General features: G+C 56.1%; 41 protein-coding genes and 6 pseudogenes (1 of these 47 running past the window's edge). 10 read left to right on the top strand and 37 right to left on the bottom strand.

Going from position 1 to position 51,599, the window contains the following annotated elements:
- Positions 1 to 132: 132 nt before the first annotated feature.
- From ACFSNN_RS39610 to ACFSNN_RS39595, 4 genes are all read right to left on the bottom strand, one after another.
- The gene (locus tag ACFSNN_RS39610; RefSeq protein ID WP_208949596.1) at positions 133 to 792 is read right to left on the bottom strand and encodes a hypothetical protein; all 660 of its coding nucleotides are present in this window, start codon (positions 790 to 792) and stop codon (positions 133 to 135) included.
- A 495-nt stretch (positions 793 to 1,287) separates the two neighbouring features.
- Positions 1,288 to 2,361 (bottom strand): DUF6765 family protein, encoded by a 1,074-nt coding sequence (locus tag ACFSNN_RS39605; RefSeq protein WP_134465179.1) that lies wholly within the window; start codon positions 2,359 to 2,361, stop codon positions 1,288 to 1,290.
- Positions 2,362 to 2,545: 184 nt separating this feature from the next.
- Entirely contained in the window at positions 2,546 to 3,967 is a 1,422-nt protein-coding gene (locus ACFSNN_RS39600) for a hypothetical protein (RefSeq protein ID WP_134465180.1), read from the bottom strand.
- Positions 3,960 to 5,018, bottom strand: coding sequence for a nucleoid-associated protein (locus tag ACFSNN_RS39595; protein ID WP_134465181.1), 1,059 nt, complete (start codon positions 5,016 to 5,018; stop codon positions 3,960 to 3,962). Before ACFSNN_RS39595 ends, ACFSNN_RS39600 begins: the two co-directional genes overlap by 8 nt.
- 567 nt (positions 5,019 to 5,585) lie before the next feature.
- On the opposite strand from ACFSNN_RS39595, the gene ACFSNN_RS39590 reads away from it, so the two are divergent.
- Together ACFSNN_RS39590 and ACFSNN_RS39585 are read left to right on the top strand one after the other, a co-directional pair.
- Positions 5,586 to 8,261 (top strand): leucine-rich repeat domain-containing protein, encoded by a 2,676-nt coding sequence (locus ACFSNN_RS39590; protein WP_134465182.1) that lies wholly within the window; start codon positions 5,586 to 5,588, stop codon positions 8,259 to 8,261.
- 730 nt (positions 8,262 to 8,991) lie between these two features.
- A complete protein-coding gene (locus tag ACFSNN_RS39585) occupies positions 8,992 to 9,594 on the top strand; it encodes a DNA cytosine methyltransferase (protein ID WP_377764973.1) in 603 nt (200 codons plus the stop codon).
- Positions 9,595 to 9,825: 231 nt separating this feature from the next.
- Here the strand turns inward: ACFSNN_RS39585 and ACFSNN_RS39580 are convergent, their stop codons facing one another.
- Entirely contained in the window at positions 9,826 to 10,908 is a 1,083-nt protein-coding gene (locus tag ACFSNN_RS39580; protein ID WP_134465183.1) for a porin, read from the bottom strand.
- Between the two features lie 180 nt (positions 10,909 to 11,088).
- Here ACFSNN_RS39580 and ACFSNN_RS39575 point away from each other — a divergent pair.
- Positions 11,089 to 11,283, top strand: a pseudogene (locus tag ACFSNN_RS39575) (IS5/IS1182 family transposase); the annotation flags it as partial.
- A gap of 200 nt (positions 11,284 to 11,483) precedes the next feature.
- Here ACFSNN_RS39575 and ACFSNN_RS39570 read toward each other — a convergent pair.
- From ACFSNN_RS39570 to ACFSNN_RS39530, 9 genes and pseudogenes are all read right to left on the bottom strand, one after another.
- Positions 11,484 to 11,735, bottom strand: coding sequence for a hypothetical protein (locus ACFSNN_RS39570; protein WP_377689003.1), 252 nt, complete (start codon positions 11,733 to 11,735; stop codon positions 11,484 to 11,486).
- A gap of 138 nt (positions 11,736 to 11,873) precedes the next feature.
- Positions 11,874 to 12,359, bottom strand: coding sequence for a tautomerase family protein (locus ACFSNN_RS39565; RefSeq protein ID WP_134465185.1), 486 nt, complete (start codon positions 12,357 to 12,359; stop codon positions 11,874 to 11,876).
- Between the two features lie 781 nt (positions 12,360 to 13,140).
- Entirely contained in the window at positions 13,141 to 14,547 is a 1,407-nt protein-coding gene (locus ACFSNN_RS39560) for an NAD-dependent succinate-semialdehyde dehydrogenase (RefSeq protein WP_134465186.1), read from the bottom strand.
- 205 nt (positions 14,548 to 14,752) lie between these two features.
- Positions 14,753 to 15,295, bottom strand: a pseudogene (locus ACFSNN_RS39555) (IS5 family transposase); the annotation flags it as partial.
- A 584-nt stretch (positions 15,296 to 15,879) separates the two neighbouring features.
- Complete coding sequence (locus ACFSNN_RS39550; RefSeq protein WP_134465187.1) at positions 15,880 to 16,758, bottom strand: LysR family transcriptional regulator; 879 nt, start codon at positions 16,756 to 16,758, stop codon at positions 15,880 to 15,882.
- 265 nt (positions 16,759 to 17,023) lie between these two features.
- Complete coding sequence (locus ACFSNN_RS39545; protein ID WP_134465188.1) at positions 17,024 to 18,310, bottom strand: CaiB/BaiF CoA transferase family protein; 1,287 nt, start codon at positions 18,308 to 18,310, stop codon at positions 17,024 to 17,026.
- Between the two features lies 1 nt (position 18,311).
- Complete coding sequence (locus ACFSNN_RS39540; protein WP_134465189.1) at positions 18,312 to 19,091, bottom strand: enoyl-CoA hydratase/isomerase family protein; 780 nt, start codon at positions 19,089 to 19,091, stop codon at positions 18,312 to 18,314.
- 30 nt (positions 19,092 to 19,121) lie between these two features.
- Positions 19,122 to 20,057, bottom strand: coding sequence for a 3,5-dioxohexanoate:acetyl-CoA acetone transferase (kce, locus tag ACFSNN_RS39535; RefSeq protein ID WP_134465190.1), 936 nt, complete (start codon positions 20,055 to 20,057; stop codon positions 19,122 to 19,124).
- A gap of 197 nt (positions 20,058 to 20,254) precedes the next feature.
- Positions 20,255 to 21,571 carry an RbtT/DalT/CsbX family MFS transporter gene (locus ACFSNN_RS39530; RefSeq protein WP_134465191.1) on the bottom strand — a complete coding sequence of 439 codons (1,317 nt, stop codon included), beginning with the start codon at positions 21,569 to 21,571 and terminating at the stop codon, positions 20,255 to 20,257.
- Between the two features lie 521 nt (positions 21,572 to 22,092).
- On the opposite strand from ACFSNN_RS39530, the gene ACFSNN_RS39525 reads away from it, so the two are divergent.
- On the top strand, positions 22,093 to 22,581 hold the full coding sequence (locus ACFSNN_RS39525; RefSeq protein ID WP_134465192.1) for a winged helix-turn-helix transcriptional regulator: 489 nt from the start codon (positions 22,093 to 22,095) through the stop codon (positions 22,579 to 22,581).
- A gap of 84 nt (positions 22,582 to 22,665) precedes the next feature.
- Here ACFSNN_RS39525 and ACFSNN_RS41420 read toward each other — a convergent pair whose 3' ends face one another.
- Both ACFSNN_RS41420 and ACFSNN_RS39520 read right to left on the bottom strand, forming a co-directional pair.
- On the bottom strand, positions 22,666 to 22,977 hold the full coding sequence (locus ACFSNN_RS41420; RefSeq protein ID WP_446686724.1) for a zinc ribbon domain-containing protein: 312 nt from the start codon (positions 22,975 to 22,977) through the stop codon (positions 22,666 to 22,668).
- A gap of 33 nt (positions 22,978 to 23,010) precedes the next feature.
- Positions 23,011 to 23,502, bottom strand: coding sequence for a transposase (locus ACFSNN_RS39520; RefSeq protein WP_208949597.1), 492 nt, complete (start codon positions 23,500 to 23,502; stop codon positions 23,011 to 23,013).
- Positions 23,503 to 23,710: 208 nt separating this feature from the next.
- Here ACFSNN_RS39520 and ACFSNN_RS39515 point away from each other — a divergent pair, with 208 nt between their 5' ends.
- Genes ACFSNN_RS39515 through ACFSNN_RS39505 form a run of 3 tightly spaced genes read left to right on the top strand, consistent with a single transcriptional unit; the run spans position 23,711 to position 26,257 of the window.
- A complete protein-coding gene (locus ACFSNN_RS39515; RefSeq protein WP_134465193.1) occupies positions 23,711 to 24,466 on the top strand; it encodes an SDR family oxidoreductase in 756 nt (251 codons plus the stop codon).
- Between the two features lie 19 nt (positions 24,467 to 24,485).
- Positions 24,486 to 25,391 carry an alpha/beta fold hydrolase gene (locus ACFSNN_RS39510; RefSeq protein ID WP_377689000.1) on the top strand — a complete coding sequence of 302 codons (906 nt, stop codon included), beginning with the start codon at positions 24,486 to 24,488 and terminating at the stop codon, positions 25,389 to 25,391.
- Between the two features lie 23 nt (positions 25,392 to 25,414).
- Complete coding sequence (locus tag ACFSNN_RS39505; RefSeq protein ID WP_134465196.1) at positions 25,415 to 26,257, top strand: alpha/beta fold hydrolase; 843 nt, start codon at positions 25,415 to 25,417, stop codon at positions 26,255 to 26,257.
- 255 nt (positions 26,258 to 26,512) lie between these two features.
- Here ACFSNN_RS39505 and ACFSNN_RS39500 read toward each other — a convergent pair whose 3' ends face one another.
- The 10 genes and pseudogenes from ACFSNN_RS39500 to istA form a co-directional block, all read right to left on the bottom strand.
- A complete protein-coding gene (locus ACFSNN_RS39500) occupies positions 26,513 to 27,874 on the bottom strand; it encodes a sensor histidine kinase (RefSeq protein WP_134465197.1) in 1,362 nt (453 codons plus the stop codon).
- Between the two features lie 69 nt (positions 27,875 to 27,943).
- Positions 27,944 to 28,684 (bottom strand): response regulator transcription factor, encoded by a 741-nt coding sequence (locus ACFSNN_RS39495; RefSeq protein ID WP_134465198.1) that lies wholly within the window; start codon positions 28,682 to 28,684, stop codon positions 27,944 to 27,946.
- A gap of 234 nt (positions 28,685 to 28,918) precedes the next feature.
- A complete protein-coding gene (locus ACFSNN_RS39490) occupies positions 28,919 to 29,608 on the bottom strand; it encodes a response regulator transcription factor (RefSeq protein ID WP_134465199.1) in 690 nt (229 codons plus the stop codon).
- A 10-nt stretch (positions 29,609 to 29,618) separates the two neighbouring features.
- Positions 29,619 to 30,428 (bottom strand): MipA/OmpV family protein, encoded by an 810-nt coding sequence (locus tag ACFSNN_RS39485; RefSeq protein WP_134465637.1) that lies wholly within the window; start codon positions 30,426 to 30,428, stop codon positions 29,619 to 29,621.
- Positions 30,429 to 30,900: 472 nt separating this feature from the next.
- Complete coding sequence (gene guaB / locus ACFSNN_RS39480) at positions 30,901 to 32,358, bottom strand: IMP dehydrogenase (protein WP_134465638.1); 1,458 nt, start codon at positions 32,356 to 32,358, stop codon at positions 30,901 to 30,903.
- Between the two features lie 31 nt (positions 32,359 to 32,389).
- Positions 32,390 to 33,358: an alpha/beta hydrolase fold domain-containing protein gene (locus tag ACFSNN_RS39475; RefSeq protein ID WP_244323004.1), complete on the bottom strand. Its 969-nt coding sequence runs from the start codon at positions 33,356 to 33,358 to the stop codon at positions 32,390 to 32,392.
- Positions 33,359 to 33,639: 281 nt separating this feature from the next.
- Positions 33,640 to 33,900, bottom strand: a pseudogene (locus ACFSNN_RS39470) (hypothetical protein); the annotation flags it as partial.
- Positions 33,901 to 34,004: 104 nt separating this feature from the next.
- A complete protein-coding gene (locus ACFSNN_RS39465; protein ID WP_134465200.1) occupies positions 34,005 to 34,640 on the bottom strand; it encodes a TetR/AcrR family transcriptional regulator in 636 nt (211 codons plus the stop codon).
- An 80-nt stretch (positions 34,641 to 34,720) separates the two neighbouring features.
- Positions 34,721 to 34,873: pseudogene (locus ACFSNN_RS39460) on the bottom strand (ATP-binding protein); the annotation flags it as partial.
- Between the two features lie 8 nt (positions 34,874 to 34,881).
- A complete protein-coding gene (istA, locus tag ACFSNN_RS39455; protein WP_134465201.1) occupies positions 34,882 to 36,405 on the bottom strand; it encodes an IS21 family transposase in 1,524 nt (507 codons plus the stop codon).
- Between the two features lie 248 nt (positions 36,406 to 36,653).
- On the opposite strand from istA, the pseudogene ACFSNN_RS39450 reads away from it, so the two are divergent.
- Positions 36,654 to 36,887: pseudogene (locus ACFSNN_RS39450) on the top strand (transposase); the annotation flags it as partial.
- Positions 36,888 to 37,068: 181 nt separating this feature from the next.
- Here the strand turns inward: ACFSNN_RS39450 and ACFSNN_RS39445 are convergent.
- Positions 37,069 to 37,461, bottom strand: a complete 393-nt coding sequence (locus tag ACFSNN_RS39445) for a winged helix-turn-helix transcriptional regulator (protein ID WP_134465202.1) — start codon at positions 37,459 to 37,461, stop codon at positions 37,069 to 37,071.
- Between the two features lie 100 nt (positions 37,462 to 37,561).
- Between ACFSNN_RS39445 and ACFSNN_RS39440 the strand changes: the two genes are divergently transcribed.
- On the top strand, positions 37,562 to 38,677 hold the full coding sequence (locus tag ACFSNN_RS39440) for an NADH:flavin oxidoreductase (protein WP_134465203.1): 1,116 nt from the start codon (positions 37,562 to 37,564) through the stop codon (positions 38,675 to 38,677).
- 1,073 nt (positions 38,678 to 39,750) lie between these two features.
- Here the strand turns inward: ACFSNN_RS39440 and ACFSNN_RS39435 are convergent.
- The 10 genes and pseudogenes from ACFSNN_RS39435 to ACFSNN_RS39390 form a co-directional block, all read right to left on the bottom strand.
- Positions 39,751 to 40,152 (bottom strand): tautomerase family protein, encoded by a 402-nt coding sequence (locus ACFSNN_RS39435; protein WP_134465205.1) that lies wholly within the window; start codon positions 40,150 to 40,152, stop codon positions 39,751 to 39,753.
- Between the two features lie 289 nt (positions 40,153 to 40,441).
- Positions 40,442 to 40,587 (bottom strand): annotated as a pseudogene (locus ACFSNN_RS39430) (IS3 family transposase); the annotation flags it as partial.
- A 433-nt stretch (positions 40,588 to 41,020) separates the two neighbouring features.
- Positions 41,021 to 41,320 (bottom strand): AzlD family protein, encoded by a 300-nt coding sequence (locus ACFSNN_RS39425; RefSeq protein ID WP_134465206.1) that lies wholly within the window; start codon positions 41,318 to 41,320, stop codon positions 41,021 to 41,023.
- Positions 41,317 to 42,051 (bottom strand): AzlC family ABC transporter permease, encoded by a 735-nt coding sequence (locus ACFSNN_RS39420; protein ID WP_134465640.1) that lies wholly within the window; start codon positions 42,049 to 42,051, stop codon positions 41,317 to 41,319. The genes ACFSNN_RS39425 and ACFSNN_RS39420 overlap by 4 nt, the downstream gene beginning before the upstream one ends.
- A 239-nt stretch (positions 42,052 to 42,290) precedes the next feature.
- A complete protein-coding gene (locus ACFSNN_RS39415; RefSeq protein WP_134465207.1) occupies positions 42,291 to 43,229 on the bottom strand; it encodes a LysR family transcriptional regulator in 939 nt (312 codons plus the stop codon).
- Positions 43,230 to 43,362: 133 nt separating this feature from the next.
- A complete protein-coding gene (locus tag ACFSNN_RS39410; RefSeq protein ID WP_134465208.1) occupies positions 43,363 to 44,064 on the bottom strand; it encodes an ABC transporter ATP-binding protein in 702 nt (233 codons plus the stop codon).
- Positions 44,064 to 44,837, bottom strand: a complete 774-nt coding sequence (gene livG, locus ACFSNN_RS39405) for a high-affinity branched-chain amino acid ABC transporter ATP-binding protein LivG (RefSeq protein WP_134465209.1) — start codon at positions 44,835 to 44,837, stop codon at positions 44,064 to 44,066. Before livG ends, ACFSNN_RS39410 begins: the two co-directional genes overlap by 1 nt.
- Positions 44,837 to 46,108, bottom strand: coding sequence for a high-affinity branched-chain amino acid ABC transporter permease LivM (locus ACFSNN_RS39400; protein WP_134465210.1), 1,272 nt, complete (start codon positions 46,106 to 46,108; stop codon positions 44,837 to 44,839). The genes livG and ACFSNN_RS39400 overlap by 1 nt, the downstream gene beginning before the upstream one ends.
- A gap of 10 nt (positions 46,109 to 46,118) precedes the next feature.
- On the bottom strand, positions 46,119 to 47,045 hold the full coding sequence (gene livH / locus ACFSNN_RS39395) for a high-affinity branched-chain amino acid ABC transporter permease LivH (protein ID WP_134465211.1): 927 nt from the start codon (positions 47,043 to 47,045) through the stop codon (positions 46,119 to 46,121).
- A gap of 168 nt (positions 47,046 to 47,213) precedes the next feature.
- Positions 47,214 to 48,332, bottom strand: coding sequence for a branched-chain amino acid ABC transporter substrate-binding protein (locus ACFSNN_RS39390; protein ID WP_134465212.1), 1,119 nt, complete (start codon positions 48,330 to 48,332; stop codon positions 47,214 to 47,216).
- Between the two features lie 878 nt (positions 48,333 to 49,210).
- Here ACFSNN_RS39390 and ileS point away from each other — a divergent pair.
- Positions 49,211 to 51,599 carry the 5' portion of an isoleucine--tRNA ligase gene (ileS, locus tag ACFSNN_RS39385; protein ID WP_134465213.1) on the top strand. 452 nt of this gene lie beyond the right edge of the window, so 2,389 of the gene's 2,841 nt are visible here — the first part of the coding sequence; it begins with the start codon at positions 49,211 to 49,213; its stop codon lies off the right edge, out of view.

The raw sequence follows: 51,599 nt of genomic DNA, 5'->3' as shown, positions 1-51,599 counted from the left end.
AAAAATCGCAACACTGTTTGCAATCCGGGAGGCGTCCACATAAGACCTTCCCTAGCTCAGGTGGGTGATGTTGGCGGCCCACAGCGATTCAGTTGCCGACTCTTCTTCCTGGATTCGGTAACTCTCGCACGGCTATGGCGACTGCTGCTCGACCTGCGTGAAATCCTTCACACGCCAGGGAAGCGGTAAACAGTAAGGGCGCAGGTGATGCACACGCGTTGTGACATCGTCTACGCCAAGGGCGAACCCCCACATGCCCTTTTGCTTAAGCGTCAGCCCGCTCGGATAGGACGCTTGTGGCGTATAAGCTTGTGCGGGTTGCCTCATGAAATCCGGACGTCGCCCAAGCCACTTATCCAGAATACGACTGTCAGGGAAAGAGAGCCCAGGGATTCGACTTGGCAGAGTTACATGTCTTTCGAAACGACCATGAGACCGGTTAACACCGGGCACAATACGGATCAGCAGCACATATTTGTAGCCCAGCTGCCTTGCTAGGTTCCGGCTGAGCGCATGATCGTAGTCGATTTTCCACGGGCAGGTGGCAAACACGGTCTCCGCCGCCCGACGATAGCCTCGATAGTCCGGACGAACGTACATCAGCCTAAGGATGCCGCGCTCAACAACGAACGCATTATCAATGCAAACCCTGCCTATCTGATAACAGGTCCCACCGATGTAGTTATAGATTTCATCAAGCGACGCGCCTGCGATCGGTACAGTATCCTGATCAAGGCCGGCCAATCGCTGCCCGATATATCGCCAGGTTCCAGGCAAGATTTCCTTCTTCAAACTAAGCATGGCTTGAGAGTTGAAATTTCATCGAAGAAAAAAGGTGCCGGGTACCCGTCTCTCACCGTGCAATACCACCAACGGAGTCTTCTCGACCACGATATGAAGCACGAGTGCTTCCAGCTCACCATGTCGGCCAATAAATCCAAGCATGGGCATCGCGTCGTTCAGAGAGCGCAACCTGGAAAGTTTCATCGTGGCACGCTGATCGAGAACAAGACATTCACCGCTCGAAGCCAACTCACCCGCAATAGCCGGGAATCGCATGCGCTGTAGGCGCCCAACGAGCGAGGCGGAGAACCTTAAGGCCGATTATGCGCCTACGATCGCCGGCGACATAGTTGGACCGTCATCTGGGTTGCCGATGCGATTCCCGGTGCACGCGAAGGGAAAGAAAAACGGTCCGGTCAACATCAAATTTCACCGGCTTCTGCCGACAGGCAGCAGACGGATCTGAGCCTGCCTGCTTTGCCGAGCGACCGGAATCAGTCTCGGTTAGTTCAACCGGAGCTTGTGAGCAGGAAGAATGTCCAGTGTCACGACAGCGCGATGCTCCTTCACAGCGTCGTGAAATTTCCGGTAGTCGCTTTCCTCGAAGGCTTCACTCCAAGCCGGCCGCTCATGCCCGTCACCATCCTCCTTGATTCCGGTGGCAAGATGCTTCCAAGAACCGGGCCCTTTGCCGATATACGTCGGAATCGGCTCCCGGAGCCCAGGAATCGCACCTGCTGCAACCAAATCACTAATGACTTTGAGCCGGGCGATTTCATCAATGTTCCGGTTCGTGTCGAGCAGATTACGCAAGGCCGATGAGGCGTCTGATGACAGTCCTGAATTGCTTATAAAATCCTGGTTGCCGGCGCAATACCCCTGAACAGCGCGACAGGCCATTTCAGCGGCCATAACGAAGTCGCCCAGGTTCTCGCGGTGCACATGCTTGCCATGGCCGTTAATGTAATTCCATTTTGCCCAAGGCTGATCGGGGTAATGCAGGGCCGCTCCATGCCCCAGTGGCAACGCATCGCTGAGCACGTCCGACTCGATCTCTGCAAGCTCGCGCTTCATGAAATTTGCGAACCGGTGCAGCCACTGCTCCCTGGTGCAATCCTCAGCTTCCAGATGGCGGACCTTGTTTGATGCGCACTCGATGCCAGCAAACCCCTGATGTGCCCACGTGTCGACATAGGTATGGAGCGTAACGCCAAGACGGTGAAGTGCGTTTCCAGCGTCCTTGTGAGCAATCGCGCGCTTCACAACCGCTTGTGCGATTTCGCTGTTTGGACGGCAGATGGCACGCTCTTCGAGCGTCTGCCCCTGTCCACCCGGCAGGAAATGGAACGGAGTCCATACGAGACGATTACCTTCGTTGAGTAGGTTCTCGTAATCGAACAGCTTGTGTGCGGTCGCAAACCGCTCAAACGTCTCACCGCCGCTGAAGTACAGAAGACCGCTGGTAGTTGCGTCATCCACGTACTGACACGCATGAGCAACGGTTGTAGCGTCGGCGGCAGATAGCCCGCCCAGACGCGATGCAACGTAGATTACCCCGTAATGGAAGTCAATATTCATGATTGGTCCCCGACGTTATTTTTCCCCGAGCGCGTTGCGCCGAAGCGGCAGTATGCACCAGTTTGATTTCCGTTGCCGGGTGCTGCGAGCCTGAGCGTCAGCAAGCGGAAGCGACGCGTAGACTCCACGTAACGCGAGGCCTTCCGCACGCGAGATGCGCGGTCGCCCCCGCTTGCGACATTGATCAGGGACTGGCCGTGGACGAGGCTTTAGAGGCAGACGCGGCGACCGCGCCGCGTGCGGATGCTGAAGTTCCGTTCGCCGAAGACGGAACTCCTGCCGCAGACGCCGGCGAAGAGGACTCTGGGGCGGTAGCCGACGACGCGCCAAGGCTCGACATCGACGCTCCCGACGAAGCCGGCGCCGCACCCGAGGGCGGAGCGGCAGCCGGCGCCGCCGAAGCCCCGGACGCGGGAGCACCAACGGTCGTGGTCGGCGTCTCTGCGACCCAAGCCGGGTAGGTGAGTTTGAAATAGACCACGTGGGCGAGGACAAAGCCCACTGCGAGCACTAAACCTACCGCCGACAACGCCCAATATTGCAGGCTAAGTCGCCTGTTGAGGAATTTGAACACCTCCTCAAAGTTCTGGGCAATATCCTTGTACTCTCGTGTCAGCGTTTCCCTTTGCCGCTTGATCTCGCCAGCCAGAGCGCCTAGAGTGTGGAATTGATTCCAGAGAACAAACGTTACGAGAACCGCGAAGACCCAGCAGCCGACGAGCACGGCAGAATTCAGCCAGAACTCGTAGCCTATCGCTGTAGCCATTTTCATCTGGGTTGCGACGACTACCGTCGCTACCGGGATGGATAGAATCTGCGTCTGTATATCAGAGAACGCCTTGTGGATTTTTGTCGCGTATTCGACCTTTGTGGCCTCAAGCGTGTCACGCACCTTATCGTAGGAGAAGCTCGCAACGAAAAGCCGATATCCGTCGTTCGCCTTCGTTGCGAGGTCCGCCAGTTGCGTGAGTAATCGCTCAAAGCGAACCGAACTCTCCACGTGCTCAAGCATGCCCCGGACTGCCGTTTCGAGGATGGCGACCTTCTGTTCGCTATGCGTGTCGTTGCCAACGAAATCCACGAGCTTTTTGAGCGCATCCTCGTTGACGAGCCCTAAAGTCGTCGCGTTGTAGTTGGCAGGCAGTTCGAATTTGCCGCCGTGCACGAACACAAGCGTGCCTGATTCTACGTCCAGGTACGCAGCAGCCTTCTTCAGGGTCGCCACAAGTTCAAGCACCTGCCGATAAAGCTTCACGTTTTTCGGAACAGCTGTATCGTTGGTCGCGAACTTGCCGTCAATCAGAAAGTAGTTTCGCGGTTCCCGGACACGAAAGGTCGGCGACAGCAGAAGGTCAGCAAGGTTTTCCGCGAGTACACCGCGACCGCTACGCGGATCTCCAAAGGACAGCTCGACCGTCGAGTCGAGCGGAATATTGTCCGGGTCACCCGTGATCAACGTCACCGAAAACTCGCGTGCGTCGTTCACACACGTCACGAGTGCATCGTGAATGGCCTGATCCTTTACCTTGAGGCTCGCCTCGCGCCCGCGTTTGAATTCGCTGGCGCGATATAAGGTAAGCAGCGGTTCGAAGTTCTGGTCATTCATCAGCGGATTCGGCGTCGAGCTCCCGTTTGAGGTCATCTGGCAGATTGCGCAGCGTTAGCGTTCCATGCACCTTGTCGTAGCTGATTTCACCTGTACGCATCGCCCGGCGTTCGAACTCAAGTTTCCACAGCTTGGTCGTTGCCTTGAATTTTACCAGGGCTTTCAGGACGCGTCGATCCGGCACAAACCCGTCCGACATCTGGAGTTCGTGACTGGCGAGAGATTTCCTGATGACCTCCGGGTCCTTCGGCCAGAATTCGTTGCTGAATTCCTCGATGATGAACGGCTCGCCATTCTTCGCAAGGGCCTCGCACACGTCGAACGCCTTTTGGAGCCATGTGTCACGCTGCTGGTCGTCAGCAATTTCCTTGTGCGCAAAATCATTCAGCGCCTGCGTGAGCTTGCGGGTCTCCTGCACAGCCTGAACTGCATCGTTACAACCAAGGAAGTGCTTGAAATAGCCGGACACAGTTCCAGTTCCCTTCGTACCACGAAGGAATCCGATATATCGCTCGTCTTTTGCCGTCCAACCCGTCAGGTCAATGCGACCCGCCAACCGGAACTTGTTCAGGTCGACGTGCGCGCGGTCCTCGATTTCGAGCTGATCGGTAATCGCGCTGCCCACTGTATCGGTGACAATTGCAAAGAGCAGAAAATCTCGGGCACCGTTACACAGGTGTGCCATCAGGACATATCCGCCAGTCGCAAACGGCACGTCATCCGCTTTGCCCTTCAAGATGTTCATGGCAGCAAGCGAGAACGCCAGAAAGTCATCCGCCCCGTCCGTGAAGTAGGCGCGCACGCGTCGCTGCATCGGAAACGTGTCCTCGTCGTCCTCGAATTTGCCGTACCCCTTGCCCGTTTTCTCGCCGTACAGCGTATGTAGCGCATCCACCAGACGCTGAACCGGCTCTGTGACCTTCACAAGGTCGTGACGCGGGACGATGACGCCCTGCCCATGCGCTACCTTCTCAAACTTATGTACGACAAGTCCCCGGATTTCGTTCGGCACAACGCCCTCACTCTCTTTATGGATAACCCGCCGTGCCATGTATTTTCAATTCCGGCGCGACGGCGCACAATTTATCACAATTGAAGTGAGGCTTCCCGCCCGTTATCAATGCAACGACCGTGCAAATCCGGGATCGAAAAGCAGCATGGCCGCGCATCCAGGTCCAGCGCGAATCGCCAGATAACAGACGAAACCACGTACACCGGGTAACTACAGATCGCCGGTTTGACGCACGCCTGCGAGAAACTGCGGGGCCGTCAGTGCAGGACGTGGGTCACGACGAAGGGGAGATTATCCATAGATTGCCGTAGCCGACTCTGGCATCGCCATTCCGCAATTCCTTAACGTGCCGCTCGCGCCTCTGGACGGTCCGCCACCAAACCTGAACCACACGACAACGCTCCTAACACGTAGGCCGCAAGAGTACGGTGCAACATCTCGCAGATTTCTGTGGCCCGCGAGTGGCGAATCGCAGACAAAACGCCTATCTTCAGTTGAGACGGCCCTACTGCCTGCAGGCGATTACGACGTATCTCCCTAACGGAGTCGGAGCTCATTCTCGGAATCCCGGCGGGATGAAGCGGCATTTGAGGGGGATCAGGAAGGATGGACGCATTGAAATCCGCTAGCCAGCTCTGGCGCAAGCTTCAATCCGACGCTGGTCTCGAAATCCGACGCAAAGGCGGCGAGCCCGGTCGGGATGCCGACGTCGAAGATACCATAAAGTCCGAACTGGACGGGGCGATCGGCAGCAGCCGTCTCGACGAATGGCTGGCCGATGACGCCGCATCCAAAGCTCCTCGCGTGAGCGTCGAACGCCTTCTGGTCGCCGTGTTGAACTCCCAGCGCGGCTACGCCGCCATGATGAAGGACATGCTGGAACTCCTCATTCAGGCAAACGCAAATCGCGACGGCCAGACGCTGGACTTACAGTTTCAATTTGACAGGGTCAACGATCCGATTCGATTCACGCTGGAAGCGTTCCGGGCGGCAGTCCGTCGAACGGAACGCTTACTGATCTCGCACTATGAACTGCCGTCAGCCAACGATCTCTGGGCATTAGCCAAGGAGCTGCGAACTCTGGCAGATAGCAGCCTGTTGCCGCAGGACGGCTTCCCTCCCGTTGAATTTGCCCCCACCACAGGTCATGCTGAACTCGACCGTGCATTAAAAACGATCATTGAACTGGTCGCGGACTTTCAAACATGGTGCTCGTCATTTGGGGACTCGCGTCGGGCCGCACTCGATTCGGCGAAACAGCAGTATCCGCAGACGACCAATCCTGAACATGTGGCCGCCATCCGGCGTGTTGGCGCTGCACACGACTACTGGGATCTTCAGGTCGCCGACCTCGTTCGCGAGATTGCGCACAAGGTCCAGACGCAGTCGATGGAGGCCGAACACGCGGAAACCAGGCTGCGCCCGTTGCTGGCGACTCTTGAGCATAAGGACCGGTGGGTTGACCAGACATACACAGAACTGCTGGACCTGCTGAAATTGCCAACCTGGCGTAAGCGCCATGAACTCTTTTCAGTTTGGGTTGGTAGCATCCTTTTGCGTACGGCAAAGGCTGAAGCGGACCGTTTTCGCTTTCTATCTGCAGATGGCGCCCTGTCTTTTGCCTTCGGTGGAAACCGGCTCGCAACTTACGACCGCGACGGCGAACAGTTCGACATTTGGGCAGAGCTCCGCTCAGCGCTTGTCGGCGCGAGTTCCAAACGGACGAAAGGTATCCAGCCCGACTTCCGGGTGCTGAGCCCGAGCCTGACTGGCAGTCACAACGCGCAGACGCGTTTTGTACTCGAGTGCAAGCACTATCTCGTTCCGAGTGTTTCGAATTTTTCCCTCGCAGCGGCGGATTACGCTCGCAGTTGTCCAACCGCATCCGTTCTACTCGTCAACCACGGACCGATTGACGACTCGAAGCTACGCGAGGCAACAGATCCCTCACTGCTGCAACGAGTCCAATTTGTTGGTAACGCAACGGCGATCGAGGAACGAAGCTCTGGCAGGGTACGCGATGCCGTCCGGAGCGCAATGTTCCCGCATCGCCACACATCCCGTTCCCAAGATCAGATTCCAGACACAACGCCTCAGGATCCCGGATTGGGATTGCAATCACCCTCGGAGGCGTCGGCATCTATCATCGAAAAGGCAGTCCGTTCGGAACTCCGGCTGGAATTCGGCCGTCTGCGAACAGACGACTTCGACCGCGTGGAAAAACTCGACTTGGCGGGTCAACCCAGTCTCACTGAGCTTACCGCGCTCAAATGGCTTACCCATCTCGCGGAGCTTGACCTCTCCGGCTGCATTTCTCTGCGCGACATTACTGTGATACAAAAACTGCAAAGGCTGAGAGCGCTGCGGCTAGGATACTGTCCGCAGATCTCGAGCCTTGCATCAATTGAAAGTTTGCCCGACCTGACGGAACTCAGCCTGGAAGCATGTGCCCGTGTCAGTGACATCGGACCATTGTGGAACCTCCGCAAGCTCGGATATCTGAATCTTGACGGGTGCGCATCAATTTTCGACGTCGAAGATCTGGCACGACTCGACGAGTTAAATACATTGATTCTCGCGAATTGCCAAAACATCAAAGATATTCGGCCGCTTGGGCAGTTGCGAAACCTTAGCGACCTTTATCTGAACAATACGATGATCAAGGACGTGTCTCCGCTGGCGAGACTGATTCGCCTGGAAAAGCTGGAACTGCAGGGATGCGCAAATATCGAGAGCATCGAGCCATTGCATCATCTCTACGATCTCACATATCTGGGCCTGAAAGACTGCTCGGCTCTTGTCGATTTGTCAGGAATACACGCCCTTTCGAAGCTTCCAAGATTCCTCGATCTCAGTGGTTGTCGCTCACTCTACGACCTCAGACCGGTTGCAGACTTCTCCAGACTGGCGGAGTTGAAACTGAGCGACTGCATCGGGCTTAGGGACCTGTCACCGCTTTCAGGTCATGAGCGTCTGAGCACACTGGTTTTAGACGGTTGCACAGGACTCAGCGATCTGTCTCCGCTTGAGAAACTTGAGGGCCTGAAAGTCCTGAATCTCGATCGCTGTCCCAGTATCAGCGACCTGGCATCCATCGCACGCATAAATGGGCTTGAGGATCTGTCGCTGCGGGACTGTTCAGGTATAACCGACCTCTCTCCCCTCGCTGAACTTCGTTCGCTGCGAATCATCGATATCGATGGAAGCGTCGGGGTAACTGCCATTCCTTCTGCACTAACCGGGAGAGAATATCCCCGTATTTTCGGTTTGACGACTGAGTGACGTAGCAACGTCTGCGGCAGACAACCGTGCACTTCGCACCTGATGCTACGCCGCAAATCGGGCAGGCTCATTCCCTTACTCCAGACCTTCCGTTTGGGGCATGTGCAGCTGTTAAGCTACCTATAGGTCTGAGGCCGGATATGAGGTGGCTATGACGAGCGAACCACGACTAGCGGCAGCAATCGACAGAAGTCCAGACGCCTTTTCCACCACTCTGAGGCGAACGCCTCTCCCCATTTCGCAACTCCATTTCTCAACAAGTCGTCTCGGCACATATTTCCATCGCGCATGCGCCTCTCGATGACTTCGCAGTGCCGGTTCAATTAATTTCCGCTGGCGCTCATCTGGCTTGAACTCAGACATCCCGCACCCTTCATGACTCGCTCCGCCGCGCGCAGCGCGCTCTCACGCATACGACACCACATCGACCATCGATAGGCATTACCAAACCCTGGCGGCGCAGGCACACCCTCGTTTTCTTTAATCTCGCCATTCTTGCTACGCTGTCTACACCCGCCTTTCATCCCCGGCCGGAAGACCGAGGATGAAAGGCCAGTCAGGATAAAACGCACGGCTACACCTATTTCCCATCTCATCAAGGAAACAGGATGTCAGCGCAACAATGTAAAAATGAACTCAATGTAATCGAACTGTTTGCCGGCGTAGGCGGCTTTCGCTTCGGACTCGAAGCGGTGCACGGTAGCCCGTTCAAGGTCACGTTAAGCAATCAATTCGAACCGTCGAAAAAAAACAGCACGCCAGCGGAATCTACCAGTCGCACTGGTCGAGTGACTCACACATCAACGAAGATATTCTCCCAGTGCTCGAATCGCACGCTGGTCGACAAGCCGTTCGCGACTCGCATCCTGATGTCCTCGTCGGTGGATTTCCTTGTCAAGACTATTCCGTCGCGAAACCCCTCTCAGTATCCGATGGACTCGCTGGCAAAAAGGGCGTCCTGTGGTGGTCTATCGCGAAGCTGCTCAGGCAACGCATCGACGATGGCGAGCCCGTGAAATACCTCATTCTTGAGAACGTAGACCGAATCCTCTCTTCTCCGGCGTCCTGTCGGGGACGTGACTTCGCGGTCATCCTGGCAACGCTACGTTCGCTTGGCTACGCAGCCGAATGGAGAGTTATCAACGCGGCAGACTATGGCCACGCACAACGCCGTCGACGCGCCTTCATCGTGTGCTATCACGAGAACACAGGCATTTATGAAAATTTGAGCGCAGCCCTGCATAAATCCGCCGCAGCCTGGTACAACATGTCCGTTCTCTCATCGGCATTCCCTTGCAAGGTACGCGTCTCTCGTGCAGAGGAGGAGAGCTGATGGGTCGCTTCAACATCTCAGCTCTCGCGGTACGGGAACGGGAACGGGAACGGGCCGTAACGCTTTTCCTGATCATCGCGTTGGTGTCAACGGGTATGTTCGCTTTTCTGAATCTGCGGCGAGCGGAGGATCCCGTATTTACCGTCAAGGTACTGACGGTGACGGTAGTGTGGCCGGGAGCTACTGCGCAGGAAATGCGGCACCACCGAGCCGCCGTGGGTTCCTCCGAAATCAGAAGATATGCCGTATACCAACGTTTGCACCAAAGGTCGAACCCGACACCCCATATAGTGCGCCATTCAGCGAGAGGCCTGTGTTCATCCGTCCGTGATTGTCGACGTATCCGAACTGGGTATAGAGCGAGGTAGCTTTGGAGAGATAGTACGTAAGGCCCGTCGCAGCCATGATCGAATGGTTGCGCGTATCGTTACCGTCGCTTGTGTAGTACACGCCCGCATCGACGTTCGTTGCCGGCGTCATCAAGTAGCTGAAACCACCGCTGTACGTCCGGCTATCAAACTTTCCCGCAACCTTTGTACTGAAAAACAGGACTCTAAGCGTCAAATTGCTCAGGTGATAACTGCCACCAATTGCGCGACCGACGAAGGGAACAGTGCTCGGTACCGGCGTCGAGGCTGCAGTCCCACCGCTATTGCCGCTGTACATTGACGCACCGACCAAGAATGGTCCGTTTCGATATTCGACGCTCGCCGAGTACTGGCGGCCGGCCTGAAAGTCGCCAGCCGCGCCGCCGAACGCGAACATAACGCTGCCTTGCAGACCGGCGAGCGTCGGGCTCGTGTACGAAATGGCGTTCGAATTGTAAACGCTCGTCGCAAGAACGTCGCCGATAACGATTGGCGCGCCACTTCCAAAGTATGATGCGTCGCGCGGATCGAGCAGGATGAGCGAATGAACAAACGGTGACTCCTGCAGACCCGCTTTGAATGTACCGAATGCACCAGATGCACCGACCCACGCCTGACGTCCGAAGAAATTTCCATTGGAATTGGCCAGCGCGCCGTCGGCCCCGCTGTAGCCGCTTTCCAGAGCAAAAATGGCCTTCCAACCGCCCCCCAGATCTTCGGTACCTTTGAAGCCGAAGAAGGATGGAATCACACCGCCGGTGATCATCGAAAACTGATGTCCACTGTTATTCCCGGTGGCCATATTGCTTGTTTTACTCGTATAGAGAATTGCGGTATCAACAATACCGTACAGTGTCACGCTGCTCTGCGCATGGGCGAGAGTACCGGCACCGCTCGACAAAATTCCCGCCACAACCCCGGCGCCTATGCGATGGTTCAGTTTCATAAAAGTATCGTCTCGTTATATAGTACTACTTAGTTTTTCAATTTTTAATTAATTTGCTATAGCTAAATTCAACTCGTCCTTGAAGGGGATACTAACCTTGCCGTCGATCTGTTATCCGTGGGGACACCCTGAACAACAAAGGCTCAAGGATGGAAGCGCCAAGCACCCATTGTTCTCAATACCGATTGCGGCTACGATTCGGACTCTCATCGTCAGAAGTCGCACCAGCGCGGTATCAAGCCCGCAATTTCGAAGCGCCGTACTGGGCACCCTAGCGGGCTAGGGAATATTCGGTGGGTCATCGAACGAACTCACCTACGGCTCCACAACTTTGATCGTCTTCGTATTCACTTCGAGCGCCCCTCCCGCATTCATTAATGCATATTTGAATTCGTCTGATCGCTCGTCTTCTGTAACATATTCAGATATGCAGAGCAAGCTTTAGAGAACAGACCCTTTAAGGATGTTTATTCGGCCCGGACCTCGAAAAATCAGTTTTTGGCGACTTCCGGTCACCCAGACTCGGTCCGGATAACTCACCGATATAAACTATTGAAGATTCACATCACCGTCCGTCATCCAAGGATAGCGCTTGCTTGAATAGCCTCACGCGCTGTGCGCAGTGGGGGCGTGTCGCCAGCGGGCGGAAATACCTGCCAGCAGCCATCGTCGTGCCGGAAAAAGAACAGGGCACGCAACCCGGCTGCTTGCTTGACCTCAACGCAGACGTAGCGTCGTCGGCCAGAGCGGGTACGACCAAATGCGGTGACGCGGACTGGCATGCTAGGTCGAAGCCATTTTTCCACCTGGTATCTCAGGGACCGCATGTTCGTCTTTGTCACGAGTGCTCCCTCTCCCCGGTTCGTGGTGGTAACCGGCAACGCTGCGAGAACGCTAACCCGGCATGACAATTATGGGCCCCTGACACCCACTGACACGGACGATGGAAACGACCCGCCGCCCCGTTATTCGTGCTGATGCACTCCCGGCGACAAGACGAAATGTCCGGCAGGAATCTTCTCGTCAAGGGTGTACGAGCTGGCCTTGTTTTCCTTAACCCAGCGCTTTTCGGCAATGGATTCAAACGGCGGCGGGATCTCGCCTTGCAGCGACCACAGGTCGAACGGCGTCTCGTCGTACGAGAATTCCCAGTCAAAGCCGCGCGGTCTTAGATATTCAGCGAGAAGCTTGTCGAGCGTTCTGACCCACCATTCTCGCAAGATGGGTCCGGGCAACGTCCGAGCGATATGGTCGACTTCGAAGCGTATGAACTTTCCGTGAGGCTCGCCACCAACGAAGTATGAGTTCTCTGGGATTTCCCTGAAAATCACAACTACATAGAATGCCGGGATCGGAATCTGCGCATACGCACTTGTAATACGCTTGGCAATGTCCTCGCGTTCCGCAGAGGTGTAGGCGTTCGGTGGCGTGTAGACCTTCCACAGGGGCATGTTATCTCTCCGTTCAATAAAGAAAACTACAGATACAGCGCTCAAATGGCCAATCGGCTGGTCGGCGACTACCGCTAGAGAAGAGCCACCAAATGGTCGAGACAAGGATAGAGAGGCCCGCAATTCGACATCGTACGGTGCCCCATCATGAAGACTCTTTGTGCTCCTCCACACGGCTCTTTCTGAGCTTGTCATTTTTTTAGCAATATATCTATCGTACATTCATAAGAGAAACTCCTTTTTTCTATGCGGAGCATCCATTTTGATTATGCGAAAGAAGGCGCTTCCGAAGCATAACGTCGACTGCTCATAGCGGGCCTTTCGGCGGACGCAGGCTGTGCATCAGTGTCACCAGGATGCGCCTCCCGGGCCTGACAGAAAACGCTCCTCAAGCAATACCTTCAGCGACAGCTCGGCACAGTAGTTCCATACGAAGTTGACCTCGCGTGCGAGCTCACGCAAGAGCTTTGCGTGTTTGTCTTTGACTCTGAAGCGCAGAACGCGGGTAGTGAATTCCACGTGTCCTTACGGTTGTTTCTACGCATAGGCACGAATCTGATTCCCTTTGAAAATCACCTCTTCCTTACCGCGCCATCTGAAACCGCCTTTCATCCCCAGCCCGAAGGCGATATCTTCGGGCTGGGGATGAAACAAAGATCCATGACCCGGGCTACCAAGCGCCAAGTCACGGACCTTCGTTAGCAATGGCCGATACGCCTTTGTATGCCATCGCGCCAGCCAGCCTGCCCTCAGCATCCGCTGGGGGCGGGTATTGATCCGCTTAATTGACCGGGACAGGACCCCAAGGCGCCGAGCCGCTCGGAACAACGCTGATCATCTTTCGATTAACGAACTCGCCAAATCCGACTTCCGCCAGCTCGCGGCCGAAGCCCGAGTTTTTGATGCCCCCGAACGGCAGCTCAGGACCCGTCCAAGGCGGCTGGTTGACCCACACCATGCCACTCTCGATCTGCTCGGCAACTCGGCGGCCCCGTTCCATGTCGGCGGAGAAGACCACCCCACCGAGCCCGTACGGCGAGTCGTTGGCCAACTTGATCGCGTCGTCCTCGCTGTCGACGACGTAGATAGAGGCCACTGGTCCGAACAGCTCCTGCGAATAGATTGGGTTGCCCGGTTTGATATCGATGAGAACTGTTGCCTGAACATAGAAGCCCGGCCGATCGACACGGCCGCCCCCGGTGGTAACCTTGGCGCCGCCTTCGCGGGCCGCCTTGATCTGGTCGAGAAGCACATTCATTGCGCGCTCGGATGACACCGGGCCGAGGGTTGTGGTGGCATCGGTCGGATCGCCGGCGGTGAGGGAAGCCATGCGGGAGGTGAAGCCTTCCTGGAACTGCCTGCCGCGCTCCTTGCCAACGACGATGAGGCGCTTGGAGCTGACGCAGCTCTGCCCAGTGTTGAACATGCGGCCGAACACGGCCATATCCATCGCATGCTCAAGCGGAGCGTCCTCTAGCACGATGAAGGGATCGCTGCCGCCCAGCTCCATCACGGTCTTCTTCAGTGCGCGGCCGGCGCGCTCGGCGACGGCCGCGCCAGCGCGCTCGCTGCCAGTGACAGTGACGCCTCGAACGCGCACGTCATCAATGACCGAGCCGATCTGGTCGACGGCGGCGAAGACGTTGGTATAGGCACCTTCCGGAGCACCTGCTTCCTCGAACAGTCGCGCGAACGCCAAGGCGCACTGCGGCACGTTTTCGGCATGCTTGATGATGAGGGTGTTTCCGACCATCAACTGCGGGCCGGCAACGCGCGCGACCTGGTAGTAGGGGAAATTCCAAGGTTCGATGCCGAGGATCACCCCGATGGGACGGGTCTCCAGGACCGCACCCGGAACGCCCGGGACCGGCTGAGCCTCCTTGAACTTTTCTGCGTTCTGCGCGTAGTAGTCCAAAATCGCTGCGGATAGCTGAACCTCGGCATGCGAGACATCGAGCAGCTTGCCCATTTCCAAGGTGATGTAGCCTGCGTACTCGTCCGCGTTCTCACGCAGCTTGGCAGCGGCTGCGGAGAGAATCTTGGCGCGATCTTTAATCGAGCGACGGCTCCAGTCCTTCTGGTAGCAGTCATGCGCCTTGGTAACGACCCCTTCGAGTTCAGCGTTGGAAATGTCGGGGAATGTTTTCACCACAGCGCCTGTGGCGGGATTAACCGTCTGATACGTCATTTACATCTCCATTGATTAGGAACCTAGAAGCCGGAGCAGTTTGCACAATGGCTTCGTAGCTGACTGATGAATCTGGCCATCAGCTGCAGCCGGCTATGGGCGCCGCTATGTCGTTCCCTATGCTTGTACCCAGCCCTAGCGCAGCCAATTCCACGGAGCTTATGCTGTCGCACTGAAGATGGAAAACTTATTATTTTTATGGTCGCTATCTACGGGACTGATAGTGTTTTGTACTCCCGGAGGACGGTTTCAGTTTTCTCGAGCAGATGATCCAGCATGCGATCTTCATGAAGGCTTCGTGGATGAATGCAAGACGTTCGAAGCGAATGCGCAGTCGTCGGTAGTTGTGAAGCCAGGAGATGGTTCGCTCGATGACCCAGCGGGTTTTGCCCAGCCCGCTGCGGTGAGGTTCGCCTCGTCGGGCGATTTCGGTGTTGATGCCGGGGGCGTGTAGTGGACGGCGGTATTTGCCGCGATCGTAGCCCCGGTCACCCTGAACGATGCGGGGTTCGAAAGCGGGCGCCGGGCTTGCCGGCAATGGGCGGGATGTTGTCCCCCAACGCGTGAAGCTGGGGGACATCGCGGCGGTTGGCGCCAGTGAGGATTACCGCGAGCGGGATGCCTTGCGCTTCGGTAATGCGGTGGTGCTTTGAACCAGGTCGCGCGCAGTCGATGGGATTTGGTCACGTTTTTGACCCGCACCAATCGCGCGGATCGAAGAGGAATCGACGACGACACAGGACCAGTCACTTCGCGCAAATAGGATGAGGGTAATCTCACGCCGCATAGAAGTTGCTGAGATATGACATCTCTCACGCGTGCCAAAACCAGCTTCCTTGACTTATACATCAACGCTAAGAGCCTGCTTGAAAATCCCTCGTAACGGTGACGTAAAGTGGGATACAGAAAAAAGAACATCGGAGCGCGAGGCGAGGCTAGCTAGTGAAGACATAAGCTTCGAGAGGTTGTTCCGGTATTCCGCACCTGATGTCTTCTCCGCCCTTACTCTTCGGCCGCCGCGAATAGCGCGAAGAGGTCGAGGACTCCTTTTGCGAGAGGGCGACGCTCGGCCGCGAGAATGCACTGAGCCGTAGTGCCGCGCACTCCTCGCCGATGGCCTAGATCGGCTGGGAGCATCATCCAAGTCCAGCTTTTCCTGCGCCTTGATGAACGGATGGAAATCGTACCTCGACAGGAAAATGGCCGTCCCGCTATCAGATCTTTAGCGACAGAGCTCTTCAAGGCAATGCAGGGCAAATGAAATTGTGTGGATGACGAACAAGCCGTCGTTCAAGGATTGGTTCAGCTTCGTACCTGCCCCCTGTGGCTAGCCTACTGCACTGTCGGTGCTCGCCAGGCATGGCCGGACACAACTTTGACGAATTCTCGCAATTGCTCATCATCGTTGTCCGGCAGCCATTGTAAACACACCGAGCGGTGTATGTCGAAATCCGAGATCCGCACCAGCACAGTACCGGGCATGGTGAACAGTTCCGGCACGATTGCCAGCCCTACGCCGGCATTGACGAGACACAGTGCGCGATCCTCCTGGTCAGTCTTGAAGGTCACGCGCAACTTCACGCCTCGGTCGACGAACACCTTGATTGTCTCCTTGAACATCTCGCAGCCTGTTCGCGAAATAAAAGGCTCCCCTTGCAACTCGTTGAGCTTGACACTCTGCTCCTTGGCGAATCGGTGATCGGATGGCACTGCGAGCATGAAGCTTTCTTTGAACAAAATCCGCGACTCAAACTCTTCCGCTGTGTCCTCCTCGACAATCGTAATGATCGCATCAAGGCGGCGCTCCGTGAGCTGTTTCAAAAGCTCCGCAGATGTGCCATCGAACAGCGCGACTGCGAGGCCCGGGTTATCGCGCCGAAATGAGGTGATCAGGTTCGAGATCGCGCGTGCGGACAGCGTCCGCAGCACACCGATACGCATAGCCTGAGACTTGGCCACACTGCGCACCTCCGACTTCACAGAGTTGCATACCAGCAGGATGGCGTTAGCCTTCTCGATCAGACGGACGCCAGCCGCAGTCGGAACCACACGGGCACGTCCGCGATCGAGCAGTTTGACGTCAAACTCCGCTTCCAGCTTTGCGATGCTTGCGGAGAGCGCCGGCTGGGAAATCGAAACGCGTTCCGAAGCTTTGGTGAAACTGCCGGTCTCCGCGACCGCAATGAAGTGACGGATTTGACGTAGTTCCATAACGGGCTCTCCTCCCGATGCGACAACCTGATTTCCCGAGTCATTTGACCTACACCTGCGCCCGTTCGTTGTAGCGTGATGACCCTCACCCCAACACCAGCGGGCGACGGGCGGCCATGAGGCAAGATATTGAACTTCTCGCCGGTGGTGGTGTGCTCTGAGGCTTCACCTAGAAGCTGTCCTGCTGCCCCCCGGAGGCGCGGAACACCTTTTCTTCAGGAGCCGATCCCCACTCCCCGTCCCGGGTTCAGGCGTGAAAGCAGAGCTAAGTTCCGGCGCTGCTTACTGTGCTGGCCGCAGCTTCCTTAGCCTCCAGCGCAGGGATAGCCAGGTTCTTCTGAAGTATTGGATCAAAAATCAGAGCCCCAGATGTCACTGCGGCCTCGATCTCGGACGGACTCAAGCCCAGGTCGATGAAGACAGCGCGGTTATGCTCGCCGCGAAATGCCGGGTCCCCGATCGGCACCAATGGATCCTTGGAGAAGCGCCACGGCCGACCGGGAAGGCGGTACTTGCCCCCTCTACGGTCCGAGACTTCCTGGGTAGCGCCCCAATATTCCGACCATTCGGAGTCAGCGAGCGCATTGAGGCCACGCAGGCGTCCCATCGCGATCTTCGCCTCGTCGAGTTGAGCGTCCAAGTCGGCCAGAGTACGGAAGGTGAGCATCCACTTTTGGACGATCGCGTGCAGTTCCTTCAAGTGTTTCTTGCGCAGCGAGGCCGTCTTGAAGCGGGGGTCGTCGGCAACGTCATAACGCCGCATGGCCTGCAGGTACAGCGGAAAAGTGATGGAGCCAACCAGGCTCATCGACAGTACAAATTGCTCGCCTTCGGGGCCAATGAAGAACGGTGCATCGGTCGCGCCGAGAATGGCCGGCTCATCGCCAAGATCGAAGCCGTTGAGCTCAACGTGGGCCCGCTCGTTAATGGCCAGCAGCGTCGCCGCCATCGACACGTCGACGTACTGGCCCTCGCCCGTGGCCGAGCGGCGGTTCAAGGCTGCCAGAACCGCGATCACAGCCTGCATCCCAGTGTACACGTCGGCATGTGAGAGACTATCGGTGCGTGGCTCGACCAGCGCCTCGCCGAAGTGGCGAAGCGAATTTGCGGTAAAGCCGCCCTCCGCCTGCACCGTCGGTGCATATGCCATGCGACCGCGCCAGGGCCCGCCTTGGCCGTAACCTGTGATGGAGACGTATACCAGCCTTGGGTTGCGCTCGCTGAGAGTCTCATAGTCCAAGCCGAAGAACTTCAGGGTACCGGCGCGGAAGTTTTCAACGATCACGTCGGCCTGATCGCAGAGCTTCAACACCATCTCCCGGGCGCCCGGAACGTTGAGGTTGATGCTGACGTTGCGCTTGCCGGCATTCTGTTGGGCGTAGTAGCCCGACATCCCCTCGTTGAAGGGAAAAGCCGAGCGCGACAGATCCGGGTTTGGTGGTTCAATCTTGACGACTTCAGCGCCGAGGTCAAGCAAGGTACGAGCGCACAACGGACCCGCAAGCACGCGGGAGAAGTCGACTACGCGAATTCCGCTCAGTGGGCCATTCATGCTAGCGCCCCTCGAATTTCGCCGCGCCTACGCCGGTCGTCCGGTAGGAGGCCAAGCCCGTCTTGAGATCCTGGGAGGTCCAAATGTCCTTCTGGATTTCTTTCATTGCGCGGTCTGCGGCGTGAACGCCTTCGTTCACTGCAACCAGCGCAAGCTTCTTGGTCGCGATGTGTGCGACCGTTGGGCCATGGGCCAGCTCTTCGGCGATGGTCAGCGCAGTCTGGTCGAGTTCGGCATCGGCGACGACCAGGTTAATTAGGCCCCAGCGCTCGAGGGTCGCCGGGTCATAGCGGCGGGCCAGGAGCGCCATCTCCTTGGCGCGCAACACACCGGCGCGCTGCGCCGTGCGCTGGATGGCGCCCATGAGCGGGTGCAGACCAAGGGTCGCTTCGACAGAGCCGATTTTGGAGGATGCCGCAGCGATGATGTAGTCGCAGGCCAGCGCCAGTTCGAAGCCGCCGCCGACGCACACACCGTGGATGCTGGCGACAATCGGCAGTGGGAAGGTTTCGACGTCTTGCAGGAACTGTACGAAATCGCAAGGCAAGTCCATGCCCTTGTTGACCACGTCCTCGAACATCTCGATCTCTGCCCCTGCGGAGAAGTGGCGCAGGCTGCTCTTGAGTACCACGGCGGTCGAGCCGGCATCCTTGGCCTTCTTCAGAGACTTGATCAGCTCTTCAAGGAGAGTCGGCCCGAGGAGATTGTACGGGCGGTGATTCATGGACAGAATAGAGACGCGGCCCTGCTTGGTGTGTTCGATAATTTCCTGCTGTGTCATTCCTGTTTCTCCTCAACTTTTTGTGAATACTCAGAAATTGACGTTGGAGGCGCCCTTGAGACCGAGTATCGAGCGCGCATCGTCAGGAGTTGCAATCTCCAGTCCCATAGTCTCGATCAGACTACGCACCAGCGTAACTTGCTCGGCGCATGACCTCGCCAGTTGGCCTTTCTTGAGCCACAACGAGTCCTCGAGGCCGACTCGGACGTTGCCGCCCAAGGTGACGGACTGGGTGGCAACCGGAATCTGGTTTCGGCCGACGCCGAGGACCGACCAGATGTAGGTGTCGCGACCGAACAAGCGATCGGCGGTGCGGCGCATGTGTAGAACGTCTTCTGGATCACCGCCGATGCCACCGAGAATTCCGAACACCGACTGGATGAAAAAAGGCGGCTTTATCACGCCGCGCTCGGCGAAGTGCGAGAGCGTGTATAGGTGGCCGATGTCGTAACACTCGATTTCGAAGCGCGTGCCGTGCTCGGCGCAACCGCGAAGGATGTACTCGATGTCCTGGAAGGTGTTACGAAAGATGCGATGCCTGGAGCCTACAAGATACTCGTACTCCCAGTCGTACTTGAACTCCTTGTAGCGTCCCAGCATTGGGTAAAGCCCAAAGTTCATCGTACCCATGTTGAGCGAGGCAACCTCTGGCTTGAAGCGGAAAGCCGGCGCGGCGCGGTCTTCGATCGACATCGCCGGCGAGCCACCGGTGGTAAGGTTCATCACTACGTTCGAGCTACTGCGAATTTCCTTGAGAAAAGGCTCGAACAGCTCAGGCGATTGGTCCGGATGGCCGTTCCTCGGGTTCCGTGCGTGCAGGTGCACGATGGCCGCACCGGCGTTTGCCGCGTCGATGGCGTTCGTGGCGATCTGCTCAGCGGTGATAGGAAGATACGGCGACATGGTCGGCGTATGAATCGAGCCAGTAACCGCGCAGGTAATGATGACTTTACGTTCTTTCGACATTGAAGATTCCAATCGATCGGTTCGTCGAAGCCGGCTGCCGGGCAGCCGGCGCTCGCTGCCTGTTGTAGTTCCCATAACCTATGGTGGGGCTCGACAACTATTGACCCGGACCTCAAGACCGGCCTTCTTCCGCCAACCTCCGAGGTTCCGGCGTGACCTATTGGGCGCGCGCCGTGATTCTCGAATAGACCGTTTCGTCACTTCGGCCCGACTGTGCTTTCCCCCAGCCTCTCGCTATCCACAGTGAATTCAACCATCTCTCCCGCAAAGCGTTGCGGGGGCGTTCGTTCCTCTCGCAACGCAAAAGTCAACACGAATGCGAGCACGTAAGTAGCTGCAAGAACCCAGATGGCAGTCGCGATTCCGAACGGTGCAGCGAGGGCAGCGATGAGGCTTGCCGGCATTTGACTAAGTCCGGCCGCGAAACTCAATACGGACACCGCCGCCGCCACCTGCCCGGGAGCAAGCCTAGGGACAATGGCGCTAACCGGAATGAATCCGGAAACGCAGACACCCCAGACTATCCCAATGCTGAGAATGAGCCAGAAGTTCGGGCCAACAACCTGTGGAACGTAGAACATAGCGAGACTGGTCATCGCGCAGCCGAAACAACCGAGCCACTTTACGACCCGCAGTTCTCCACACGCACCGCCGATATAGCCAACCAGGACGTTACTCAGCACGTTGGCTAAAAACGCTGTTCCCCAAATAGTCTGCCACTGCATGATCGTGAGCCCGATCGTCTTGGTCATATAGGTGCCAAGCAGCGCGATGAAGACATATATTGAGAACGCGTTGATGAGACGGATGGCTCCGCCGATTCCAACCTTGGGGCTGGTTTTCAGCACCGTTGCGCCAGCAACTACGCTTCGCAAAGTCGATGAGATCGTTGCCCTCTCGGTTGGACGCAACGCACGCACGAGGAACAAGACCAACAGGCCGCCTGCGCCGGTAAACGCAATCGACAGCCATTGCGTGCCCAGCTCTCCCGTGATTGGAATCATCCACCCGCCGAAATAGCCGCCGATGACGCCGAAGCCGAAAAGATATGAGAACCAGAACCAGCCGGCGGCACGTGACATAGAACTGCTCGGCGTGATAAAGGTGATCCACGCAAAGAAGCCATAAACGAACAGCGGATATGCGACTCCCCGGATCGCATAGGCGACGAACGCGAGTGGGAAATTGCGCGCCTCAATGCCCAAGAGAAATACGATCTCGAGCGCGACCCAGACACCGAAACCAATCATCATGACCTGTTTTGGCCCCCACGCCTCAGAGAGCACGCCACTGAGCCACGAGGCTAAGGCGGACACGCCGCCGTAAGCAGCGAAGAGAATGGATACCGCGCCGACGCCCACCCCAAGATTTGAAAGGTAAGCGGCCAGAAATCCTGACTCGATGCCATCCCCAACCATGAATAGGGCAACAGCCACGAAACCCCACGCTATAGGTCGGGCAATGCCTTGCCTATCCAGAAACGATGGCATCTCAGCCATTTCTGACACATTCATGTTCTCTCCTCCACTTATATATGTGGATTTGTTTTTCCAATCCACTAGCAACGAGTGTTGCACGGAGATATCTGGCTGTCAACCACAAACTCGGCACGCGCCACGATCATCCGCAACCGCTCGCGCCACAGCAATGACACGGACTGGCACAGATCACGAACTACTCGATGAGCAAACACTTCGGCTGCGAGCCGTATCCGCCAGCGCCATGCCGAGCAGTTCAACACCTCAGCGAATCTAAGCTCGAAAAGCTGGCGGCGCCCGGTGGGTATTTCGTCTTGTGTCGGCGCGTAACCAGGGGGTCAATTGGGTAAGCACCGCGTGGGTCGAGTCAGATGATTGTCGAGAGCAAGGTGTATGAACACTTCGAGACTCGCACCGTATAGTCCTGAGATGCCAGCGCACTTGAAGCCAGAGCAATAGCAATTGATGGCGCATCAGTTTTCGGGGATAAAGGCGTACGATCTGAGTGCAGAACCCAGTGGGTTGTGATTACCAACTCAAGTTAGTATAATGTGAACATGCGTACTCCACGAATACCTGACCCTCGCATCTGCTCAATCGACGCTGCCCTTAAGATCATTGGGGAGAAGTGGACCCTGCTCGCTATCCGGGAAATCAGCGTCGGCGAGCGCCGCTTCGACGACATAGTGTTCAATACGGGAGCCCCTCGGGACATACTTGCCAGCCGGCTTAAATCGCTTGAGACCGCTGGTGTGATCCGCAAGATCACCTACACCGAGAAACCTGTGCGCTATGAATACCAGCTCTCGGAAGCTGGGGAACAGTTGTTCGTGGTCCTAGAGGCAATCCGCGAGTGGGGAGATCGTTTTGCTCGAACCGACTCAGAGAACATCGTGAACTTCTACCACTCGTGCGGCGCGAAACTAGAGACGGTTCTGCGCTGTGAAGAGTGCGGCGAGATTATCAACGCGCACAACGTTCATCGCGATCGCGATGTTCACCGTTCAGAAGTACTCACCGACGAGAACAGCAAGCGATCCCGTTGAATCCAGCAGGTCTTGCGATACGCTACGCTGAGGCTATTTGCCGAATGTGGTAGCGACACCCGCCCCGCAAGACGAAGCGGCGTTTCATATCTTGGCTATGCCTCGCGCTTCGAAACAAGTTCTCTCATCATACGCCCCCTCACCAAAGCCGTTCTCCTCGCCCTCAGCCCTCAGCCTTCGGCTGCTGCGCCTGGCGCTGAAAAGACGGGCATTCCTTCTGCAAGACGGCGACCTCCCGCCGCGAGAATGTTCTCTGCCGCGTTGATGATACGCACCACATTCGACGCGGGCCCATTCTCTTATCCCAAATCCCTCCTGGCCCTTCCGGCCGGTGCGCTTTTTACACCAGCTACAGGTCTGGGTTGAGTATGCTTCATCAACCTCATCGAACCACACGCCGACGTCATCGCTCTTTTACTGCAGCATGGTTCAGAACAGACTCCAGCCCGCGTCGAGCGCGGACTTCGCCATCCGTGTCTTCGCAAGCGCCGAAGCGTTCACGTTGCCGATGAAGATGGCGCCGTACTCTTCGACAAGCACCTTGGAAAGCTTGTGAAGCCGGTCTTTCCGTGAATTTTTGATCTTTGCATGGAGCGCACGGACGCGGGACTTCTTCGCAGCGCGCTGCACCAAGGCAAGCGTTGTCTCGAGCTTGCGGTATTGCCTCGCGAGCCTGGTGATCTGACCATCGCTGGTGGCACGAAATCCGTCTGGGAGTGCAACTGCAGTCCCGCCCTGCCTGCGCCTTTGGCGAACGGATGAAAGTCGTAGCCCGACAGGAAGCGCCGCTCGCTGCCAGACTCTTTCAGCGACAGCCCGGCACAGTAGTTCCACACGAAGTTGACCTCGCGCGCGCTCACGCAGCAACGGTGCGTGTTTGCCTTTGAGCCGGATGCGCAGAACGCGGGTGTTGAATTCCACGTGCCGATACGGTTGGTTCTCCGTATAGGCACGGGCCTGATTCCCCTTTGAAAATCAGACTATTCTGCTGCGCCCCCGCAACCGCCTTTCATGCTCGGGCTGGAGGCTAGTGTTATGTGGGTTGCGTTTTCAAACCCACATGTATATGCTAACCATAAATCATCTAACTCGCCTCGCAAATCCGAGGCATCACTTCTGGAGGAGACACATGACCGACAATTTAATCACCCGGGTCGCGCTGGTCACAGGTGGTGGACAGGGAATAGGCCGTGCAATCGCGTTACGGCTCGCCGACGACGGATTCGATGTTGCGCTCAATGACGTCGAGCGGGCGGAGTCGCATGTCGCGGATGTAATCAAGGAGATCGAGAAGCGAGGCAGGCGTGGAGTCGCGGTGTTGGGTGACGTTACTAAGGCTGACGAGATCCGCACGGCCGTCGACATTGCAGCGCGCGAACTGGGCCGTCTCGACGTCACCGTCGCGAATGCCGGAATCGCTCGTATGGAGGACTTTCTTACGCTCGAACCCGAATCGTGGGACTCCTCATTCGCCGTTAACACCAAGGGTGTATTTCTCACTTGGCAAGCCTCCGCTCGCCAGTTCATCGCCGAAGGACACGGCGGAAAGTTAATCGCAGCTGCGTCTCAGGCTGCCTATCGTGCCTCGCCTGATCTTCCCGCTTACTCAGCGAGCAAGTGGGCGGTGCGTGGACTGACTCAGGCCGCTGCACAGGCGCTTGCCAAGTACGGCATCACAGCCAATTCATACGCGCCGGGCATCGTTAACACCCCCCTGTGGGACGGCGCTCGCGACGTTTTCGATGCGCTGGTCTCGACGATTCCCTTAGGCCGGGCGCAGGAGCCAACGGACGTCGCTGACCTAGTCTCCTTCTTCGCCTCAAGCAAGTCGGACTACATGACCGGCCAGACCATCATCATGGATGGTGGCATGCTCTTCTCATAGAAAAGGCATATACACGATCATGACATCTTTCGAAGATATTCCGCCCCTGCTCCGTCGCATCGATGCTGAAAAGAAGATCACCGGCGTGGCCCGCCACAACGACGTGGATATCAGCTTCACAACATTCGGTGCTGGCGAGCCGTTACTATTCCAGCATGGGTTTCCGGACACCGGGGAAACCTGGGCTAATCAAATCGCGGAATTCTCAAAAAGCCACCTCGTCATCGTACCGACTTTGCGCGGATACCCGCCAAGCTCCGCTCCCTCGGATCCTTCCCGTTATGCGCTACGGGAAGTAGCAGGCGACATCCTGGCCGTACTCGACACGCTCGGTATTGAGAAGGTCACGCTGATTGGACACGACTGGGGGGGTGTAGTACTGCAAGCCTTCGCGCTCGGGTTTCCAGAGCGAGTAAAGCGGCTTGCGCTGCTCAACTCACCAGTGATACGACCGTTCAATGAACTTATCACGGCAGACCAGGAGCAGCAAGAACTGTCAAAGTACACGCTCCAGTATCAAGCCTACGCCCCCGGAGACCCGATTGATCTCGATTATGTGGTGCGCAATATTCGAGACCTATCCTGGCGCCAGTACGTGAAGAGCTATCTCCAAGCATCGCCGCTGATCGGGATGCTCAGCTACTACAAGGTCAACTACCTCGCACCGCCGTACTTGCCGCTCGATGAATCCGACCGCGACACGTTCGTCAGCAAGTTCCCGGCGCTGATCGTCTTCGGCAAGGAAGATCCTTACTTTTCCATCCGACACTTGTCCGATATATGGCGCTGGTTCACAGGGTCTGTGCGACTCACGCTGGTCCCTGGAGCAGGTCACTGGGTGCATCAAGACGCGCCCGAACTCGTGAACGCTGAACTCAGATCGTGGCTTGAGCTCGATTTGTCAAGTCCGTTGTCCAATCATTAACTCTGATAGAGGAATCAAAAGAGATGGCAAACTATCTGGCCGAGACGGTCGAAACTTCCTATGTTCAGGGAAAGCTCGCACGTTATGGATATCGCGAATATGGGGCGCAAAGCGACATCCCGCTGGTTCTGCTAAACCGCTACAAGGGTACGCTCGACGATTGGGATCCCCTGCTCCTTGACCTGCTTGCCAAGGAGCGCCGCATCATTACGTTCGATAACGTGGGCGTTGGCTACACGGACGGCACCGCTCCTGACACTATCGAGGCAATGGCTGAAGGCGCGGTGGACTTCTTGAAAGCGAAAGGGCTAAAAAAGGTTCATGCTCTAGGTTGGTCCATGGGCGGCTTCATCGCCCAAATTCTGGCGATCGAGTACCCTGAATACTTCGCCACAGTGACGGTGGCTGGCAGCGGCCCCGGGGAGCCTCGTATCCGCCCCCCTGAGGACCTGCGTTCAGTTGAGATCCGTAGCAAGGAAGCGCCCTCCATCGACGACGTCCTGTTCCTCTTCTTTCCTGATACCGACGCAGGTCGCGAGGCTGGCCTTGCGGTACTTGGCCGCAGTTATCACCGTGCAGACGGGGTAACAAGGGAGACGAAGAAAGATTCGTGGCTGAATCAAGGCAAGGCCATTAACCGCTGGAACAGCGGCGAGGGTTCGGCTTGGGCAAACCTGCCGAAGGCTGGAGTACCGCTCCTAGTAGCCAACGGTACGCATGATGTCATGGAGCACGTGAAGCAGACGATCGCAATGTCTGACCAGATCCCCGAAGGTGTCACAGCCATCTTCGCGGACGCTGGACACGCTTTCCTGTTTCAATATCCGGAGCGCTTCAGCCGCCTTGTGATTGGATTCACTGCCTAGCATTGCCAAGAAGAGCGCGGAGGTCATTGCTCGGAAGATACCAAACCAGGCAGTGAGGCCAGGCGATACCTCCGCAGCGGGATCTGCCAATACATCGTGCGGTTGCCACTTGGGCCGCATTACTTCTTTACTGGATTGCGCAGCGTCTTCTTGTCATTTTTGAAGTCGTACATGGAATATTCATTGGTGAGGGCGCTCTTTGAATTCTAAGGTTATTTCACGGGAAGGCCACGTCCTCACGTGCGATCAAAGCACCTATAGTGAAACCATAAATCGCGTGCCATCTGCCGAGCTGTTAGCAGTCAAGCCCCAATTATGCGCGACTGCGATTTCCATGCATATGGCCAATCCCAGACCCGCCCCATCGTGGATCGTATCGGGGGCGCGCCAGAACCGCTTGAAAAGGAATGGAAGATGTTCCGCCTCGATGCCGGGCCCTTCGTCGAGTATCTGGATAGACACATCGTCAATTATCAGTGTCACAGCTGCGCCCGATGTTGACACATTAATTGCATTCTCGAGTATGTTCTTTAATAGAATGAACAGTGCACTCCTGTCCGCCCATATTGTGGTGGGTGTTCCAGGCGCATCGAGCCGAAGCGTTACCTGCTTCGAATGAGCCTTGGGCAAAAGGTACGCGAGGACGTCCCTTGCAACGTCCACGCTGCTGATTCTCACGAAGCTGAAGTTTTGTGGCTCGCTGACCTCCGCCAGATGCAATAGCTGTCGGACCTGTCGCGCCATCAGGTCGATCTCTCGAAACAGCAACTCTTTGTCCTCTATCTCGGGCTGGAGTTCGATCTGACCACGAATCAGTGTGAGAGGAGTTTGCAGTTCATGAGCTGCCGACCCGAGAAACTGTCGCTGCGCAAGAAAGCCGTTCTGAAGCCTGTCGAGTGCCGCATTGAAGGCATCGATCAATGGCCTGATCTCGCTCGGTACGCCTTCGGACAATAGCCGCGTTCCGAGATTCGGTGGTCCAATCTGCGCGGCGGCGCATGATGCATCCCTGAGCGGCCTTAAAACCCGATTGACCGTGAGGGTCAGCGCCAATGCAAACATGAGCGTTGCAAAAAGCAAGAATACGATGGCCTTAACAATTGCCTGAGCCGGTCTGACTTTCTCGTCTGTCAAAACTTTGGTAAATCGTACGCTGGTCGCTGTCTGAACATAAAAGAGCGCACCTCCACGTGACACTTTAAGCGTTGTAATGGCGAAGCTCTTGCCATCGATCTCGGTTCTTTCAATCCCGTTCAAAGATTTCGCGGGAGTCTCCGTCAACCATTCACTCTCGCTTCTCATCCCGGCGGACGCAAGTAGAACCTTGCCCTGCTCGTCAAGCACCCTATAGCCAAGCTCCGTGGGCATCGACTGGAAAAGCCAGGACGTTTGCTCCGAAAGACTTGTCGAGACCGGTTGACCGGCAGCATCAAAATTCAGACCCTGTAAAACTTCTTCTGCATTCTCCATCAGCCCGGCCCGTTGGAGCATCAGCTCTGGATAGTGTTTGAACAAAAAAAGGAGCACTGCCGCCAGGAGCGCCACCGACAAAAATAGCGCACCGACGCTGGCCAACACTAGCCGTGCAGACAAGCTTCGAATCCATTGATTGAACATGGCAAACGTCGACCAATTGTCAGTCACGCATCAGAGTTGCTGAGTGGCAGCAGGCGGAATTTGTCTCATCTAGCACCCAATCTCGTCTCGCTGCAATTCTCTTCTGCGATCACCGGTTTCCGGGCGAAAGACGTAGCCCCTTGAATGTATGGTATGGATGAGTCGTTCAGCATTGTTGTAGAACTCGATACGCTTTCGCAGCCGGTGCACCCATACACCGACCGATTCCGCGCCGAAAGGTTTTCCGGGACGAATATATTGCGCGATCACCTGTTTCGACAACACCTGATGCGGTGCCGCGCTGAACATGTTAAGGATCGCATACTCGTTTTGTGGTAGTGGTACCGGCTCGCCTAGGAAGGTCAGCGTCCGACTCGCGAAATCAAGCTTGAATCCATTGAAACTGAATGGCGGTTTGAGTGCCGGATCGTCCAGTGGCACTGATACTGCCCGTCTCAGTACACTGCGAACTCGCAATAACAACTCATAAGCATCGAATGGCTTCGAGATAAAATCGTCTGCACCACAATCGAGCGCAACTATTCTGTCGACAACATCATCACGCTCGCCAAGCATGATGATGGGCACATCATCCCCACGCGCCCGTATAGTCCGCAATGCGACCAGCCCTCGACCGTAACTGGTGCTGTTTGTCATTGTGATCAATGCTGGCCGCTCGACTTCGACACGACGTACGACCTTATCCGGATCATATAAAACGGCCACGTCGAAGCCGTTCGACTGCAGGCACCCGCGTAGTTCATCGCGGCACGTTGCGTCAGCGTCGACCACTAGAATCACTTGCTTCATTCAAGTACGCCCCGTTGAAGCACGTTGACCGTGCGGACCGTCGCGCCACCGAGATGCCCGGCTCGCACGCGGCCATCGCAACTTCACGCCGGAATTCAGGCGCGTAATTAGGCCGTCCCTTGCGGCTTCCAGCACTGTCGATCTCTGTCATCAAAGTGGTCCCCACTACTCGAAGTGATGGACATCACTTTGGACTCACTCGAATACTCTGTCGATGCGGCCTCGAAATGACGCTTACAGTTCACGACCATTCATCGATTCCAGTAAGAAGCCTGCGCCCCGAACGTTCATCACCCTTGTCGCCGAGCCGATTGCAGCCAGCTTCTTGCGAAGTCGATGCATTGTGACTTCCAGCGCATTGGGCGTGACCGCTTCGCCTAGCCCCCAGCCAGCATGTTCGAGCGCTGAATGCCGAACGACTTGCCCCCGCGCCTTTATCAGGCACAGGATGACCTGCAACTCGGCAGGGGCCAGTTGAACTGCTTCGGTAGAACATCGCATTGAACGCTGCTTCGGATTCACCTTAATATCTGCAAATGCGAGGACAAGGTCTGCAAATGAGGACGTCCGCCGCATCAGCGTGCGCACCCGAGCAACGAGTTCACTCATCGCAAACGGTTTGGTTACGTAGTCGTCTGCCCCGTTCTCGAGTCCTTCGATACGATCGTGCAAGGCATCCCGCGCGGTCAGCATCAGGCACGGCGTCGTATTCCCGTCTGCACGTAGCTCACGCAAAAGAGCCAGTCCGTCGCCATCCGGCAATCCGCGATCGATGACCAGTACCGCGTAATCACCTCGACTCAGCCCATATCTCGCTTCAGAAACATTGCAGAAGTGATCTGCTTCGATTCCTGCTTCTGATAGCGCCCTACGCACCAGTCCAGCTAGGCGTATGTGGTCTTCGATGAATGCAATACGTGACATGACGGCATACTCACTTGAACTGGTACACGTACCCGATCTTTGCCTGTGGGATAAGGCGCTTTCCGACCAGTGGGCTCTTGGTGATTTCACCGCCCAGACGGGTTACGCCAATGTCTAAGGTGACGTTCTGGTGGCTGGTAAGACGGTAGCTAACACGTGTTCCGAGTTCGACATTCAAAGTCGCGTTGCCCGTGTAAGCCGGGCGGCCCGCCCGCTCTTCTGATTGACGCACGCCGTAGTAGTAGTCAACGTACCTGCCACTCAACCATCCGAGGTCGGCGTGAGGTTCGATCGACCAGCTGCCCATATCGAACGGCTTCCCGTAGCGAATGTTAGCCATCTCGCCCTTGTTACCCCCGAACAGATAATCTCCTGAAAGGGTACCGAACCCGGTACGCCATTCGACTGCTGGACCGTACCAGAATGCACCTTTGCGATTCTGCATCCCAATCAATATCGGTGCAGCGCCCCCCTTGTATCCGTCAAAGAGTGCGAATTTCGTGCGGAAAGCGAGGTCGACACCATCCCAATTTCCTACTTTGAGGTCGGCAGTGATGCCGGAGGCATGTATCCACTTGTTGTCGAACGAAATCAGCGGGATGGGCGCAAATAATGTCCCATAACCCTTGTAGGGCGACGATGCAACTCCCACACCTACACCGAGACCCCAATGTGTTACGTTGGTCGCGTTGCTCAGTATCGTGAACCCATTTCCCTGCTCGACTGGCTGCGTACCGACAACTCCGGCAGCCGCCGTACCCGAACACATAAGTGCGTACGCAACGGTCAGCAGCAGTTTGCATTGATGGTGATGAATCATTTCCACAGATGTTCCCGAAAGACGCGGCGAAACAAACTGTAGAGCCCGTTGACTTACTCGATACTTACTCAAAAGTAAAGTAGTGAGGCCCGAGGCGACATCACATCGCGCGGTTGGTGCGTCGGCCGGCGACCTCCAGAAAACTGCCAATCAAGGTATGGCTCACAAGCGCCTGACTTGCCAATCAACTCTTTGGCCCATCCATAAAGGTGCCGAAAATTAGCCGTGGTGGCCCCACTCGCGACGCAACTCTCAGCGGAAGTTGAAAAGTAGAATTCCCCTTCGAGATTTGTGCATGTCAGAACCAGATATCAGCCCCGATGGTCGACGATTCAGGTTGCCATGTCGAACACCACTTACTCGCAAGCCTCTGTCCCCTGCCTGTACCAAATTGCTCCATGTGTCTGCGGCGAATGACCGAGGTTTACTGAGACCAGTCTCGCCCTCCACGTTCCGTGGTTAGACTTTGCAACTAGCCAAGCTGATAATTTGGAGCCTCTTTGGTAATCTGCACGTCGTGCACATGAGACTCCCGCAAACCTGCGCCTGTGATTTGGACGAATTCGGCATTTTCCTGAAAGATCTGTACAGTTTCACACCCGCAGTAACCCATGCTCGCCCGTAACCCTCCCGCCATCTGGAAGATGATTGGCGCCAAGGGCCCCTTGTATGCGACTCTTGCTTCAATACCTTCCGGAACAAGCTTGTCGAGGTTGGCCGAGTTGTCCTGGAAGTATCTATCGGCTGACCCTTCTTTCATCGCGCCAATGGAACCCATGCCTCGATATGACTTGAATTGACGTCCTTCATACAGGAATACTTCGCCAGGAGACTCTTCCGTTCCAGCCAGCAGACCACCCATCATCACAGCATCGGCACCGGCCGCCAGCGCTTTACTTGCATCACCCGAATATCGAACGCCGCCGTCCGAAATGACGGGGACGCCGGATCCGCGAATGGCGTCTGCAGCCCACGAGACTGCCGTAACCTGTGGAACACCGACGCCTGCCACAACCCGCGTGGTGCAGATTGATCCCGGCCCAATTCCGACCTTGATACCGTCTGCACCCGCATCAACCAAGGCTTTGGCCGCAACAGCAGTCGCCACGTTTCCCGCCACAACATCGATATCGGTGTATTGGCTCTTGACCCATCGCAGCCGATCCATCACGCCCTTCGAATGGCCGTGAGCAGTATCGATAACCACAAGGTCAACTCCTGCCTTTACGAGCAAATCTACGCGCTCTATGTCAGCTTCAGACACTCCGACGGCGGCGCCAACTCGCAATTTGCCTTCACAGTCCTTTGTGGCACCCGGGAAGTCCGCTTTCCTTGAAAGATCCTTTGCAGTTACAAGTCCACGGAGTTCAAATTCTGAAGAAACAACGAGAACCCGCTCAAGGCGATGCTCATGCATCAGAATCCTCGCTTTCTCGCCCACTTCTGCTTCCTTGACAGTAACGAGACGTTCTCGCGGTGTCATGACCGAAAGGACAAGTTGGTCTGCCGACGCAAATCGCAAGTCACGGTTCGTGACCATACCGAGCAGGCGGCCACCATCTACCACCGGAAAGCCTGAGACGCCAAGGCGGACCGTTAATTCCCTGACTTCCGCAACGGATGTCTTCGAATCTACCGTAACAGGATCGCGTACCAGACCGGCCTCGTACCTCTTCACCTTTCGAACTTCTGCGGCCTGTTGCTCTGGCGACAGATTTTTGTGAACGATGCCGATCCCACCCAACTGCGCCATGGCGATCGCGAGACGACTTTCCGTCACCGTATCCATCGCGGCCGAAAGAAACGGCAAGCTTAGCCGGATTCTCCGCGACACCTTTGTGGAGAGGTCAACCTCGCGTGGAAGTACCTCCGAGTAGCGCGGCACAAGTAAAACGTCATCAAACGTAAGAGCTTGCTGCGTAAGTTTCACGAAATCCCCTTCTTTCATTCATTGAATTGCACTAAGCCAGGTGGGCGCGCAGAAATTTTCCGGCCCGATCAATTGTTTGTACGCCAACTGGTAACACACCGGCCATCTCGAGAAAACCGTGAATCATGCCCGGCACCTCGAAGTACTCAACCGGCACACCCGCCGCGCCTAGAGCATCGCGATAGAATCGGCCATCATCCCGAAGCAGATCGCATTCTGCGGTGACGATGAGCGCGGGCGGCAAATTTGACAAGTCGTGCTCAAGCAGCGGCGACAGTCGCGGGTCTTTTGTGTTGAAGTTGACGCAGAACGGATCTGACAACACCCGCATAAGGTCGAGGGTCAGCGGCGGTACTGATCCATTTTCGCGCCGTGACGAGAAATTCCACGATCGCGGCGACAGGTCCGTTGACGGGTAAAACAGAACCTGAGCACGCAACGTGAACGGTTCACCACGCAACTTCTGACACGCCATTGCCGACAGACTGCCTCCGGCGCTATCGCCGGCGACAGCCATCCGCCGTGGGTCGAGGTCAAGCTCCACAGCATGCCGGGACAACCAACGGATTGCTGCAAGCACGTCCTCCGGACCCGCCGGGGCGGGGTGCTCGGGCGCCAGCCGATAATCGATACCGACAACCGCACAGCCGGCTGCACGGGCCAGTCGCCGACAGATCTTGTCATGGCTGTCCAAGTCACCGATGGACCATCCGCCGCCATGAACGTAAACTGTCACGGCATCTGCTGCGACATTAGCTTCGGGTAAATACAGGCGCAGTGGAATCGGCCCTGCAGGCCCATCAGCTCGCAATTCGCGGATCTCTCGTACCGGCAATGAATCGCCACCCAATGTCACACCGAGCTGCTTGTACGCCTTGCGCATCTGCGGAAATGGCAACGCTGCTAAGGATGGCGCTCCACTCGCTGCGATTGCAGCAAGTACCTCACGCACTTCCGGTGCGAGGCGGGACGGATTGAATGGCTCAGTCTTCATGTTCATTCCAGAATGGTCGAAACTGATTTTTTGTCAGTAGCCACGGATATAGCGCAACACCTCAAGATTTCTGGATTCCTGAGCCTGCGACTCCACGCTTCCGTCGCTGCTATAACCCGAGGCGCCGTCGTCGCCGCGATGTACCTCATTCGCAGGTATCGCTGCGTGCGGGACGTCTCTTCCGCCGCTCGCACAACCCGAGACAAGAATAGTCATGAACAAGAGCATTGTTCGTGGAACCATGAGATAGATCTCCTGACGTGCCGCGCTAGCTGCACTAATCACATTTACTCTGTAAGTGCCACTGGCTGCGGCTGCAAATCCTCTGGTTGAGCCTTGACCTTGAACCAGATGGCGTAGATAGCTGGGAGGAAAAGCAACGCAAGCACCGTCCCGATGGCTGTCCCGCCAATCAGCGTATACGCCATTGCCCCCCAAAAAACGGACGTAGTTAGAAGGATAAAAGCGAGCACGGCGGCCATTACAGCCTGCAGTACCGGTCGCGGTCGCTGTACCGTCGCATCCACCACCGCGTGATATGGGTCCATACGCTCAATGACCCGGCGTGAGACATACAAAAGCATGATGGCCTCCACAAATTGGAGGCCATTTTGTTTATAAGTTATGAATATGTCAACTTGTAACTTGACAACTATGGAGCAAGGCTCCGGAGAATGAGACTGCAAACTGCCGGTAGCCTCGCCTCCAACCACTCTCGGGACCGATATTGAAGTGACGGGGGATACACGAACGGCCTAAGGGCAACAGTGATCCCGGACACAACTTCATCGATCGGCGTCTTGCGCTCAAATTCGCCAGTTATCCGGCCGGCTTCGACCAGCAAGCGAATCATTTCGGTCAACGCGCCCTCATGGCCGCTCGCTGGACACCAGTCCTCCTCCATCGCCACAACAACCAGTTCATGCATCCTTGTTCCATCGAGAAAAATTTCGAGACTTCGCTCGAACGCAGTACGCGCAAAGCTTCGGAACCGGTGGGTTGGGCTGCCTGAGCGGTCAACGATAGCGCGAAGTTCGTCGTCGAGTTCAGTCAGCACCATCGAGCAGACTGCCTCGCCAATCGCTTGCTTCGAGCTGAAAAACCGGTAGATGTAGGTGCTGGAGACTCCAATCGCCTTGCCGAGGTCGGCCACCGACGTCTTTCGGTAACCGTAGAGACGAAAGTGTTCTTCTGCCGCCGTGATGATTTGGTGGCGCCGCTCATGGTCGACGGTCCCCCGCTGACCGGATGCCGGCAGTTCAAGCGGATTTTCGGTTGTCTTGTTCATGGTTACAGGTTAATAGCTCCCTTATCCATTGACAATGAGTTACTATTTTGAAAACCTGTAACTCACGTAACAGATGGATGCCGGGCTACTTCATCATGGATGAGCAGCGAAAGGAATTCGGTGAAGGCGAGCTTGCGATCAATGGCCTCGCGGTTTCGCGCTTCCAGCGAATCGAGGATGCCAGACAAGCGCAGTTGTTTAAGCAGTGGAGTCAGTTCAGGAATGGGATGCATGGCCGGCCTTATTGGAGAATGGTTTGTGTATTGCGGCAGAAACGGCCACCTTCGGTGTAGGTGCTCGCCAGCGCATCAAAGGCGTTTAACAGCGTCAGTTGACCTAATCCTTTTTGCAGGATGGTTTTAACTGCCGTGTAATGCGGCGTGCCGTAGTGGTTGGCGCGCGAGCAAGCAGCTTCGAGTCGAATCGCGCCGTATTTCTGTTTGAGCCGCAACACGCCTTGCACCGAGCGCATCTTGATTAAGACTTTGTCGCCGAAGAGCGCATGAACCAGGGCGTAGCAGGCAGGCCCGATCTGCTCAGCAGTTGCCAGACACCATTGGGTGTCCTGCAGTTGCCACGCTTGAGCAGCGGATGGCAGATGATCGTCTACGGTGCGGCGGCCGCCCGGACAGGTAAGACGCACGTGGGCCGCAACCGATTCCTGCCCGCGATAGAGTGTCACCATGGTGTCGGTCGCCTTGAGCCACAACTCCTGGCCGACCAGTCGGTACGGGACAGAGTAAAAACTCTGCTCGAACTGGACGTGGGCGTCGCGATGCACCTTCCCTTTAGCCCACACCGCAAGCTCTGGTGGAACGTCTGGCAAGCTGCTTAGCAGGCTTCGTTCGACTTCCGCGAAGCGTTTGAGCGGCATCTCGCGGGTGGTCCCGTGAATTCGGTTGCCGGCCTCGTTCATTACCCAGGCGTGTATCTGGCGGTTGGCGTCAGCCAGACCACGGAACTCCCGCAGTGGCAAGAAGCCTCGCTTTACAAATTTGACGCCCGATTCCACGATTCCCTTTTTTTGCGGATCCCTTGGTGGGCATGCATCGATCTTGAAACCGTATCCTTCTGCGCACTCGCCATACGCCCGTTGCACTTCGGGCTCGTAATAACACGCCCGGGTGATCGCACATTTGCAGTTGTCGATGATGACCCGGGCCGGCACGCCCCCAAATGCCTCGAAGGCGCGCCGATGACATCCCAGCCAGGTCGCTACCGTCTGGTCTCGGACAAACTCGACATATTGGTGGCGCGACCACGCCAGGGTCATGACGAAGAACCAGGTCTTGTGGATCTCGCCGGTGAGCGCGTCGGTCATCATCGGGCCGGCGCCGAAATCAACTTGCGCGGCTTCGGCCGGCTTGAACTCCAGGCGCAGCGGCACGTCGGGAGTGTTCGAAGCGTCTATATGCCGAAGGAAACGATAGACCGACGAATAGCTGCCGCTGTATCCGTGATTGCGAACGAGCGTGGCGTGGATCGTCGTGCATTGAACGCCGGTTGCCCGCCACCTGGTGATCTGCTCGCGCCACGGTTCCAAGGTTGAGACACAACTCGATGGTAGTGGCGCCTCTTTGCGATCCAGGAAAGCGGCCATTACGTGTTCGTCAGGTAAAGCCGCTTCACGCGCCAACCATCCATTCTTGGTGGAAATCTCCCGCACCTGCGCAATCTTCTTGCGCCCCATGGTCTTCGACCGCGCGATATCCCGGTCAGAGTCACCTCGGCGCATGCGCACCAGGATCTGTCGGTATTGGTACATCTCGAACCTCCGATTGGCCACGGCCGCTCCCGGCAAAAGGCCGGGAGTCTAGCCGATCAATGAAAGTTCGAACACTCGCTGCTCGTTATCCGGATGGCGCCATTACGCCGAAAAACGACTGGCGCCTTTACGCCGAAAACGCCGTGGCTCCATTACGCCGGAAATCCGGTGGCGCCATTACGCCGAAAACGAAATGGCTCCTATATGCCGGAAATTCACAGAAGCCGGGCGTGTCGATCGCGCGTGCCGCCGCGCGTGACGAAGGCATTGAGTTGCAGGTCATCAAGCTGCCCGAAGCGAAAAAGGGCTTTGTGCTGCTGCCGCGTCGCTGGGTCGTCGAGCGCAGCTTTGGTTGGCTCAACCGCTTTCGGCGATTGGCGTGCGACTATGAACGTCTGCCCGAAACCTTGGCAGGTCTGCATTTCGTCGTCTTCGCCATGCTTATGCTCGTTCATGCTGTGCCGATTATCCAAGGTGCCTAACACGCTCTAAAGAAATTCAGCTTCGATTTCGGAGGTCAAAAGAGACGCTACCAAGCCCCTTGACCTCTTGCCAACACTTACGCTCTCGCCATGGGCGCTCGCTCCCGTGCAATAAAATCGAGACGTGAACATCGCCGCGTCGCCAGACCTTTTGAGCGATGTTGCTTGATATGCTCACAGCTTAGCCGTCCCCACCGAACCTTAACGCACCTGCACTTCTTCCATCAAAAGCGGTACGCGCCGCCTCGATGTCTTGCAGGTGGTCCATGATCCAACTATACAGTTGTACGAACGTTGGTAAGAGGGATACGCCTAAAGTGGTTAGCTCATATTCGACGGCTAGCGGAGAGATAGGGATGACGCGTCGACTAACAAGCCCATTGCGTTCCAAGCGCCGCAAACACTGCGTCAATGCCTTCTGGGTCACACCTTCAAGGCGGCGCTTAATTGCATTGAAGCGATGCGGGCCGGCATCCAACGCAGCCAAGACCATTATCGACCACTTGTCCGTCGTCTGATCAAAAAAGACTCGGCTTGGACAGTCGGCCGAAAAACGCTGAACACTGCAATCCATTTTACGGTTCCCTTCTGGCTACCTAGTTGGCTCAAAGTGCCTAATTGACACTAGGTTTAAACCATATACCATCTGTCCATTCATCGCAACGGAGCACCTCATGCCCTCCTTGTCCGCAGCACTCTTCCGTCCGTTCAAAATTGGATCGCTTGAACTCAAGAACCGGATCGTAATGGCGCCGATGACGCGCAACATGGCATCGAATGGTGTCCCCGGCGACCTTAACGCAGCCTACTATCGTCGACGCGCAGAGGGCGGCGTCGGACTCATCATCTCTGAAGGGACCGTGGTCGATCGTCCGGCTTCGCGAAACGATCCCAACATCCCCTTCTTTTATGGCGATGCGGCACTCTCCGGCTGGAAATCGGTGATTGATGAGGTCCAAGCAGCTGGTGGACGAATGGCACCCCAGATCTGGCACGCGGGGGCGCTAGAAGGCCTGACTGGATGGGAGCCCGATGCGCACGTGGAAAGCCCATCTGCTTTGATTGCTCCCAACGTCCCACGGGGAGACGTCATGAATGAGGAGGCTATAGCAGATACGGTCGCAGCTTTCGCCAGTGCTGCTGCCGATGCAAAAAGGTTGGGATTCGATACGGTTGAAGTGCACGGCGCTCACGGATATTTGATTGATCAATTCCTCTGGGCCGGCACGAATACACGGACAGACCGATTTGGTGGAGCAACTATCCGGGAGCGTTCTCGGTTTGCAGCGGATGTAGTCGCGGCGGTTCGAGCGGCGGTTGGTCCGCATTTCCCAATCATTCTGCGGTTGAGCCAATGGAAGATGCAGGACTACACCGCTCGACTTGCCCAAAATCCCAGCGAGATGGCGGATTGGCTGCAACCGCTTGTCGACGCAGGTGCAAATGTCCTGCATTGCTCACAAAGAAGATATTGGGAACCGGAGTTCCCGGAAATTGACGGTGCGGGTGGGCTGAACTTTGCCGGCTGGGCGAAGAAGCTGACAGGAGCCGCCACCATCAGCGTTGGTTCCGTTGGTCTATCGAACGACACCAGCAGTGCCTTCGCAGGCGAGGGAGCCAATAGTGTCGGGCTCGAACAACTTATCGATCGAATGGAGCGAGAGGAATTCGATCTTATCGCAGTCGGCAGAGCACTATTGGCGGACCCTGAATGGGTTGCCAAGATCAGAGGCGACAATACAGATAGTTTGAAAGGGTTTCACCCGTCGGCTTTTGCTGAACTGAAGTGACGAATGACGCGGTGGTTATAAAGTGACCGACCCGTTGCGAAGAGAGTGCATGGGTGGGACTTCCCACGATGAAGGACTACGCTGACGCACCGGGAATTCTTGATCAGGCGCATCTCTACAGGTCAGTTACCTTGCTCCGCAGTCAGGCAGACTACATCCTTCAGGCAGTTGCTCGAGCACTCGAAAAGGACACTCCACCCATGTCCGGTTGGCCGCCGCCAACCGGAACGCCCTGCAACCTCCCCACCTGTTTCACGGTCGCCAATACCTTGATCAACCATAGGCGTCGGCGGCCTCGTACATTATGGGCAACTGATCCCCCGCTGGTTCGGAGTTGCCATGATGCCATCTGCCGGTAAGGGCTGAATGAACTGCCCGGCGTCGATCCACCCTGAAGCGCAGAACGGAGCGACAACTCCGACAGAAGTCGGGGTTGAAGATCTCAGTCACGAACGAATCTGGAACTTTTCCTGCTGGAAAAGCGTTGCAGCCGTTCTCTGGCTTGTCCCCGGCACAGACCTTAACTTGATCGCCCGGCACCCAAGGTGGCGGATATTCGACGTTATGTGTTTCAAGCCTTTTTCCTTGCAATACCTCTATCATCAGCTTGAATGCAACGCCGCAGTCGCCGAGGGAAGCCCAGAAGACACACCCTGAAGACCCTTCACACGCATTTCCGGGTTTGCAAGCGCCAACCGAAACCCATTTGAATTTTCCCATGTGATGGCCAATTGCCAAACGCGAGCTATAGCCAAAACTTCGGGAGCCCATCGATAGCGCGCACGACCTGCTTCAAAGCGAGCAAAAGGATCCGGGGGAAAGGCGTCCGCAGACTGGCAGGACCGCTTGCGACTCGTTGCGAACAAAACGTTAGACGAGTACGGCCAAGTAGCTGCACATGAAACCGTAACGCGAAGCGAAGTTGCGCCTAGCAACGCATGAGAATGCGCCCTTCGTCCGGCACGGATCAACGCGGCAGGCCAAAGTGAAACAACTGGTTTGGGTGGCGACGACGCAAACGTCCGCGCGATGATATTCGCCGCTACCTATGAAAGTCGCTCGCCAGCCCGTTTTCATTTTGTTGCCGACGCAAACGCCCTTTGTGCTTCGCCTCTACCAAACGATACATTCTCTCCGGCCGTCTCGTATAGAAGCACGAAGAGATCATCCTGAGAAATTTTCACTCGCTCCACGATGTGCCGGTTCAATGCCTTGAGCAACGCTTTGCGCAGCTCCGCCGACCGGCCCGCCAAAAAGGTAATCTCGAGCATAATCAGCTCATCGGAATACCTCATACCAAGAAATGAGGGTGAATGTCGGAAGTGCCGGGCCGGCATCTCATGAATTAGCTGAAAGAAATCGTCTGTGGGAATCTGAAGCACCTCGATAAGCGCACACTGAATCGCAGACGAGATATGGTCGATTCGGATATCGTCGAATACTCCCTGCTTGACATATATTTTTGCGAGCGGCATCCATGTTTCCTTTCAAAAGCTAAGATTGTATTCGTCTACCATTGCGCATCAACTTACGCTTGCCAGCAGTTCAACGCAGCGCGACTGGGAGCATCAAACGAAGGCAGTCAGCCAATCCCATGGGCCTCAACAACCGGAGTTCCTGCAGCATTTCGTCATGGCCGTCGCAGAAGCAACCGCAGACTATTGCCGCACACAGAGCAACAATGCCACTAAAATTAGGCTATTGGTATGAGATTAATGAAATTTTCCGAAACGGGGGTGCGGCTTAAATCTTGGACTGGTGGTTTTATGCTGCGATTCCGAGACTCCCCCGGTATTCAAGCGGGCTGAGAGAGCCGAGCGAGACCTTAATCCGCTGCGCGTTATACCAGCGGGCCTTCGCGAGGTACTTACGATGTAGGAGTCAACTACCTCAATGAATTGCTCAACGGTCTGGTCCGGAAGTTTAGAGGGCGAGATCGTCATGACTTTTGTATTGATTGGATCAGTCGGGCCCCTCGTCTAGCTCGTGCCGCACGACCGAGTGGGGGCCCCTCAGGACGGAAAGCCGGTGAACTGAGTTGCATCCCACTGAACCGGATAGCCTTCAGCTTTAACGCTTGATATAGGACTCGTTTGCCCGAAAGATCTCTAAGGATGGTTAGTTGGACCTGATACCAGAACAAGTTTTGTGATTTGTCTGGTGCACTCCCCCCGATGTTGTTTGCGCGTGCATCACTCGTACCTTCGATCTAGCTGCCAAGATTGCGAGGTGGAGATGACAATACTCGGCCTCGCCGCCAGCCTAGCTCCCCGACCGAGCGTGCACCTCTGCAAGCGCGGCTGGATATCCTCAACTGATTTCGCCCCACTCGACAAATCAAAACTAGCCCAATATTTGTCGCAATAAAGCTGCAGAAACGATACCCGTCATCACCGTCGGAAAAATCGACAGGCGCGTAGCCGCAATCAACGTAATCGCAAGCGACAACAAGTCAGCGGGGTTAGTCGATGCGAAGTTTGGCGCGATTACTGAGATCAAAACGCATCCGGGCGCAGCCTCCATAACAGCCATCGTTCTGGCATTCAAGGTTCGATTTCTCAATAAAAGATAACCTCCAACCCGCGTACCATAAGTCACCAAGGCCATGGCGATTATCGTCATCAGCGTTGTCAGGTCAATCATTTCTCCACCCCAAGAACATATGCACTTACCACTCCAGCAGAGGCTCCTGCCGCTACGTACCATGCACCGGGAATCAGCAAATATGTAGCCACTGCCGCTAAGAGACTAACTAACCACGGACGCGCTGCACGATAGCCCTTCCACATTCCCCGCAAAATCACGAGAAAGACGGCGGGAAACGCCATGTCGAATCCGTACCGATCAACATCGCCCAACGTAGGCCCGATTACTGCACCGACCGTGGTGAAGGCGACCCACGTCACGTAGAGTGACGCTGAGCACCCCACATAGTAGAGAACGCTGAATACACGACGTTTGACGTTCGATGAACTCGCCTCGGCATCAGCCAATCCCATGGCCCAGCTTTCGTCGCACATCAGGAAGAGCGCGGTCATCGCGCGGCGCTTTGACAAGCGTGCGAGATACGGTGTGAGGGTTGCCCCCATCAATATATGGCGGCAATTGAGCAGCAATGTGATGGCTGTGATCAGCAGCACATGCGGTGGCGACGTCCACAGGCCGACAGCCGCAAATTCCGATCCCCCGGCAAAATTCAACCCCGTCATCAACGGGACCTCAAATACGCTCAATCCCTTCTGAATAGCCTGCGCACCAAGAACCAACGCAAACGGCACCATCGCGGCGGCCATAGGGAGGGAACGGATCAATCCCCTACGAAATTCATTGAAACCTTGCCCGGGGCTCCCCTGAACCGCACACGCCTGAGACATTTCCACAGCAAACTCCTTGCTTCACAACAGTCAGATATCGCGAAACATTCTATGCCTTTACGATTGGAATTTGCGGTCTTTATTGCTCAACCCTACTTATCTATTGGCATCGTGATCAGTTATCGACTTCACGATTGGCATTCGATGCCATCGCGACTTGACCCTCTTGTCGAGAGCATGCCCTCTCATGGCAGGTGTGACGGATATCAACCCCGCGCTAAGGGGTCCGCAAACCAGCTTCACGAGAATCCAAGCTGGAGTGCCTTTTCCTGATCGCAAGCCAGCATGGCCGGCAATGTCTCAGATAAGAAATCGACCCATGTGCGTATCTTTGCGTCGATATATCGACGTGATGGGTACAACGCGAACACGTCAATCCTCTGCGACCGATATTCGCGCAAGATCCACTCGAATTCGGTACTGAGTAAGCCACCGACAGCTGAGTGCAGGGGTATTAACCCGACGCCGAGCCCCTCCCGTACCGCCGACACGAGTGCTTCTGTGGTATTGACCTCAAGGCTCGGCTTACCCAAACGGATGCTCTGCTCATCAGCCTCCCCCTCGAGGACCCACGCGTCGCCAACAAAAGCGCAGGTGTTTAGCTGGAGGCAACTGTGGTTTCGCAGGTCTACCGGGATTTGAGGGATACCGTGTCTTTCCGTGTAGGACCGAGATGCACACACGATACTGAATGTGGTACCGACCTTTTGTGAAATCAATCCAGAATCGGGCAATTCCACAGCCGCCGCGACGACGGTGTCATACCCCTCATTTACGAGGTCGGGTAGACGCTGCCCTAACGTTAGCTGGACGTGCACCTCCGGATAACGGCTTCGGTAGAGTCCTATGGCCTTGACAATGTAGTGTTGACCTAGTCCGGTCGGCGCATAGATTCTGAGATTACCTGATGGTCTGACTTGTGATTCCCTTGCCTCCGCTTCCGCCTGGTCGATAATGGCGAGAATCTCGTTGCATTGCTCGAAATATCGTTGACCAGCCTGGGTCAGCGCAAGTCGACGCGTACTCCGATTTAATAAGCGTGTGCGCAAACGATTCTCAAGCTGGGATACAGCTCGTGACGCACGCCCGGTTGCTATTTGCATGACTTCAGCCGCCGCCGTGAAACTGCCAGTGTGGGCAACACGAACGAACACGCGCATGCTGTAGATGGTGTCCACGTACCGTCCTAGCAGTGATCACGCGAATCGCTATTCGTTCGTCGACCCACACCCCGTTCCGGCTTTGCGACGCGCCCCCTCAGCAAAATCATGCTTTCTGGACACACCAAACATAAAAACGTGAATACGTGTCTCATGCACCGAGGTACGCCTTTCTGATACGGTCGTTGGCCAACAGATTCCTGCCTGTATCTGCCAGCACCACTTTCCCCGTTTCGAGAACATAGCCACGATCGGCCACCTGCAAAGCCTTGCGAGCATTCTGTTCAACGAGAAACACCGTAACCCCCTCGTCGCGGATCGCCCTGATGATGTCAAAAATCTGCGAAATGACCAGCGGCGCGAGCCCGAGGGTGGGCTCGTCAAGCAACAAGAGACGGGGCCGACTCATCAATGCACGCCCGATTGCGAGCATTTGCTGTTCACCGCCAGACATCGTTCCGGCCGGTTGCGCGGAACGCTCTTTCAGCCGTGGAAATAGCCGAAAAACGTGATCGATACCCGCGTGGACTTCATCCTTGCTTGCAAAAAATCCACCCATCTTGAGATTATCGAGCACGGTGAGACTCGGGAAGACACGCCGCCCCTCAGGTGAAATCGCGAGCCCCTGACGCATAATCTCATGCGTCTTGAGGCCCGCAATATCGTGCCCCTGGAATATCACACGCCCGCTCGACGCACGTGGGTTGCCGCAGACGGTCATCAATAGTGTCGTCTTACCGGCACCGTTACTGCCAATCAAAGTGACAATCTCGCCCTCGTTGACCTCAATGGAAACCCCCGACAGCGCCTCAATCGCTCCGTAATGCGTGTGGACCCGTTCAAGTTTCAGCATTATTCCTCTCCCAGGTATGCTCTGATCACACGCGGATCGGTACGGACCTCCTCCGGTGTGCCGGTCACGATGGGACGTCCTTGCTCCATAACGAGAATCCGGTCTGATACGCCCATCACGAGGCTCATATCATGCTCAATGAGCAGCACCGAGACGCCAAACTCCCTTCGCAACTGTTCGATAAGTTGCTGTAAATCGATCTTCTCCTGAGGATTGAGACCGGCCGCCGGTTCGTCGAGCATCAAGAGGCGGGGGTTTGTGATCATGCAACGCGCAATCTCGAGGCGGCGCTGGAGTCCATACGAAAGTGTTCCAGCCGGACGGTTCGCAACCTTCAACAGCTTCATTCGCTCAAGCCATTTAGCAGCACGCGCGAGTGCTTCCCTCTCCGCCTTCCGATATCCGGACGTCGCGAAAAGCCCGTGAAGAAGTCCGGATTTCACCTGCCGGTGCTGGGCGACCAATAGATTCTCAACGACCGTCATCGACCTGAAGAGCCGAATGTTCTGAAATGTGCGCACCAGTCCCTTGCGGGCAATCTGGTGACTCGAAGCGCCAGCAATCTGATGCCCATCAATGATGACGCTACCTGAAGTTGGCCTATAGAATCCGCCGACACAGTTGAACACCGTTGTCTTACCGGCGCCATTCGGGCCAATAATCGCGAATACTTCGTTGCGGCGAACTTCGAAGCCGACTCCGTCGACCGCCAGTAGTCCACCAAACCGCATCTCCAGGCCCTTCACCTGCAGTACGTCTGCATGTGCCGTCATTACTGCAACTCCACGTGTTGGCGGATTGCCGGCAAAAGCCCCTGTGGTCGCCACATCATCATCAGGATCATCACAAGGCCAAATATCAGCATCCGGTACTCTGCGAAGCCGCGAGCGACTTCCGGCAAGACAGTCAAAAGAATTGCAGCAAGGATCACACCCAGTTGGGAACCCATGCCACCGAGCACGACGATTGCCAGAATGAGTGCGGATTCTATAAAGGTGAACGACTCCGGGGTCACAAGCCCCTGACGTGCCGCGAAGAACGCACCGGCTAGGCCGGCGAACGATGCGCCAAGAGTAAACGCAGACAGTTTTATGCGGGTCGGATTCAGGCCAAGTGAGCGGCAAGCAATCTCGTCGTCGCGCAGCGCTTCCCACGCGCGTCCCATGGGCATGCGGATGAGACGTCCCGTCACGAACAACGTGATTCCCACCAGAAAGAGCGCGACCAGATAGAGGAAAATCACCATGTGCTCGCTGCGATACTCGAGGCCGATGAGTTCGTGGAAAGTCTTCGCGCCCTCTACCGTTGCACTTCTGGCCATTTCGAAACCAAACACAGTTGGCTTTGCGATACCAGAAATCCCGTCCGGACCGCCCGTCAACCCGGTGAAGTTGTTGGCCAGCAATCGGATGATCTCTCCAAAACCAAGCGTGACGATTGCGAGGTAGTCACCGCGCAGTCGCAACACCGGGAACCCTAAAATAAATCCGAATAACGCAGATGCCGCTGCGGCCAGCGGAAGGCACTCCCAGAAACCCAACCCAAAGTGCTGATTCAAGAGCGCATAGGTATAGCCACCGATCGCGTAGAAGCCTACATAGCCGAGATCAAGCAATCCCGCAAAACCGACGACAATGTTAAGTCCCAGCCCGAGAATCACATAAATCAGCGCAAGCGTCGCAACATCAACGGATCCTCGTTCACCGAAAAATGGCCATACGAGACCGATTCCAAAAAGCATCCACACTATGATCCGTTGCTGCCGTGCATTGAACGCAGGAAAAGCAGGCATACGTACACGATTGCTTACGTACGCAAATCCTGGCCTGGATAGCTGAAATACAAAGACAACCAGCATTGCAATCCACACGGGGCGCCAATGCGACTCCAACACTACCCGATAGCCTTCAAGCTTTAGCTGCAGGCCAAGAATCGGAGTTGTCAGAACGGCAGTGAGAACGGAAGCTGTGAGCGCGCTCTTCAAGGACCGCGCGAACGTATCGCCGATTAGCGGGGTGCTGACGGGGGTAACGATGTGACTCATCTACAACTCCTCAAACCTTCTCGACATCTGACTTACCCAGCAACCCAGTCGGCCGAAATAGCAGGATGAGAACAAGGAGACCGAAAGCGACCACGTCCTTGTACTCGGCCGGCATGTAGCCCGAAGCCAAGGTTTCTGCGAGACCAAGCAAGACACCACCCAGCATCGCACCCGGGATACTTCCGATTCCGCCGAGCACGGCAGCCGTGAATGCCTTAACGCCTGCGATGAACCCGATGTACGGATTCAGCTTCCCGATGGTCAATCCAATCAGAACGCCACCCACCGCAGCTAGCATCGCACCCAGGACGAAGGTGAAAGAGATCACCCGATTCGTATCGATTCCAAGCAGATTGGCCATGTTCATGTCCTCTGCGCAGGCGCGACATGCCCGGCCCATCCGTGAGCGGTTGATATAAACCGTCAGAGCAGTCATCAATACGAGCGTTACCCCAACGATCAATAGTCGTGAATACGGCACGGTCACATCAAAGCCGCTTCCAACCCTGATATCGAACGCACCTGATATCAGTACTGGGACTGAGACATCACGCGCCCCCTGCCCTATCTGTACGTAGTTTTGCAGAAAGATCGACATCCCGATCGCCGAAATCAGCGGCACAAGACGAGGTCCTCCGCGAAGCGGTCGGTATGCGATGCGCTCAATTGCAAAGCCGTAGAGTGCCGTCACAACAACAGAGGTGATCAATGCGACGCCGAGCACTAACGGAAGCGGATACCCTGACGAAGTACCGATCGCGGTCAACATTACAAGCCCGACATACGCACCGATCATGTAGATCTCGCCGTGTGCGAAATTGATCATGCCGATGATGCCGTAGACCATCGAATAACCAATGGCGATCAACGCATAGATGGCGCCCAGCGTCAGACCATTGACCATCTGCTGAGCAAACTGCGGAAAAAATTCGTTCATACGGAAACCTGCTGTTCTGAGCTCGCCCAGTTGCTAGCTAGCCCAAACTTCGCCACTTCCACGCCCGACGCCTGCGGATTGGCGTGAACAGATTGGCGCCTGCGAACGGCGACATGCCGGTATGCAGGTGCATGGTGACAAGCGAGTCGGGCCCAAGAGTGATGTCGATTAGTTTGCCGCCGTCTTCGTCGCGTCCTGATGCCACTTATAGACTACGAACCGGAAGGCTTTCAGGTCGCCCTGCGCGTCGTAAGACACCTTGCCAATCGGGGTATCGAAGGTGTGTTGATGCATGTACTCGGCGACTTTTGTCGGATCTGTGGACTTTGCGCCCGAAACCGAATCGGCGATGATCTTGATGGCCGCATATGCTGGCATCTGGAACGGCCCGTTCGCATCGCGCTTTTTGTCAGCAAACGCTTTCATCACGCCGGCATTGGCGGGATCAGTACTGAAGTCTGCTGGCAGCGTTACAAGCATCCCTTCCGACGCAGGCCCAGCAATCGCAGTCACGTCTTTATTACCCACGCCTTCAGGGCCCATGAATTGAGCTTTCACGCCCTGCTCGCGAGCCTGACGCAACAGAAGCCCCATCTCAGGATGGTAGCCGCCGAAGTAGACGAAATCGACGCCTTGCGACTTGAGCTTGGTGATGATCGCTGAATAGTCCGAATCGCCAGCGTTAATCCCCTCAAAGATCACGACTGGTATCTTTGCCGCCTCCAAGTCCTTTTTCACTGACGACGCGATGCCTTGACCATACGACTGCTTGTCATGGAGCACAGCAACCTTGCGTGGCTTGACCTTCATGATGATGTATTGAGCAGCGGCCGGGCCTTGCTGGTCGTCACGACCTATCGTACGAAAGATGAACTTGCGCTTTTTGCCTTCGGTCAACTGCGGCGCGGTCGCCGACGGCGTGATCATGACAATGCCTTCGTTCTCGTAAATGTCAGAAGCCGGAATCGACGAGCCTGAGCACAGGTGACCAATCACATACTTGATTCCCTGACTCACAATCTTGTTAGCGACCGCCACTGCCTGCTTGGGCTCGCAGGCGTCGTCCATGAAAACAACGTCGATTTTGTTTCCGTTCGCGCCGCCATTTGCATTGACTTGATCAATCGCCGTGAGTACACCCGCTTTTACCATATCACCGTATTGCGCAACCGAGCCGCTCATCGGACCGGCAACAGCGATCTTTAAAGGTTCTGCGTGCACTGGCGCACCGAAGGTAATCAGCGACGCTGAAATCGCTGCAAGGTAAAGCGAAGACGTGAGTTTCATAGGCCCGGCAAAGCTGAAATGGATATGGATCTGGGTGCGAATAGACCTCCCAGGCATTACCACCCGGGATTATTAAGCTTCTAACGCACATGGAAGCGAAAACTAGATGAGCCTGGCTGGCAGGCTTTTACAAGAACGGATACGTGGCTACGCTAGAGCGGCCCTCGGATCGAATCACAGCTCTAAAGCACGAACGCTTACCCGTCGTATCAGGCTCGGTCCTGCGTCAACATGGCGTCCGATCTATGGATTCCACGATGCCGAAACTATGTCGATGGCCAATCTAAATGTTCTGCTTGTCGAATTTAATAATTGATTCGCGTAGCTTGCCCATATTGTCCCCAACACATTTTTGCGGCGGCGACCTCCGCCTGCAACAGGAGGTAATTTATATCATTTCCTGTGGCATGCGATTGCGTTTCCGCCTCATTTTCGAGCCAATTTAGCAGTAAACTTCACTATTATTATATTTATCGGCATTCCATGCCAATTTCCTATCAGGGCACATCTGCGGGGGTACGTAATACGTGCGCACACGACGCATCCCATCAATATACTTACCTGTATTGAAAGGATACGGAATCGGTCCAGACACCCGACCAGAGTCCAAATAAACTGGAAAACCATAGGCGGAGCGTCTTTCTCCCCCATACAAAAGGCCTACCCCTTCCATCGACACGCTCGACAATTAACGTCATGATCATGATATATTTGAGGTTGCCTCCTCGCACAGCTAGCCAGCTGTGCCGGCACTCAACCACATCTCGAAAACGGGTATGAGCGGACACCGGCTCATGCTTACGCGACTCGTGACGTGCGGAGCGGACCTACCAGAGATCCAACAGACGACGCTACGCGCCCATTCGAAGCAGACACCCATGACTGACAAGCAACGCCCCGATTACCGTTCAACGCTGAATTTGCCTGACACGCCTTTCCCAATGCGTGGCGACCTCGCAAAACGTGAGCCGGGCTGGGTACACGATTGGGAAGACAAGGGCATTTATAAGTCCCTCCGCGCAGCCCGACGCGGCGCACCACTGTTTGTGCTCCACGACGGACCTCCATATGCGAACGGCGCGATACATATGGGTCACGCCGTCAACAAGATACTCAAGGACATCATCCTGAAGGCACGTCAACTCAAAGGCTTCAATGCGACGTACGTGCCCGGCTGGGATTGCCATGGTCTGCCTATCGAAAACGCGATCGAGAAAAAGTATGGCCGTAATCTGAATCGCGATGACATGCAGTCAAAGGGACGCGCCTATGCTGCAGGGCAGATAGCGCAGCAGATGACTGATTTCAAACGTCTCGGGGTGCTGGCCGATTGGGAAAATCGCTATGCGACGATGGATCCCGTAAGCGAGGCTGGCGTCATCCGGGCATTCAAACGCGTGATCGAACGCGGATTCGTCTATCGCGGGTTGAAGCCCGTTCACTGGTGCTTTGACTGCAAATCGTCACTTGCAGAATTCGAGATCGAGTATGCCAACAAGAAGAGCGACGCGCTCGATGTTGCATTCCTATGCGCTGAACCTGAACGTCTGGCGAGTGCCTTCGGCTTGACCAGCCTTCAGAAGGAAGCGTATGCGGTTATCTGGACTACAACAGCGTGGACGATTCCCGCCAACCAGGCACTCAATGTCAACCCAACTCTCGAGTATTCACTGGTCGACACCGAGCGCGGCTTGCTTGTACTCGGTGCATCGCTTGTCGAAAAGTGTCTGGTGCGCTATGGCCTGACGGGAAAAGTACTTTCGACGGTCACTGGCGAGAAACTCGGCGGCATCCACTTCCATCATCCGCTCGCGCACATTCATCAGGGTTACGAGCGCCGAAGCCCGGTATACCTCGCAGACTACGCCACAGCCGATGACGGCACAGGTGTCGTACATAGCTCAGCGGCATACGGGGTAGACGACTTCAACACGTGCGTTGCGCACGGCATGAAGTACGAAGACATCCTGAATCCTGTACAGACCAACGGATCGTACGCGCACGACTTTCCACTTTTCGGCGGCCAGAGTATCTGGAAAGCCGTGCCGGAGATCATCGAGGCTCTGACCAACGCCCGGCGACTGTGCGCCGCCGAAACGATTACACACAGCTATCCGCATTGCTGGCGACACAAGACGCCTGTGATTTATCGTGCTGCGCCGCAATGGTTTGTTCGCATGGATGATGGGGAAGGTATCTTCACCACAGACAAGGCACCGCGCACGCTCCGGCAGTTGGCTCTTGACGCAATCGATCAAACTGGCTTCTTCCCCGAAAATGGGCGCGCCCGATTGCGCGACATGATTGCCAACCGTCCCGACTGGTGCATCAGTCGTCAGCGAAACTGGGGCGTCCCTCTACCGTTCTTCCTGCACAGCGACAGTGGCGAGCTGCACCCTCGCACGATGGAAATTCTGGACCAGGCTGCGCAAATCATCGAAGACGGTGGGATTGAATCATGGAGCCGCGTCACGCCCGAGGAAATTCTAGGCGAAGAAGAGGCGAAGCATTACATCAAGAGCAGCGACATTCTTGAGGTATGGTTCGACTCGGGATCGACCTTCTGGCATGTATTGCATGATCAACATCCAGATGGGTATCACAAGGAGGGGCCGGAGGCAGACCTTTATCTTGAAGGTCACGACCAGCACCGTGGCTGGTTCCACAGTTCATTGCTATTGTCCTGTGCCGTCTTTGGCCGTGCCCCATACCGTGGTCTGCTCACACATGGTTTTACGGTTGACAGCCAAGGCCGAAAAATGAGCAAATCGGTGGGCAATGGGATCGAGCCTCAGAAAATCAGCTCGACACTGGGTGCGGAGATCGTCCGTTTGTGGGTTGCGTCCTCGGACTATGCCGGCGATATCGCCGGGGACGACAAAATTCTCGCGCGCGTAGTTGACGCCTATCGCCGCATTCGCAACACGTTGCGCTTTCTGCTCGCAAACACTACCGACTTCAATCCTGCGAACGACACCGTGCATTTTGAGCAACTACTCGAAATCGACCGTTGGGCACTTTCACGTGCCTCGGAATTTCAGCGTGAGATGTTGCAGCACTATGAGGTATTTGAATTCCACCCGGTGGTCGCCAAACTTCAGGTGTTCTGCTCGGAAGACCTTGGCGCGTTCTATCTCGACGTCCTGAAGGATCGGCTCTACACGACAGCCGCAAAGTCCCACGCACGCCGCTCCGCTCAGACGGCGCTGTGGCATCTCACTCATGCGATGTTGCGCTGGATGGCGCCGTATCTTAGCTTCACGGCCG

The organism is Paraburkholderia dipogonis (genome assembly GCF_042680985.1).
In the GTDB taxonomy this organism is placed as follows: domain Bacteria; phylum Pseudomonadota; class Gammaproteobacteria; order Burkholderiales; family Burkholderiaceae; genus Paraburkholderia; species Paraburkholderia phytofirmans.
The sequence above is the reverse complement of the archived record's forward strand: the minus strand, read 5'-3'. Positions and strand labels throughout refer to the sequence as shown.

Excerpts from the sequence above, each read along its gene's own strand:
- ACFSNN_RS39570 (WP_377689003.1), bottom strand. The coding sequence starts at position 11,735 with ATGCGGTCCCTGAGATACCAGGTGGAAAAATGGCTTCGACCTAGCATG.
- ACFSNN_RS39525 (WP_134465192.1), top strand. The coding sequence starts at position 22,093 with ATGCGTACTCCACGAATACCTGACCCTCGCATCTGCTCAATCGACGCT.
- kce (WP_134465190.1), bottom strand. The coding sequence starts at position 20,057 with ATGTCGAAAGAACGTAAAGTCATCATTACCTGCGCGGTTACTGGCTCG.
- ACFSNN_RS39565 (WP_134465185.1), bottom strand. The coding sequence starts at position 12,359 with ATGCCCCTGTGGAAGGTCTACACGCCACCGAACGCCTACACCTCTGCG.
- ACFSNN_RS39580 (WP_134465183.1), bottom strand. The coding sequence starts at position 10,908 with ATGAAACTGAACCATCGCATAGGCGCCGGGGTTGTGGCGGGAATTTTG.
- istA (WP_134465201.1), bottom strand. The coding sequence starts at position 36,405 with ATGTACCAATACCGACAGATCCTGGTGCGCATGCGCCGAGGTGACTCT.
- ACFSNN_RS39530 (WP_134465191.1), bottom strand. The coding sequence starts at position 21,571 with ATGAATGTGTCAGAAATGGCTGAGATGCCATCGTTTCTGGATAGGCAA.
- ACFSNN_RS39590 (WP_134465182.1), top strand. The coding sequence starts at position 5,586 with ATGGACGCATTGAAATCCGCTAGCCAGCTCTGGCGCAAGCTTCAATCC.
- ACFSNN_RS39400 (WP_134465210.1), bottom strand. The coding sequence starts at position 46,108 with ATGAGTCACATCGTTACCCCCGTCAGCACCCCGCTAATCGGCGATACG.
- ACFSNN_RS39485 (WP_134465637.1), bottom strand. The coding sequence starts at position 30,428 with ATGATTCATCACCATCAATGCAAACTGCTGCTGACCGTTGCGTACGCA.
- ACFSNN_RS39425 (WP_134465206.1), bottom strand. The coding sequence starts at position 41,320 with ATGATTGACCTGACAACGCTGATGACGATAATCGCCATGGCCTTGGTG.
- ACFSNN_RS39475 (WP_244323004.1), bottom strand. The coding sequence starts at position 33,358 with ATGAACATGAAGACTGAGCCATTCAATCCGTCCCGCCTCGCACCGGAA.
- ACFSNN_RS39545 (WP_134465188.1), bottom strand. The coding sequence starts at position 18,310 with ATGAATGGCCCACTGAGCGGAATTCGCGTAGTCGACTTCTCCCGCGTG.
- ACFSNN_RS39445 (WP_134465202.1), bottom strand. The coding sequence starts at position 37,461 with ATGGATTGCAGTGTTCAGCGTTTTTCGGCCGACTGTCCAAGCCGAGTC.
- ACFSNN_RS39510 (WP_377689000.1), top strand. The coding sequence starts at position 24,486 with ATGACATCTTTCGAAGATATTCCGCCCCTGCTCCGTCGCATCGATGCT.
- ACFSNN_RS39500 (WP_134465197.1), bottom strand. The coding sequence starts at position 27,874 with ATGTTCAATCAATGGATTCGAAGCTTGTCTGCACGGCTAGTGTTGGCC.
- ACFSNN_RS39490 (WP_134465199.1), bottom strand. The coding sequence starts at position 29,608 with ATGTCACGTATTGCATTCATCGAAGACCACATACGCCTAGCTGGACTG.
- ACFSNN_RS39465 (WP_134465200.1), bottom strand. The coding sequence starts at position 34,640 with ATGAACAAGACAACCGAAAATCCGCTTGAACTGCCGGCATCCGGTCAG.
- ACFSNN_RS39560 (WP_134465186.1), bottom strand. The coding sequence starts at position 14,547 with ATGACGTATCAGACGGTTAATCCCGCCACAGGCGCTGTGGTGAAAACA.
- ACFSNN_RS39440 (WP_134465203.1), top strand. The coding sequence starts at position 37,562 with ATGCCCTCCTTGTCCGCAGCACTCTTCCGTCCGTTCAAAATTGGATCG.
- ACFSNN_RS39435 (WP_134465205.1), bottom strand. The coding sequence starts at position 40,152 with ATGCCGCTCGCAAAAATATATGTCAAGCAGGGAGTATTCGACGATATC.
- ACFSNN_RS39550 (WP_134465187.1), bottom strand. The coding sequence starts at position 16,758 with ATGGAACTACGTCAAATCCGTCACTTCATTGCGGTCGCGGAGACCGGC.
- ACFSNN_RS39390 (WP_134465212.1), bottom strand. The coding sequence starts at position 48,332 with ATGAAACTCACGTCTTCGCTTTACCTTGCAGCGATTTCAGCGTCGCTG.
- livG (WP_134465209.1), bottom strand. The coding sequence starts at position 44,837 with ATGACGGCACATGCAGACGTACTGCAGGTGAAGGGCCTGGAGATGCGG.
- livH (WP_134465211.1), bottom strand. The coding sequence starts at position 47,045 with ATGAACGAATTTTTTCCGCAGTTTGCTCAGCAGATGGTCAATGGTCTG.
- ACFSNN_RS39595 (WP_134465181.1), bottom strand. The coding sequence starts at position 5,018 with ATGGCACGGCGGGTTATCCATAAAGAGAGTGAGGGCGTTGTGCCGAAC.
- ACFSNN_RS39410 (WP_134465208.1), bottom strand. The coding sequence starts at position 44,064 with ATGCTGAAACTTGAACGGGTCCACACGCATTACGGAGCGATTGAGGCG.
- ACFSNN_RS39505 (WP_134465196.1), top strand. The coding sequence starts at position 25,415 with ATGGCAAACTATCTGGCCGAGACGGTCGAAACTTCCTATGTTCAGGGA.
- ACFSNN_RS39420 (WP_134465640.1), bottom strand. The coding sequence starts at position 42,051 with ATGTCTCAGGCGTGTGCGGTTCAGGGGAGCCCCGGGCAAGGTTTCAAT.
- ACFSNN_RS39515 (WP_134465193.1), top strand. The coding sequence starts at position 23,711 with ATGACCGACAATTTAATCACCCGGGTCGCGCTGGTCACAGGTGGTGGA.
- ACFSNN_RS39495 (WP_134465198.1), bottom strand. The coding sequence starts at position 28,684 with ATGAAGCAAGTGATTCTAGTGGTCGACGCTGACGCAACGTGCCGCGAT.
- ACFSNN_RS39605 (WP_134465179.1), bottom strand. The coding sequence starts at position 2,361 with ATGAATATTGACTTCCATTACGGGGTAATCTACGTTGCATCGCGTCTG.
- ACFSNN_RS39600 (WP_134465180.1), bottom strand. The coding sequence starts at position 3,967 with ATGAATGACCAGAACTTCGAACCGCTGCTTACCTTATATCGCGCCAGC.
- ACFSNN_RS39540 (WP_134465189.1), bottom strand. The coding sequence starts at position 19,091 with ATGACACAGCAGGAAATTATCGAACACACCAAGCAGGGCCGCGTCTCT.